Source organism: Mycobacterium sp. TKK-01-0059, from assembly GCF_000709305.1.
In the GTDB taxonomy this organism is placed as follows: Bacteria; Actinomycetota; Actinomycetes; order Mycobacteriales; family Mycobacteriaceae; genus Mycobacterium; species Mycobacterium intracellulare.
In genome coordinates, this window is the sequence record NZ_KL446993.1 from 2,552,667 (window position 1) to 2,594,206 (window position 41,540).

General features: G+C 65.1%; 43 protein-coding genes, 5 tRNA genes and 1 pseudogene (1 of these 49 only partly in view). 24 read left to right on the forward strand and 25 right to left on the reverse strand.

The features are described from left to right. The 3 genes from dusB to K883_RS12390 all read right to left on the reverse strand — a co-directional run. Positions 1-296, reverse strand: partial view of a tRNA dihydrouridine synthase DusB gene (dusB, locus tag K883_RS12380; RefSeq protein WP_014710930.1) — the start only. Its footprint begins 838 nt before the window's first position; 296 of the gene's 1,134 nt are visible here — the first part of the coding sequence; the start codon lies at positions 294-296; its stop codon lies off the left edge, out of view. 7 nt (positions 297-303) lie between these two features. Then, positions 304-1,326 (reverse strand): acyl-ACP desaturase, encoded by a 1,023-nt coding sequence (locus tag K883_RS12385; RefSeq protein WP_014710931.1) that lies wholly within the window; start codon positions 1,324-1,326, stop codon positions 304-306. A gap of 154 nt (positions 1,327-1,480) precedes the next feature. Further along, a complete protein-coding gene (locus tag K883_RS12390) occupies positions 1,481-2,095 on the reverse strand; it encodes a TetR/AcrR family transcriptional regulator (RefSeq protein ID WP_014710932.1) in 615 nt (204 codons plus the stop codon). A 66-nt stretch (positions 2,096-2,161) separates the two neighbouring features. On the opposite strand from K883_RS12390, the gene K883_RS12395 reads away from it, so the two are divergent. After that, positions 2,162-3,214, forward strand: a complete 1,053-nt coding sequence (locus tag K883_RS12395; RefSeq protein WP_014710933.1) for an oxygenase MpaB family protein — start codon at positions 2,162-2,164, stop codon at positions 3,212-3,214. A gap of 138 nt (positions 3,215-3,352) precedes the next feature. Here the strand turns inward: K883_RS12395 and K883_RS26750 are convergent, their stop codons facing one another. The 3 genes from K883_RS26750 to K883_RS12410 are packed head-to-tail and all read right to left on the reverse strand — an operon-like array spanning position 3,353 to position 4,544. Beyond that, positions 3,353-3,556 carry a hypothetical protein gene (locus tag K883_RS26750; RefSeq protein ID WP_014710934.1) on the reverse strand — a complete coding sequence of 68 codons (204 nt, stop codon included), beginning with the start codon at positions 3,554-3,556 and terminating at the stop codon, positions 3,353-3,355. 44 nt (positions 3,557-3,600) lie between these two features. Next, positions 3,601-3,999, reverse strand: coding sequence for an ArsR/SmtB family transcription factor (locus K883_RS12405; RefSeq protein WP_020188695.1), 399 nt, complete (start codon positions 3,997-3,999; stop codon positions 3,601-3,603). A gap of 44 nt (positions 4,000-4,043) precedes the next feature. Further along, positions 4,044-4,544, reverse strand: a complete 501-nt coding sequence (locus K883_RS12410; protein ID WP_014710935.1) for a nucleoside deaminase — start codon at positions 4,542-4,544, stop codon at positions 4,044-4,046. Between the two features lie 114 nt (positions 4,545-4,658). On the opposite strand from K883_RS12410, the gene K883_RS12415 reads away from it, so the two are divergent. After that, positions 4,659-5,558 carry a class I SAM-dependent methyltransferase gene (locus tag K883_RS12415; protein WP_014710936.1) on the forward strand — a complete coding sequence of 300 codons (900 nt, stop codon included), beginning with the start codon at positions 4,659-4,661 and terminating at the stop codon, positions 5,556-5,558. 39 nt (positions 5,559-5,597) lie between these two features. Here K883_RS12415 and K883_RS12420 read toward each other — a convergent pair. Beyond that, positions 5,598-5,673: transfer RNA gene (locus tag K883_RS12420), tRNA-Lys, on the reverse strand. Positions 5,674-5,797: 124 nt separating this feature from the next. Here K883_RS12420 and K883_RS12425 point away from each other — a divergent pair. The 3 genes from K883_RS12425 (at position 5,798) to K883_RS12435 (ending at position 6,080) form a co-directional block, all read left to right on the forward strand. Beyond that, positions 5,798-5,870 (forward strand) — tRNA-Glu (locus K883_RS12425). A gap of 29 nt (positions 5,871-5,899) precedes the next feature. Continuing rightward, positions 5,900-5,976, forward strand: a tRNA-Asp gene (locus K883_RS12430). 27 nt (positions 5,977-6,003) lie between these two features. Next, positions 6,004-6,080, forward strand: a tRNA-Phe gene (locus tag K883_RS12435). Positions 6,081-6,112: 32 nt separating this feature from the next. On the opposite strand, the gene K883_RS12440 is transcribed toward K883_RS12435, so the two are convergent. The 5 genes from K883_RS12440 to K883_RS12460 all read right to left on the reverse strand — a co-directional run bounded on the left by K883_RS12440 (position 6,113) and on the right by K883_RS12460 (position 10,174). Next, positions 6,113-7,270, reverse strand: coding sequence for a tyrosine-type recombinase/integrase (locus K883_RS12440; RefSeq protein WP_008263933.1), 1,158 nt, complete (start codon positions 7,268-7,270; stop codon positions 6,113-6,115). Continuing rightward, positions 7,271-7,504, reverse strand: coding sequence for a helix-turn-helix transcriptional regulator (locus tag K883_RS28240; protein ID WP_008263943.1), 234 nt, complete (start codon positions 7,502-7,504; stop codon positions 7,271-7,273). It abuts the gene before it with no gap. Between the two features lie 10 nt (positions 7,505-7,514). Further along, positions 7,515-8,861: a hypothetical protein gene (locus K883_RS12450; protein WP_020821580.1), complete on the reverse strand. Its 1,347-nt coding sequence runs from the start codon at positions 8,859-8,861 to the stop codon at positions 7,515-7,517. After that, positions 8,858-9,280 carry a hypothetical protein gene (locus tag K883_RS12455; RefSeq protein ID WP_008263947.1) on the reverse strand — a complete coding sequence of 141 codons (423 nt, stop codon included), beginning with the start codon at positions 9,278-9,280 and terminating at the stop codon, positions 8,858-8,860. The genes K883_RS12450 and K883_RS12455 overlap by 4 nt, the downstream gene beginning before the upstream one ends. 99 nt (positions 9,281-9,379) lie before the next feature. Continuing rightward, positions 9,380-10,174, reverse strand: coding sequence for a GntR family transcriptional regulator (locus tag K883_RS12460; RefSeq protein WP_020821582.1), 795 nt, complete (start codon positions 10,172-10,174; stop codon positions 9,380-9,382). Between the two features lie 79 nt (positions 10,175-10,253). Here K883_RS12460 and K883_RS12465 point away from each other — a divergent pair, with 79 nt between their 5' ends. Further along, positions 10,254-10,685, forward strand: a complete 432-nt coding sequence (locus K883_RS12465) for an NUDIX hydrolase (protein ID WP_008263949.1) — start codon at positions 10,254-10,256, stop codon at positions 10,683-10,685. Between the two features lie 7 nt (positions 10,686-10,692). Here the strand turns inward: K883_RS12465 and K883_RS12470 are convergent, their stop codons facing one another. After that, positions 10,693-12,261, reverse strand: coding sequence for a hypothetical protein (locus K883_RS12470; protein WP_224097130.1), 1,569 nt, complete (start codon positions 12,259-12,261; stop codon positions 10,693-10,695). A gap of 264 nt (positions 12,262-12,525) precedes the next feature. Between K883_RS12470 and K883_RS12475 the strand changes: the two genes are divergently transcribed. After that, positions 12,526-12,972 (forward strand): DUF6188 family protein, encoded by a 447-nt coding sequence (locus tag K883_RS12475; protein WP_014710938.1) that lies wholly within the window; start codon positions 12,526-12,528, stop codon positions 12,970-12,972. A gap of 28 nt (positions 12,973-13,000) precedes the next feature. Here the strand turns inward: K883_RS12475 and K883_RS12480 are convergent, their stop codons facing one another. Both K883_RS12480 and K883_RS12485 read right to left on the reverse strand, forming a co-directional pair. Next, complete coding sequence (locus tag K883_RS12480) at positions 13,001-13,897, reverse strand: alpha/beta fold hydrolase (RefSeq protein WP_014710939.1); 897 nt, start codon at positions 13,895-13,897, stop codon at positions 13,001-13,003. Then, the gene (locus K883_RS12485) at positions 13,894-16,980 is read right to left on the reverse strand and encodes an MMPL/RND family transporter (RefSeq protein ID WP_024636820.1); all 3,087 of its coding nucleotides are present in this window, start codon (positions 16,978-16,980) and stop codon (positions 13,894-13,896) included. The genes K883_RS12480 and K883_RS12485 overlap by 4 nt, the downstream gene beginning before the upstream one ends. A 796-nt stretch (positions 16,981-17,776) precedes the next feature. Here K883_RS12485 and K883_RS12490 point away from each other — a divergent pair. Beyond that, on the forward strand, positions 17,777-18,412 hold the full coding sequence (locus K883_RS12490; protein WP_014710941.1) for a TetR/AcrR family transcriptional regulator: 636 nt from the start codon (positions 17,777-17,779) through the stop codon (positions 18,410-18,412). Between the two features lie 58 nt (positions 18,413-18,470). On the opposite strand, the gene K883_RS12495 is transcribed toward K883_RS12490, so the two are convergent. Then, a complete protein-coding gene (locus K883_RS12495) occupies positions 18,471-19,664 on the reverse strand; it encodes a cytochrome P450 (protein WP_014710942.1) in 1,194 nt (397 codons plus the stop codon). Positions 19,665-19,747: 83 nt separating this feature from the next. Here K883_RS12495 and K883_RS12500 point away from each other — a divergent pair, with 83 nt between their 5' ends. Beyond that, positions 19,748-20,329 carry a TetR/AcrR family transcriptional regulator gene (locus K883_RS12500; RefSeq protein WP_014710943.1) on the forward strand — a complete coding sequence of 194 codons (582 nt, stop codon included), beginning with the start codon at positions 19,748-19,750 and terminating at the stop codon, positions 20,327-20,329. 57 nt (positions 20,330-20,386) lie between these two features. Here the strand turns inward: K883_RS12500 and K883_RS27540 are convergent, their stop codons facing one another. Further along, positions 20,387-20,698 (reverse strand): hypothetical protein, encoded by a 312-nt coding sequence (locus K883_RS27540; protein ID WP_131806047.1) that lies wholly within the window; start codon positions 20,696-20,698, stop codon positions 20,387-20,389. Between the two features lie 59 nt (positions 20,699-20,757). Beyond that, the gene (locus K883_RS26760; protein WP_224097131.1) at positions 20,758-22,131 is read right to left on the reverse strand and encodes a rolling circle replication-associated protein; all 1,374 of its coding nucleotides are present in this window, start codon (positions 22,129-22,131) and stop codon (positions 20,758-20,760) included. 302 nt (positions 22,132-22,433) lie between these two features. Between K883_RS26760 and K883_RS12505 the strand changes: the two genes are divergently transcribed. After that, positions 22,434-22,501, forward strand: a tRNA-Phe gene (locus K883_RS12505). Between the two features lie 135 nt (positions 22,502-22,636). Here K883_RS12505 and K883_RS12510 read toward each other — a convergent pair. Next, the gene (locus tag K883_RS12510) at positions 22,637-23,476 is read right to left on the reverse strand and encodes a mycofactocin-coupled SDR family oxidoreductase (protein WP_036454608.1); all 840 of its coding nucleotides are present in this window, start codon (positions 23,474-23,476) and stop codon (positions 22,637-22,639) included. A gap of 159 nt (positions 23,477-23,635) precedes the next feature. Next, positions 23,636-24,190 carry a TetR/AcrR family transcriptional regulator gene (locus K883_RS12515; protein ID WP_085976474.1) on the reverse strand — a complete coding sequence of 185 codons (555 nt, stop codon included), beginning with the start codon at positions 24,188-24,190 and terminating at the stop codon, positions 23,636-23,638. Between the two features lie 186 nt (positions 24,191-24,376). Here K883_RS12515 and K883_RS12520 point away from each other — a divergent pair, with 186 nt between their 5' ends. Both K883_RS12520 and K883_RS12525 read left to right on the forward strand, forming a co-directional pair. Further along, on the forward strand, positions 24,377-24,577 hold the full coding sequence (locus tag K883_RS12520; protein ID WP_014710945.1) for a ferredoxin: 201 nt from the start codon (positions 24,377-24,379) through the stop codon (positions 24,575-24,577). Positions 24,578-24,617: 40 nt separating this feature from the next. Then, a complete protein-coding gene (locus K883_RS12525) occupies positions 24,618-25,898 on the forward strand; it encodes a cytochrome P450 (protein ID WP_014710946.1) in 1,281 nt (426 codons plus the stop codon). On the opposite strand, the gene K883_RS12530 is transcribed toward K883_RS12525, so the two are convergent. Then, entirely contained in the window at positions 25,882-27,300 is a 1,419-nt protein-coding gene (locus tag K883_RS12530; protein ID WP_050989364.1) for a MocR-like pyridoxine biosynthesis transcription factor PdxR, read from the reverse strand. The genes K883_RS12525 and K883_RS12530 overlap by 17 nt on opposite strands. Before the next feature lie 82 nt (positions 27,301-27,382). Here K883_RS12530 and K883_RS12535 point away from each other — a divergent pair, with 82 nt between their 5' ends. Genes K883_RS12535 through K883_RS12545 form a run of 3 tightly spaced genes read left to right on the forward strand, consistent with a single transcriptional unit; the run spans position 27,383 to position 29,903 of the window. Continuing rightward, positions 27,383-28,270 (forward strand): class I SAM-dependent methyltransferase, encoded by an 888-nt coding sequence (locus K883_RS12535; protein WP_014710948.1) that lies wholly within the window; start codon positions 27,383-27,385, stop codon positions 28,268-28,270. A 59-nt stretch (positions 28,271-28,329) separates the two neighbouring features. Continuing rightward, positions 28,330-29,037, forward strand: a complete 708-nt coding sequence (locus tag K883_RS12540; RefSeq protein WP_036454610.1) for a M15 family metallopeptidase — start codon at positions 28,330-28,332, stop codon at positions 29,035-29,037. 59 nt (positions 29,038-29,096) lie between these two features. Next, the gene (locus K883_RS12545; RefSeq protein ID WP_014710950.1) at positions 29,097-29,903 is read left to right on the forward strand and encodes a methyltransferase domain-containing protein; all 807 of its coding nucleotides are present in this window, start codon (positions 29,097-29,099) and stop codon (positions 29,901-29,903) included. A 4-nt stretch (positions 29,904-29,907) separates the two neighbouring features. Here K883_RS12545 and K883_RS12550 read toward each other — a convergent pair whose 3' ends face one another. Beyond that, positions 29,908-30,732 (reverse strand): SDR family oxidoreductase, encoded by an 825-nt coding sequence (locus tag K883_RS12550; protein ID WP_014710951.1) that lies wholly within the window; start codon positions 30,730-30,732, stop codon positions 29,908-29,910. A gap of 69 nt (positions 30,733-30,801) precedes the next feature. Between K883_RS12550 and K883_RS12555 the strand changes: the two genes are divergently transcribed. From K883_RS12555 to K883_RS12580, 6 genes and pseudogenes are all read left to right on the forward strand, one after another. Beyond that, on the forward strand, positions 30,802-32,379 hold the full coding sequence (locus K883_RS12555) for a methylmalonyl-CoA mutase family protein (RefSeq protein WP_008253553.1): 1,578 nt from the start codon (positions 30,802-30,804) through the stop codon (positions 32,377-32,379). Next, positions 32,380-32,814, forward strand: coding sequence for a cobalamin B12-binding domain-containing protein (locus K883_RS12560; RefSeq protein ID WP_008253559.1), 435 nt, complete (start codon positions 32,380-32,382; stop codon positions 32,812-32,814). Next, the gene (locus K883_RS12565; protein ID WP_014710952.1) at positions 32,799-33,755 is read left to right on the forward strand and encodes an LLM class F420-dependent oxidoreductase; all 957 of its coding nucleotides are present in this window, start codon (positions 32,799-32,801) and stop codon (positions 33,753-33,755) included. Before K883_RS12560 ends, K883_RS12565 begins: the two co-directional genes overlap by 16 nt. Beyond that, positions 33,752-34,795 (forward strand): CaiB/BaiF CoA transferase family protein, encoded by a 1,044-nt coding sequence (locus tag K883_RS12570; RefSeq protein ID WP_014710953.1) that lies wholly within the window; start codon positions 33,752-33,754, stop codon positions 34,793-34,795. Before K883_RS12565 ends, K883_RS12570 begins: the two co-directional genes overlap by 4 nt. Before the next feature lie 140 nt (positions 34,796-34,935). Continuing rightward, positions 34,936-35,411: pseudogene (locus K883_RS12575) on the forward strand (hypothetical protein). A 90-nt stretch (positions 35,412-35,501) separates the two neighbouring features. Then, positions 35,502-35,927: a nuclear transport factor 2 family protein gene (locus tag K883_RS12580; protein WP_014710955.1), complete on the forward strand. Its 426-nt coding sequence runs from the start codon at positions 35,502-35,504 to the stop codon at positions 35,925-35,927. Between the two features lie 67 nt (positions 35,928-35,994). Here K883_RS12580 and K883_RS12585 read toward each other — a convergent pair whose 3' ends face one another. Genes K883_RS12585 through K883_RS12595 form a run of 3 tightly spaced genes read right to left on the reverse strand, consistent with a single transcriptional unit; the run spans position 35,995 to position 37,965 of the window. Next, positions 35,995-37,257 (reverse strand): amidohydrolase family protein, encoded by a 1,263-nt coding sequence (locus K883_RS12585; protein ID WP_014710956.1) that lies wholly within the window; start codon positions 37,255-37,257, stop codon positions 35,995-35,997. Positions 37,258-37,293: 36 nt separating this feature from the next. Then, positions 37,294-37,608, reverse strand: coding sequence for a DUF4286 family protein (locus tag K883_RS12590; RefSeq protein WP_014710957.1), 315 nt, complete (start codon positions 37,606-37,608; stop codon positions 37,294-37,296). Positions 37,609-37,626: 18 nt separating this feature from the next. Beyond that, on the reverse strand, positions 37,627-37,965 hold the full coding sequence (locus K883_RS12595) for a 2Fe-2S iron-sulfur cluster-binding protein (RefSeq protein WP_014379137.1): 339 nt from the start codon (positions 37,963-37,965) through the stop codon (positions 37,627-37,629). Between the two features lie 125 nt (positions 37,966-38,090). On the opposite strand from K883_RS12595, the gene K883_RS12600 reads away from it, so the two are divergent. The 3 genes from K883_RS12600 to K883_RS12610 are packed head-to-tail and all read left to right on the forward strand — an operon-like array spanning position 38,091 to position 41,449. Then, positions 38,091-39,497, forward strand: coding sequence for a class I adenylate-forming enzyme family protein (locus K883_RS12600; RefSeq protein WP_014710958.1), 1,407 nt, complete (start codon positions 38,091-38,093; stop codon positions 39,495-39,497). After that, positions 39,475-40,380 carry an acyl-CoA dehydrogenase family protein gene (locus K883_RS12605; RefSeq protein WP_014710959.1) on the forward strand — a complete coding sequence of 302 codons (906 nt, stop codon included), beginning with the start codon at positions 39,475-39,477 and terminating at the stop codon, positions 40,378-40,380. The genes K883_RS12600 and K883_RS12605 overlap by 23 nt, the downstream gene beginning before the upstream one ends. Then, complete coding sequence (locus K883_RS12610) at positions 40,367-41,449, forward strand: acyl-CoA dehydrogenase family protein (protein ID WP_014710960.1); 1,083 nt, start codon at positions 40,367-40,369, stop codon at positions 41,447-41,449. The genes K883_RS12605 and K883_RS12610 overlap by 14 nt, the downstream gene beginning before the upstream one ends. Positions 41,450-41,540 lie beyond the last annotated feature (91 nt).

Here is a 41,540-nt window from a genome sequence, read left to right on the forward strand (position 1 = left end):
GCCAGGCCTTCGTCGGCGATCATCTTGGCGGCCGCGTAGGTGGTCGCGGGGTCGACGGTGTAGAGCTGCAGCGACCGGGGCGACTCGTCGGGGGCGAACGTGGTCATGTGCATGGTGACCGGGTGACGCTCGACGAGCGCGCGGGCCGTCACCATCTCGCAGACGTAGAGGCCGCTGACGGTGCCGACCTTGGATTGCTCCAGCTCACGGCACAGCGTCCGGAAGGCGACGTTGGTGACGCCAGCCATCGGTGCCAGAACCACCGGGCTCGCGAGCGCGATGGAACCGATGCGCACCGCTTGGTTACCGCCGGCTCATGGTCAGCGTGCCCGCCGTCTGATGCAGCTCGACGGCTGTGGTCCTCTTGCCGGTGCGGGCTTCCCGGTCGAGCTGGCGCTGCTTGGAGACCTCGAACTTGTCGCAGGTCTGCTCCAGCTCCTTGATCAGCACCCCGAGGTCGTCGCGCAAGGCGGCGGCCTCACCCGAGAAGTCCTCACGCTCGAAGATGCGCCATTTCCTCAACACCGGCATGACGACCTCGTCGAGGTGGATGCGCGGGGCGTACACGCCGCCCACGGCGATCATCACGGCCTTGCGCCGGAACTCGGGCACCTGGTAGCCGGGCATCTGGAAGTTGCGCAACACCTTGTGCAGCGACTTCATCGCCTGATTGGGCGCGATCTCGAACCCGGCCTCGGTGACGTCGCGGTAGAAGATCATGTGCAGGTTCTCGTCGGCCGAGATCTTGGCCAGCAACTGGTCGGCGATCGTGTCGTTGCACGCCTTACCGGTGTTGCGGTGCGAGATCCGCGTCGCCAACTCCTGGAAGGTCACGTAGGTGACCGAATCGAACAGGCTCTCGGCGAACAGGTCTTCGCGAACCTGGTGGTTCTGGCCGGGGCTGAAGCCGCGGTTGACCACCTCGATGCGCAGCTTTTCCAATTCGTACGGGTCGACCGCGCGCGTGACCACCAAGTAGTCGCGCAGCGCGATCCCGTGCCGGTTCTCCTCCGCGGTCCACCGGTTGACCCATTGGCCCCAGGGGCCGTCCATGCTGAAGTTCATCGCGATCTCGCGGTGATAGGACGGCAGGTTGTCCTCGGTCATCAGGTTCTGCACCATCGCCACCTGGGCGACGTCCGAGAGCTTGGATTGTCCCGGCTCCCAGTCCTGCCCACCGAGCGCATAGAAGTTCTTTCCGTCCGACCACGGGATGTAGTCGTGCGGGTTCCAGTTCTTGTGCATGCTCTCGTGCCGGTTCAGGTACTTCTCGACGACCGGCTGGAGTTCGTGCAGCAGCTGTAGGTTTGTCAGCTCGGCTGACATAGTGCCTCCAGTTATCTGTGTCGATGGGTAGCAGTCAATATATCTGTGTACTTCGGTAGCAGCAAGTTCCTCGCCAGGCGTGGTCGATAACGGTTTGACATCGCGATCAACCACCAGTTTTACGGCTTGCCGATCCGGCCCGAATGAAAACCCGCTACTGCGACTTGCCGAGCTCTCCGGCGGGGACGTACGGCGCCGCGGTGATGTAGAGCATGTTGATGCAGTAGTCGATGAACTGTTTGCGCGTCGCCCCGAGTTGCCCGTGCAGGTAGGCGGTGAACAGGCTCGACAGGCCACCGACCAGGCTGGTGGCGATCATTTTCTGCAGCACGGCATCGCCGATCCGGGACAGCTTGCGCTGCAGCAGGTCGATGAAATTGGGCATCCACTCCGCGCCCGACCGCACCAGCACCGGCTCCACCGCCGGCGCCAGCAACAGCACCCGCCCCCGGACCGGGTCGTCCACCATCAGCTCGACGAAGCGTTCGACGGCCTCTCGCGGGGTCGTCGCCGACGTCAGGGTGTTCATTGCCCGCGTGCAGACGTCGTCATAGACCGCGCGCACGAATTCGTCACGGTCGGCGAAGCTTTCGTAGAAGTAGCGTTCGGTCAGCGCGGCCTTGCGGCACACCGCGCGAACGGTCAGCGCCGGCCCCCCGGAACCGCCGAGCAGCTGCACGCCGGCGCTGATCAGGTTGTCACGGCGAAGCGCGAGGCGACTCTCCAAGGGGACGCCGGTCCAGCGGCCCCGTCGTTGACCCGTCTGCACATCGCTCCTAAGCTGAAAATGACAACGGCTGTAGTCAAAAATTCAGATACCTACAGGAATCCAATAGTGACTCAAGATACGTCCGCATCGCGCCCCCTGACCAGCGACGCGACCGGCGCCCCTGAGCAGTCTGGCGGGCCGGCCGACGGCTCCAACGGTGTCGCGGGCGGCTGCCCCGTATCGCCACTGGGCTACGACGCGCCGCCAACACCGCTGGGACCCGATTCCCTGACCTGGCGTTATTTCGGGGACTGGCGGGGCATGCTGCAGGGCCCATGGGCCGGATCGATGCAGAACATGCACCCCCAACTCGGCGCGGCGGTGCTCGACCACTCCACCTTCTTCCGCGAGCGGTGGCCGCGTCTGCTGCGTTCGCTGTATCCCATCGGCGGGGTCGTCTTCGACGGTGAGCGCGCCCCCATGACCGGCGCCGAAGTCCGCGACTACCACACCGACATCAAGGGCGTCGATGACCAGGGCCGCCGCTACCACGCCCTGAACCCCGACGTCTTCTACTGGGCGCATTCCACCTTCTTTATGGGCACCATTCACGTGGCCGAACGGTTTTGCGGTGGGATCACCGAGGCGCAAAAGCGTCAGCTGTTCGACGAACATGTCGAGTGGTACCGCATGTACGGCATGAGCATGCGGCCCGTGCCGAAGTCGTGGGAGGAGTTCCAGGCCTACTGGGACCACATGTGCCGCAACGTGCTGGAAAGCAACGAGGCGGCACGGGCCGTGCTCGACCTCAGCGAGTTGCCCAAACCGCCTTTCGCGCAATGGATTCCGGAACCCTTGTGGGCCTTGCAGCGCAAACTGATGGCCCCGTTCTTCGTCTGGCTGACCGTCGGCCTCTACGACCCCCCGGTGCGGGAGCTGATGGGCTACCGGTGGTCGCGCCGCGACGAGTGGTTGCACCGGCGTTTTGGCGACCTGGTTCGTTTCGTATTCGCCCTGGTGCCAAGCAGATTCCGCAAGCACCCGCGGGCGCGTGCCGGGTTGGACCGCGCCAGCGGGCGAATCCCGCTCGATACCCCGCTGGTGCAAACGCCCGCGCGCAATCTGCCGCCGATCGACGAGCGCGGGGACCCCAAGCACTACTGCCCGATGGTGTCTTGAGCCGTACGACGATGCAGCCCGCGAAGCGGGGTGAGGAGGAGTGCGGCAATTCGGTCTAGCCGTACGACGATGCAGCCCGCGAAGCGGGGTGAGGAGGAGTGCGGCAATTCGGTCTAGCGCGTACGGTCGTCGTCCGCGCTAGGCGTGGGCGTGGCCGTGAACGTCCTCCAGCCCGGCCTGGTGCACGTGCCGATGGGTGTGTTCGGTCCCGTCGGCGTGCGCGTGGGAGTGTTCGTGCTCCACGTGGTCGTGCTCGTGGGACGTGTGTGCGTGGGCGTGCGTCACGTCGCCGTGCCGATGCTCGTGCGCGTGGGGCGCGTCGTGGGTGTGCTCTTCGCTCATCGGTGATGCCTCCTTGCGTGAAATGCCTTGTGCCTCCGGCCGACTCAGCGGCCGCTGCTGCGGTGTCGGTTCGACGATTCGGCTACCGCCTTTAGCCCGTCGTCGCCGCGGTGATGGCCGGGGACCCCGGGTCCGGCGTGCTCGGCGTTGAAAACGGCGTCGATGACGAGCTGGCGCACGTGGTCGTTCTCCAGGCTGTAGAAGATCGTGGTGCCCTCCCGGCGGGTGCGGACCAGACGTGCCATCCGCAACTTCGCGAGGTGCTGGGAAACCGACGGCGCCGGCTTGCCCACGTGCTCGGCGAGTTCGTTGACCGACATCTCGTGGTCGGTCAACGACCAGAGCACCTGCACGCGGGTGGCATCGGCCAGCATCCGGAAGACCTCGACCACCAGGCCGGCCTGGTCGTCGGGAAGACGCCCTTTGCTATTACCTGCATGCATACGCAAATACTAGCGAAGGCTAGCGGGGCTGCCAAGGGGGCGGCTCAGGCCGGCGGGACAACCGTCGTCTGGCGCCGGCCGCCATTGCGCTCGTTCCACAGCCGGTAGACCTCTATCGCCCCCTCGTGCGGGTCGTAGCGCATCGGCAGGCGCCGATCCTCCCAGTCCTTGGAGAATTCGTCATAGAAGGTGGACAACTCGAAGTACTTGCGGTCATCGGCGTAGTACTGCTCGTAGCTTTCGCGCGTGGTCAGGAACACGACCTCCCGGGGCGAGCAGTAATACAGCGAGCCCAGGCACATCGGGCACGGGTGGGCGAGCACGTAGATCGTGGCGTCGACGAGGTGCTCGGTGCCCAGCTTCATGCAGGCCTCGCGGATGGCGAGGATCTCGGCGTGGGCGGTGGGGTCGCTCGTCTGGGCCACTCGGTTGGCGCTCTCGGCGAGCACCTCGCCGCCCCGCACGATCACCGTGGCGAACGGCCGGCCGCCTTCGGCCACGTTGCGACGAGCCAGTTCGATCGTTCGTTGAGCGAAGTCGGTCACGGGTCCTCCGGAGTGCAGCAGATAAGTCGGAGGGTAGCCCCGTCGGCCGCCACACCGAGCCTGTGATGTTAACTAGATTGTCTATCTTTTTTCGGACCCGACTGAAGGGGCATCATGGCGCGCACCGATCGTGATCGTTGGGACCTGGCGACAAGCGTCGGGGCGACGGCGACCATGGTGGCCGCCCAGCGGGCGCTGTCCTCCGAGGCGAAGTTGATCGACGACCCCTATGCCGCGCCGCTGGTGCGGGCGGTCGGCATCGACGTCTACGTCCGCCTGGTGAACGGCGAAATCGAGGCCAGCGGGAACACGGAGTTCGATCCCCGGCGAATGGCGCAGGGAATGGCCTGCCGAACCCGGTTCTATGACCAATTCTTTCTGGATGCCACCCGCAGCGGCATCGGCCAGGTGGTGATCCTCGCGTCGGGCCTGGATTCCCGCGCCTACCGGCTGCCCTGGCCGGCCGGCACCGTCGTCTACGAGGTCGACATGCCAGAGGTCATCGAGTTCAAGACCCTGACCCTGGGCGATCTGGGCGCCAAGCCGACCGCGCAGCGGTGCACCGTCGCGATCGATCTGCGCGACGACTGGGCCTCGGCCCTGCGGGCCGCGGGATTCGATCCCCAGGCCCCCTCCGCGTGGAGCGCCGAAGGCCTGGTGGTCTATCTGCCGGACGACGCTCAGGATGCGCTGTTCGACAACGTCACCTCGCTGAGCGCCCCCGGCAGTCGTCTCGCTTTCGAATTCGTGCCCGACACCGCGGTTTTCGCCGACCCGCGGTGGCGTGCTCACCACGACCGGATGAGCGAACTCGGCTTCGAGATCGACTTCAACGACCTCGTGTATCACGGCCAGCGCAGCCACATCGTCGACCACCTGAACCAGCGCGGCTGGCAGACGTCGTCGACGACGGTCGCGGATCTGCACGCGGCGAACGGTTTCGTCTACGCCGACGACGACGTCGCCGCGGCCTTCGCCGACGTCACGTACTGCAGCGCTGTGCTCGGGCGATGAGCGGTCATCGGTCGCGCACGGCCCACGCGATGCGCGATGTGGTGCCCCCACTAGGACTCGAACCTAGGACCTGCGGATTAAAAGTCCGTAGCTCTACCAACTGAGCTATAGGGGCCGCGAAGATTCAGGATACTTGGACCGAAAACCCGGCTCGTTTGAGGATTGGGCACACCGTGACCTAAGCTGACGTGGCTCCCAACGAAACCACGTTGCGAGTACCCCGGAGTGATTCGGTTCTGGCCCCCATCGTCTAGTGGCCTAGGACGCCGCCCTTTCACGGCGGTAGCACGGGTTCGAATCCCGTTGGGGGTACGCGACGCGGTGACGCGGAGCAGCAGCAAGGCCCTGTGGCGCAGTTGGTTAGCGCGCCGCCCTGTCACGGCGGAGGTCGCGGGTTCGAGTCCCGTCAGGGTCGCCAAGCGCGGCGAGGCACTCGCTGCCTTCCGGCCAGGTAGCTCAGTCGGTACGAGCGTCCGCCTGAAAAGCGGAAGGTCGGCGGTTCGATCCCGCCCCTGGCCACCAGTCTTGAGCTGCACGGACGCGGTGATGGCACTCTATGGATGGTTCGGTGTGTCCGGTTCCTGTCCGTTCGCCCGGTTTTTGGCGACGTCCTGAAGCCGGTCGAGATTCGTGGCTACGTGGTCGAGTTCGTCTGAATAGAGGTCGCTGTAGATGTTCGCGGTGACGGTCGGCGTCGAGTGCCCCATCGTCTTCTGGACGTAGCGGAGGTCGGCGCCGGAGGCCCGGGCCAGGCTGGCGTAGGTGTGGCGCAGGTCGTGAATCGTCAGCGGCACCAGTCCGGTTTTCTTTAGGGCTTCGTTCCAGTCGGTATGCCGGCGCCAGTTGTTTGATCTGAGGAACCCGCCATTTGGCGAGGTGATTGCATGTTCTGTGGGCGCGCGATTATCGATCCTTGGTTTGAGCGCGTCGATGACGATTTGGGGGAGTGGGACGGTTCGGGCGGCGGCGCGAGTTTTTGGCGGCCCGACGATGATCCGGCCTTCCACTTCTGGCGCGGCCTGGCGGACATAGAGCCGACGCGCAGTTAGGTCGATGTCGCCGACCCGCAGGCCGACGAGTTCGGACCAGCGCAGGCCGGTGAAGGCGAGGATGATCACCACGTCGCCGTGGTCGCCGCATGCGGCTGCCAGGGCGGCGACTTCGGTGGCGGTCAGATAGCGGTGGCGTTCTCGGGTGGGTATCCGCCCGGATGACACCCCGTCAGCCGGGTTGCTGTGGATTCGACCGTCCTCGCGCGCCATGTCGAGAATCGACCGCAGCAGCCGCAGCGTGGCGAGTTTGGCCCAGGGACCGACGGTCATGGAATCGATGAATTGCTGTATATCCTTTCGGCTGATTTCATCAACCGGGACGTGGCCGAAACGCGGACTGATGCGTAGTTCCCAATGCTGGGTGTAGCCGCTCCAGGTCTTGGGCGACACTGCGGGGCGTTTCAACGCGCTGTATTGCGTCCAGACAGCGGCGAGTTTGGCCCGGCCAAGTCGGGGGTCGAAGCGTCTGGCGCCGATCGCCGCTTCGCCATCCCGGTCGGCCTTGAATGCCCGCGCTTCTCGCAAGGTGGCGAACGTCGACGACGTCTCAGCCCATCCCGACGGGGAGTCTGAATCACGCACCAGGTAGCGCACTTGATAGCGCGGCAGACCGGCCGAATTGATCCGCTTTCGGATACCGCGCGGGACCGATCCGGCCACTTAGCGACGCACCTTACGAAGCCATGCGCGGACTTCAGCTGCGTCCCAACGTCTTACGCGATCAGATAGCGTGTAGCAGGGCGGTCCCACGTCTGCGCCGTGTTCGCGCAATGCGCCCCATCGACTCACCGTCGCAGCGGACACGCCAAGCAGCTCGGCCACCTGCTCCGCTGTTAGAAGCTCTGGAAAGGTCGCTGTCGCGGTGGCGCTGGTTTTGATGCCGAGGGTTGTCATGCCGATGTCCTCAGTTCTCTGCTGAACCAGCGCGACTTGAGCTTGTAGGCCCGTATTCTTGTGCGACAGAACGGATTAGCGAATCGGGCCAGAAGTCGGCGCGTACTCGCATCGTTGACCCGTCTTCGGCGATGACGTATCCGGTACCAGGCTCATTTGGGTTGATCCGATGCGCGGGGGCGGCGTCGGCGAGGCCGTCACCCAAGACCATGGCGACTTCGTCGCGTGAGCGCAGCCGCAGTGCGACGGTTTGGGTGAACAACCCGCGCATGGGCAGAATCTCCTTGCGAGGGTCCTGCATGAATGCGGCGACCACGATGCCTACAGCCCTACCCTTTGTCAGGATGCGTGAGAGTGAGCCCGCAACTTGCTTCCTCAGTGCCGCGTCCGTCATGTATGCGGTCAAGCCCGCGAATTCATCGATGAGCAGCACGACGAGCGGTTCGGCGGTGCTCGGTGTGTGCGAACGCGCTCGGCCGGCCATCCTGCGACCGCGGCTGTCTAGTAGCTCCTCCAAGTTGGTCAGCAGTCTCGCGGCGTTGGCCTCGGTCGTCGCAATGCCGCTGAATAGTGCAGACCCGACTGACACTTCGATCCCGTACTTGAGATCCACGGCGAACAGCCGCACGGTTCCCGCCTTGATGGCTGGGCCTAATCCGCCTGCAATGCCCCAAAAAACGGAGCCCTTGCCCGCACCCGAGCACCCAACAGTGAGGGTGTGCAGGCCGGCGACGCGCAGAGTCCATGCCGACCCATTCTCACGCCGGCCGACCTCGACGCCCGTCGGCTCGACGCTGGTTGGGAATGCAGCGGTCTCTGCCTCTGAAAGGCATTGTTTCATAACGAATTCCACGCGAACCGTGCCGGGGCCGATCAGTGTCGAGCGGGCGGAATGCGCCCCGACAGCGTCACGAATTGCGGGGACCGCGTTTTCGAGGTCGTCCACCGTCTGGCCGGTCCGTGTTCGGACTGTCATCCGTAGGCAGTCGCCGAACATGCTCACCCCGAGAAGGCGAGGATGAGTCCAAACTGTCCTCGTCCTGCTCTTGCCCTGTGCGTCCGTGCGTGTGACGTGCTCGGGAGTCGACAACCCGCAGGCCTTGGCAACCCGTGGCCAGGAGATCGATGCCCAGATCAGCCATCGGGCCCGACATGCTGGTGTTGCAACATAACGCCCAAATGTGGCGGGGGAACGCACTCTCCAAACGACGAGCGAAACGGCGACCACGCCGATCACCGCAATGAGCCACATGGCGCCGACCGCCAGCAGGTGCGTGAGGTCAAAGAAGTCGATGCCGGCGTCGGGATCTGGAATCGAATACGGATCGCTAGGTACTACGGGGTCGTACGGACTCATGCTGACACCCGGTCTCCCGCTGAGGACCCCGCCTTGCCGGTGTCCGCAGTCATACCCGAGGCCCGAAACGACCACGCGATGCGGCCGGATTCGCTCGAACGGTCTACGTACGGCAATATGTATAGTTCCTCGAAAATCACTGGTGTGAAGGGCATTCCGGCAGTGTTCGGTGGGCACACAGGCTGCTTGGGCGTTGCGAACTTGACGGTGAGAGTGCGCGCTCGCTTACTAGCTGTCGGGTCGCCGTCGAGGACTTCGACCTGCCACAACGGAGCGCCTGATTCTCGATCAGTCGCCTGGACCTTGTTGTCCTTCGTCGACCGCTCGTAATCGATCACCGCCGTCACGTCGGACACCACAAACGCTTTGCGTGGGAAAACCTGCTGGTGTGACACCTTGAGCCATTTCGGCACAGACATTTGTCGACCTTTCATGAGAACTGCTCTAGACAAGTTGAGGTTACATAGTCGTCTAGAGGAGTGCAACGGTCGACGCCCAGTTGATCGAAGACTTTGGGCTCAGCGGGCCGGGAACTCGTATTCGAGCAGGTAGGCGGAAGCAACTTTCACCGTGTCGCAGACCTCAACCGCCACGTCATTCGCGTCATATGCGGTTCGCAGCACTGTCAATACGGGAACGCCTGGTTCGAGTTCCAGTTGCCGCCGTTCTTCGGGAGTGGGCATTCGGGCTGCGACCTCCTCGGTGAAGTGACCGAGTACGTGGCCATTCTCTTCCAGTCGGGCGTAGATGCCCCCGGGCCCAGTGTCCACCTGCTCGATCCTCGTGCCTTCGGCGAAAGCAGCCGGGATGAAGGAGACCGCCGTTTCAACCGGTCGGCCATTCGCCAGGTAGCGGCGCGATCGCACGACGATGTCATCGTCCGGTGATAATCGAAGTCGTTCCGCTACAAACGAATTCGGCTTCTCGCGGCTCACCGCAATATTGTCGACTTGCGGCGAGTAACCCGATTTCTCGGCCTCGACGGTAAACGCCGCCTTGCCTGCCGCGCGATGCTGTCGCGCGAATCGATCCGACGCGAGCCGGCGGATGGGGGGCGTCGGGCGAATAAACACCCCGCGGCCATGCTGCGAGACGACCAGTCCCTCGGAACGAAGCTCCTGCACAGCTTGTCTTACCGTCATGCGTGCCACACCGAAATGCTCGATAAGTTCCGTCTCAGACGGCAGTCGTTCCCCGGGAGCTAGCCGGTTGGAACGGATCGCTTCTCGCAACATGCCCGCGATCTGCCGATATGGCGGCTTGTCATCGGCTCTGTCGATTTGTCCAAGTTGCAGCACCCGCTGGCCTTCCATCACATGTCTAGACGACTAGTCTAGGAAGCCAGTCAACCCGTGTCTCTTCTGCCGGCATCGAACAAGGAGGACCCCAGAAATGGCAACCTCGCCTAAGCACTCGGTCAGTGTCGCCGGCATCGTAGTGCGTGACGATGATCGCGTTCTCGTGATCAGGCGGGACGACAACGGCCACTGGGAAGCCCCTGGTGGTGTACTCGAACTAGGCGAATCTTTTGAGGACGGTGTTCGGCGCGAAGTCCTTGAGGAAACCGGATTGACGGTGAAGGTAGAACGTCTCACCGGCGTTTACAAGAACCTGACCCATGGGATTGTCGCTCTGGTCTACCGCTGCCATCCGGCCGATGGGGACACTCACCCCACTGCGGAAGCCCGCGAGGTTCGTTGGATGACAAGGGAGGAAGTTCAGTCAGCGATGAATCCTGCATTCGCGGTGCGTGTACTGGACGCGTTCGACGAAGAAACTCATTCGCGGGTCCATGACGGCGTCAACCTCGTGTCGGGCTGCTAGGGGTCCACTACACGCTGTCCGGATGTAATCCGAACAGTGCTTGATAGAACACTGCTCGCTTTGGGGGCGCTGGCTCGACCTCGCCCGGACGAGCCTGCACGCATCCCAGGAACGCACTAGACGACGGCGCATTCGCCGGTTTGTTCCGGACGATAAGTTTCGTGAACGCTTCGATGTACTCGAGCGCCGCTCGGATGAGGGTGAAACCGGTTGTCGCAAGGTCGGCCACCATTGACGAACCGGTAAAGGGCGAAACAGGTTCGGTCTGCCACACTCCCAGCGCGTCGTAGTGGTGCTGAGTCATCTCATTGTCGGCACCGAGGGCTAACTCGGGAATCACACTGAGATTCAGCGCCACGTTCATCGTGTTGCCGTAGCTGCGGCCAGGGTGGGTGTCGACGGCAAGAACGCCATCGTGGATGTGATTCCTCAACTGCTTGCAGAGCCACGCATACACCCGCAGGCGCGTCACGTCACCCAAAAGTGACTGGTCGTACTGCGTTCGCACTTCCTTGTCGATGAAGGTCCGCGAGTCGAGTGATCCCCGAGCCTTTTTCCGATCAACTGACGGGTCGACCATCGCTTGGTAAGCACGCCCGAAAATATCGAAAACTGCTGCAAGATAGAGTAATTCACGGTCAAAAGCTTCAGCGGTAGCCTCGGCAACATCTTCGTTCCGCTTCCCGTCCAGCGGGTTCGACAGCGCGGCCAGCAGATCGTCGAACGCGCGCGCTGCACGTCTCAGGCGGATGCGAACCGACGTGAATGCCTCTGCGGCCTCAGGTCCACCTTTAGCGGCAGCCGCAAACATTGAAGCGGCATCGAAGTATGGCAATCCGCTGACCGTGCCCCAGTCGTAAAGATTGACGATGGTCGCAGTCGACTCCGTCGTCTCCCAGCTTCCGCCACCCACCAACATGCCGCGCTCGACCGTCACAACCGGATTGCTAGTCACCCGCAAGTAGTGACCGATGAGTGGTACAGCCGCGTCGGGTGTCACGCTGACGACCACATCGTTGTCGGCGACATCTGTTCGTCCCGCAGTGGGGGCGGTGGTGACGATGGCATCGATGCCAACAGCCCCGGCGGCGGCAGCATAGGCAGCTGCACGATGTCGCTGATCGAGCGTCAACGGGGGGAGGCCGTCCGGCGCATCGTGCTCATCGAGCTGCTGGTACGCGGCGAAGAACCGAGCCTTGGACCAGGCACGGTAGCTCTCGCCACGAGCGGTGCTGACGGAGAACTCGGCCGCGTCGCAGAACTTGCCTGCGTCAGCTACGTTCGTGAAATTGACGGTGTGGCAAGGCGGTTCATCGAGCAACTCGGTCCACCCGCTCGGAGCTTCCGTTGCCGCCGGGATCAATAGGTGCACCTCGATCTCGTCGCGCGTCAGGAACCCGGTGATGTAGCCCTCCTCCGGCGGCTCCGCGATGGTCCCGACATCAATGCCCAGCCGCACCGGGCGCGTTGCCGGCCTCAATGGGTACAGAGGCTCCAACTTCGAGTCTCTCGTCGGCGGCCGAACGTAGCGCATGAAGCGCCAGTTGGGCCGGCCGGATGGGATGGTGATCGCCATATTGGGATGGTCGCACTTGGGGATGACAACTCAGATCGGTCCGTAGTGTTCGCATTCCGACGACTGCATGCATACGGCAGGTCAACCGACCGCAGCCACACCAGAGCCGCACGGCAGGGGAGGCGCGCGAGCGCATTGATCGAGGTTTGCAGCGCATTCTTGATGCATGGAACGCCCGCGATAGCGCATAGGAATACTAATAGTATCGTTGCGCTACTATCGGTAGCATAGATGGGACTCACCGACGCGTCGAAGGGGGCGGTTATGCACACGCAATGGATTGAGCAATGCACCGTTCAGCGAGTCTCGCTGCACGAAGGGCTCATACTCGACCTCGACGGTTACAACGAATTGGTGATTTCCCGACCGCTGCGACTGACCCTCCCGCCGGCAGGAGCCTGGCCGTCGGATGAAGTGTTGATCGACCCCATCAACCTTTCGCCCGAGGAGCGGCCACTGTTGGACCTTGCCGGAGCGATCTGCACGCGCGCCTGGTGCGACGACGACGGGGCCTTACATCTCTGTTTCTCCCCCGGCCACCGCATCGACGTCGACCCGGATGTAGCGGCGACCTCGTGGGAACTCTATGGCAAGTGTCACGGATACGTGGCGTGTCTGCCGCGAGGTCGCGTCCGAGCGATTCGGCACGACCTTCCTGTCGACGAGAATGACTCAGACGCAACACAACCCAAAGCCATGGCACATCAGTAGCCCGGGTGGCTGAAGACTCGCTGGATGCTTATGTCAGGGTCCTCATGGCGCGGTCGAGGAAGTCGGTAACCGCGGCGGTGAACGCGTCGTTGTTGTCGCCGGCAACCATGTGACCGGTGCCGGTGACGTCCGTCGTTTCGGCGTGCCTGACGAGCTGGCGGAATTCGCTGACGGTTTCCTGGGAGACTACGTCTGAAAGTGCCCCGCGTACCAACAGCGTTGGGGCCGTGATTCGACGTGCTCCTTCGGCGAGGAATCCGCTGATGGCGTCGAACTCCTCGCTGCCCGTCATGAGATTGCCTTGGAGGACATCGAAGTTGGAGCTGATGAAGGCCGGGTCCCAGCGCCAGATCCATCGGCCATCGCTACGTTGGCGCAGAACCTTGTGCAGGCCGTCGAGATTTTCGGGTCGCGCGCGGCGTGGGTTGTATTCGGCGATGACATCGGCGGCATCATTGAGCGTGCCGAATCCGTCGGGGTGTCCGGCCATGAATGACAGGATGCGACGGGCCCCATGAAATTCCATTCGCGGGGTGATGTCGACCAGGACAACGGCTGCCCAGAGGTCGGGTGGGGCCAGCAGATGGGTAGCGAGGATGATCAGCCCACCCAGCGACGCGCCGACGACGGCGGGGGGACTGTCGGCGCTGACGTGTCCTCGTACCGAGATCAGATCGGACACAAACCGTTCGATGTCATATTGTCCGCTCGGGTCCCAGTCGCTGTCGCCGTGACCTCGTGTGTCGTAGGCGACGACGGTGTAGCCGTGGGAATAGAGTCGACGGGCGGTGGTGGCCCACGCGTGACGGTTCTGGCCGCCGCCATGGAGCAGCAACACGACGGGGTGAGTCGCGGCGTGCCGGTAGCAATCGGCCACGAGAGTGATCCCGTCGCTGGTGCGGATGCGCTCTCGGCCAATTGTCATGTGGTCCGGTGTGGTCGGCCGTTGTGAGTCGAGGATTTCCGTTGCGGCCACCAGCTGGCCTCGCGCAGGAGCGTAGCGATCGCGGGCACCGTGAGGGTGCGAACGACGAAGGTGTCGAGTAGTAGGCCGCAGCCGACGATGAATCCGACTTGGATCATGATTCCGACAGAGCCGACCATCAGGCCGAACATACTCGCGGCGAAGATGAGCCCGGCTGAGGTGATGACTGAACCGGTGTTTGCGACCGTGCGTAGCACGCCGACGCGAATGTTGTGAGCGGATTCTTCGCGTAACCGCGAGATCAGCAGCATGTTGTAGTCGGCGCCGACGGCGACCAGGATGATGAACGCCACAAGCGGTACGGGCCAGGCGATTTCCTTACCCAGGCCGTATTGGAAGACGAGCGTCCCAATGCCCAGTGCCGCGCCATAGTTGAGTACGACCGTACCGAGGAGGTAGAGCGGGGCCAGCAAGGCACGCAGGAGAAGGACAAGGATCACTCCGACGATGACGAGCGTGGCGATCGCCAGCAGATGAAAGTCGGCCGACAGCAGGCGCTGAATATCGGAGTTGACGGCGGGGAAACCGGCCATCGATATCGTGGCGTTGGCCAGGGAGGTGTTCGGGCGTGCGGCCCCGGCAACTTCGGTGATTTTCTGAGCGAGATCCATCGCTTGGCTGCTGTAGGGGTTGTAGCTCGATTCGATCGCGAAGCGGGCGGTCTTGCCATCGGCCGACATAAAATGTTTTGCCACATCGGCGAACTGGCGATTCTCGAAGGTGTTGGCGGGCAGGTAAAAGCCGCTGGCGTTGTCCGAACCGGCGCTGGACCGCGCGGAATTTTGTAATTGGGTGGCGACCTGACTCATGCCGGACAACATTTCGATGTTGCTGTCGGCAAGGGTGTGCACGCCGGTGGCCAGGGCTTGTGCACCCGACGCGAGCTGGCTGATGCCGTTTTGGAGGCGGCGGATATTGCCGGCCATGTCGGCGGGATCGCCGAGTGCTCCGAAAGCCTTGTTCAGCGAGGTGACCGTGCTCTGCAGATCTGCTACGGTGCCCGCCGCATTGTCGCTGCCCGGCTGGTACATGTCGCCCAGGTTGGCGAGCTGGCTGAAAAAGCCGCCATCGCGCAAGGTCACCAGAATCTGCACCTGATCGCGGATCTGGGCACACTCGGGTGTGGTGGCACACCACGGGGAGGTGTTGAGCGCACCAACCAGCGGATCGATCGTGGCGATCGCGTTTTGGGCTTGTTGAGCTTCTTGACGCAGTCCCGGCCCGGTTCGGATCGCTTGATCGATGGTTGGTGTGGTAGCCGAAAGTTGCTGCAGCAGAGGGCGAAAGTGTTGAAATTGCGATCCGCTGGACTGGGCTTGGGTAAGGACCGCGGTCAGCGGTGTCAATGCCGTGCGCAGGGTGGTGTCAAGTTGCGCCAGGCCGCCGGCGAGTTGGTCGGCGCCACTGGTGAGTTTGGCCAGGTCGTCCTTATGGGCGTCTCCCTTGGCGACCGCGCCGGCCATCTTGTTGCCGATCTGGCCGTTTTGCCACGAGAGCTGTGCCTGATCGAGGCGTGCACCGGTGGGCCGAGTGACACCGGAAACCTTGGTGACGCCCGGCAATTGCGACACTCGAGACGCCATTTCATCTAGGTCGGCTAGGCCTTTACTGGTGCGCATATCTGTGGGTGATTCGACGACCATGAACTGTGTGATGACGATATCTTTGCGGAAATGCCTATCCAGCAAGCGATAGCCCTCATTGCTGGTGGTCGTCGCCGGCTGTCCTTGCCGATCGTCGTAGCTGATGTGCATAGTCAGCGCGACAGCCGCGAGGCCTAATACAAGTGCCAGGCTGGCGGCCAGCAGTGGGGCGGGTCGGCGGACCACGGCCACGGCGATCCAGTTCCAGTATCGGCGCGTGCGGTCAGCTTTGGGTTCGCCAATGCCATGTTTCGCGGCAAGCGCCAATACCGGAGGAAACAACGTTACTGTAGCTGCGACTCCGACAAAGACAGCGATCGCGCACGCCGGGCCTAATGCGCTAAATACGCTCAGCTTCGCAAAGACCAAGGATAGAAACGCAAACGCCACAGTCGCGGCGGAAGCCATGATCACCCGCCCGATGGTGGCGGTTGCGTTAATCACAGCCAGGTCAGCCGAAATCATCTGGCGGCGCTGCTCGTGATACCGGCTGATCAGAAACACGGAATAATCGGTGCCGGCACCCAACAAGATGGCAGTCATGAACGCAATCGTGAATTGCGACACCGGCATTCCTGATTCGCCCAGCGCCGAGAGCACCCCGCGCCCGACCGCCAGGCTCACACCGATCACGAGCAATGGCAGCAACGCGGTAACTAGTGACCGATAGATGACCAGCAAAATCACCGCGATCAGACCGGCTGTCACGATGGAGATGCCAATCAAATCCTGCTCAGCCGAATCGATTAGATCGCTGAATGTCGCGGGAGGTCCGGTTACACGAACGATCGTGGACGTACCGCTAAACGACTCGGCGACAATAGCGCGCACCGCCCGAACGGATTCCGCCGCTCTAGGATCGCCGAGCGTGCCAGCTACCCCGACCGGCACATACCACGCCTTGCCATCCTGGCTCATCGCCTGACCCGCAGTAACGGGGTCGGCTAACAGATCCTGAACCAGTCGCACGTGCTGGGAGTCGGCACGCAACCGCGAAACCATCGTTTTGTAGCGCTGACGCACCGGCGCAGTCAGGCCCGTCGGGTCCTCGAATGCAACAAAGACGGTGGTCTTGGACCCCTGCTCGCCGAATGCCGTGCCCATCCGGTCAACCGTCTGCAGCGATGGAGCATCAGGGGGGACCAGATTCACCGACTGCTGTTTCACAACGGTTTCCAGCTGGGGGAACAGCATCGCCAGGACGCCGGCGGTCACCACCCACGCCCCGATGACCAGCACCTTATGTCGGATGCTGAACCCCGCCAGGCGAGCTAGTCGATCACTGTATGCGCCCTCGCCCGCCGCGACCTTGCGAAGTTGCTCCCGAACTGGGCGACTCAGCGTCGCCACCCCCGAGGAAACCCACCCGTTGTCCGCCATCCCCCACCTCCGTTATCCCAAAAGAAACTAACGGTGTCGGAACAGTACCGCTAGTACCCTTTCGCTTCGTCGCCGAAACCGCGACAGGCGTGCACCCGTCGACCGCTACCGCACTACTCACCTGGATTGGCCCGAGAGCACCCCGCAGGCGACGGACCAGCATTTCGCGCCTGGCGCGACGTGCCCCTCGGCGCGCAGGTTGATTGACCGTGACGACGCACCGTCGCCGAAATTCTGAAAGGTTCATGAACGCCGCAGACGAAAAGCCAGCCGGGAAGTTAGCCTGGTGGGATCGTCGTGCACGTGGTTGTACATTTCCCGGTTCATCAAATTGTCGTCCAGGTATGAGCAGTAGCGAGGCGGGTAATGCCGAGGACGAACGCGGTCTTGGTCCGGCGGCGTTCGGTGGATGTCACTGGTAATGGTGCGGCCGCTGAGCCTGAAACCGCGAGCCGCACTCATCCACACTTGGGTCCTGGTTAGCGCAAGCAGCGCATTCATCGCAGAACGCCATCCTCGGCGTGTGCGAGTCCCTGCCGCACAAGTTGGGAGGGTTCGTGGGATGGCCTCATGAACCGACATGCCAGCCGTGCATTGGTGGCCTTTTGGACCACGGGTTGTTCGAGCCGTTGCCTGATCACGAATCCCCCTACTACGCACAAACCCCTACGAATAACTGTACTATTGGTAGCGCTATGCTACCAACAGTAGCGTTAGTTGGGTAGTGGCTGGATCAATCGCCAATGCAGATGCGATTCGGTGCGGGCCAGGTATGCGTAGGGTTTACGGTGACCATATGGAGCGCGACGGTTTTGACATGCCGGTCGACGACGATGTCGATCCGCGCCTGGTGCGCTCCCGGACCCGGCTATTAGATGCAGCCACCAAACTCCTCAGCGCCGGCGGGATTGAAGCCGTCACCATAGACGCGGTCACCAAGGCCTCTAAAGTTGCGCGCACGACCCTCTATCGCCACTTCAGCAGCTCCACTCAACTACTGGCCGCCACATTTGAACGGCTGCTGCCGCAGGTTCACCTTCCGCCGGCGACGGGATCGTTGCGCGACCAACTCATCGAACTGTTGAGCCGACAGGCCACGCTGTTCCAGGAGGCGCCGCTGCACGTCACCACACTGGCTTGGGTCGCGCTTGGCCCAACATCAAACAGCACTCAGGAGACCTACGATCGGCACGCGCTGCGGACCCGGATCATCGAGCAGTATCGCCAGCCGTTCGATCTACTTTTGCAAAGCCCCGAAGCCTGCGCCGACCTCGATGAATTCGACCCCGAGCTGATCCTGTGCCAACTCGTGGGGCCGGTCGCCTTCGCGCGCCTCACCGGGCTGCGTGCCATCGATCGTCAAGACTGTGAGCGCATCGTCGATGACTTCCTCGCCGCGCACCGCCGCAAGGTCGACGAGCCCGCATCGTAGTGATCCCGCTCCGCGGGAATGGCGCCGCCCCAGCCGCTCTGCCTGACGCGCAGTTCGGCTAATTTGCCGACCACGAGATAGGCAAAGACATATAGCCCCGGATGAGGCCCGACCGCAGGCGCTGCGCGTTCTCTAGGTCGACTTCCCAGTTGGGCACTCGGGCCAGCAGGGCGCGCAACGCTATCCGGGCCTCCATCCGCGCTAATGACGCACCGAGACAGAAGTGGATACCTCGGCCGAACGCCACTTGATGTTCGGGTTTGCGCCCGATATCGAACACGTCGGGATCAGCAAACACTCGTTCGTCACGGTTAGCCGAGCCGAACAACAGCAGCACTGAATCACCGACGGACATCGTGACGCCATGCAGCGTGACGTCGCGGGTCAGAGTTCGTGAAAGTCCTTGCACCGGTGAGTCATACCGGAGGAGCTCCTCAACTGCGGGACCAAGCAAGTTGTCATCGGCGACTAGTCGTCGGCGAATGTCGGGATCGCTCGCAAGCACTACTGCGGCGTTGCTGAGCAGGTTCGAGGTGGTCTCATGGCCTGCGATGAGCAGCAACAGGCAAAAGCCAAGGAGGTCCTCGTCAGTAAGACGCTTTCCGTCGATCTCGGCGGACACCAAGGCCGACATCAAGTCGCCGCGCGGTTCGCGTCGACGCTCGGCGAGGAAGTCGGTGAAGTAGGCATAGACGGCCGCAGCCGCGGCCAGCCCCTCGCCCATCTCACCGCGCGCCGGATTGGACTGGACCATCGTGGTTGACCACTGCCGAAACTGTGCGCGGTCCTCGCGAGGAATGCCGAGCAAATCAGCGATCACCATGGCCGGCAGGACGGCGGCAAAGTCGGCGGCAAAGTCAACCGACCCTGCGCCCCGGTCAAGGCAATCTGATAAATCCTCCGCCAGGTCCTCAATCCCACTACTTAACGCCGCGATGCGCCGCGGGGTGAACGCCTTGCTTACCAACGCGCGCAGCTGATCGTGTCGCGGGGGATCCATCAAAATCATCATGGGCAAGAACGATGCGTGGAAATCTGAGCCCGGTGGAGTTGGAAATATGCCGTCCACGGATGAGTAGGTGTGATGGTCAAGCAGCGCGCTGACGACATCTTCGTGGCGACTGAAAACCCACGTGTTGGAATCGGCTGCGCGATACAGCGGGGCTTTGTCGCGCAGCTGCCGGTAGATGGGGTAGAGATCGTCCTGAATCGTCGCATCGAACGGGTCGTAGCGAAGTTGCACCGTCGTCATCTGAGCTCCTACCGCTGTGAATCTAATTATACGGCTGTCTAATCCAGTAGTTTAGACTGTAAGTCCAACCGAGAGGAGCGTCAATGCGCGAGGTTCCGCGAAAAATTGCCGACCGCCTGCCGCCGGCGGCGGCACTTTTCGCAGACCGCGGGCTCAACGACACCAAGATCGAAGACGTCGCCGCCACCACCGGCATCGCCAAGGCCACCCTTTACTACTACTTCGCCGGCAAAGAGGAAATACTCGCCTTCCTCCTCGAAGACGTCCTACAGCAAGTCGCGCACGAGGTCGCCGCAGTCGTGGAGGCAGAAGGCTCCGCCGCTCAGCGCCTGCACGCAGTCATCAGTGCCCAGCTGCGCGTGATGGCACAGAGACCCGCCGTCTGCCGCGCTCTCATCGGGGAACTGGGCCGCGCCGCCCGCATGCCCGTCATCGCCGACATGATCAGCGCCGCATACTTCGCACCCGTCGAGACGTTACTTCGCGCTGGCGCCGGCGACGGCTCACTCGTGACCCTCGACAACCCAGCAGTTGCCGCGATCGCGCTATTCGGTGCCGTCACGACCAGCGCACTGACCTACCTAGTGCTTGACGATGCGCTCGACGAAGATCGAATTGCCAGAACAATTCACGACCTCGTTTTTGTCGGTTTACGACCGCGCTAGCCGTCCCCCGCACCGCGTGGACGGTAGTGCGCAGCTGAGCATGGCCCGCGACTCGGACTATCCGGAGCATCCAGGCGACGCGGGGTCGTCGGAGTGAGCTACAGACAGCGCGTGACGCAGCGGATGAAGTACGGCTGGCCCACCCGTATGCACCGCCAGCCGCAGCTGCTCAATGACTGTGTGCACCTGACGTCGCTCTTCAGTGTCGGAAAGTCCGAATTCATAAAGCTCCCAACGATATTTATGATCCTCCAGCCGCAGGAGTAGCTCGTTGATCACGTTGTCCAGGTCCATCTGCTCAGCGGCCAATTCCTGATGATTCCTCGGCCGCTCACCATCCGGCAGGCGCGGCGACAGTTCGATGGTCACGTGCTAAGCGTATGTAGCCGGTTGCTGCAATGCGACGGTCAGAGGTGAATTGCGTTAGATCACTTACGGCCCGCGAGTTGTTCGTCGCGCACCGCCTTCGCCCGATCCGCCGATAACGCTGCCGCGAGCTGGGATGCGAACGCTGGTCCGTCGTTCACAAGGGCGTAGCCACCCGCGAAGCCGCCTTGGCGGCAGAGAAGTCGCCTCCGACAGACGTTGCGGTGGCGTACTTTGCCAGTCTTGGAGTTTGTTCGTTGAACTGCGACGCGGGTCATTCGCGGAACGAGTGCGGTGGGGAAGCAGTGGGTGCAATCGCTATGAATGGCCTGTGAGCGAGACCACCGACGGATGATCCTTCGGGCCGTCAGGTATGCGTCCTGGGCGATCTCAACGACTGCGGTTGCTCGTTCCAACCCGTGGACCCCCCAAAAGCGACCCGGTCCGCGGCCCGGCCGCCGCCAGGCCTCCGGAACGATGTGCTGGTATTCCTTGTCGCCCAATCTATTCGGTGATGAGTGCTTCGTGAAGTAGATCGCCAAGCGTTTGGGGTCGCAAGCACGCAATCCGTTGAGGCTGTCGATAGCCGTACCGGCGCGCAAGTGGCGTGTGCGTTGTTCAGGGTCGGGATGGGCGACGACTTCCGCCCATTCCTGCGACAACCATTCGCTGAACCTACGGCCTGATCGACCGACGGTATACGGGGGAGCCATCCATAGGTGAATGTGTGGTGCGCCGCGGCGTTGAAATTCCATCTTCCAGATGTAGCGCGCTGGTTCACCCCATTCGCGCTGAAATCGTTTGCGCCACAGCATCATATGTCGCTTTACGCTGGCTCCATCGGGTGCGACCGATTCCCAGTCGCCGGGGTAGGTCAGCGTGACCATCGCGGGTACCCGTCCGCTTTCCACCATCGGCGTGTAGTCCAGCTCGGCGAAGGTGCGGCACATCGCCGCACGCGACTTGCGGGACCATTCGGTGATCGCACGGCCCGACGGGTCAGGCACATCACGACCGGCCTTTATGCGGTCTACCTCGCCCGCTACGTCCTGCATGTGCTGGCCCACGGTCCGCTCAGATGCCTTCTCCGCGCGAACGGGATTGGTCCAGCCGAGACGGACGACGCCCGGGCCGATCGTGATCCGGAATCGCCCGCACTCAGGTTCGACATCCAGCCGGTCCCGTCCATGCGCCCATGGTTCGGCCGGTTCGAACAGCGCCGCTGCCGAGGCCACCATGTTGGGCCTCGGGAACCGCAGCCCCAAGGCATCCGAGGCCGACAGTTCCGCATCAACAATGCCGTCGACGGTGTCGCGGACACTTTTGGCGCATATAACAAGCCCGTTGGTCCCAGCCGGAACACGGTCTACGCCGCTCCCGCCGTCCGACCGACCGCTACCGCTCTCGCGCCCTGCGGCCTTGCCGGCCTCGGGCACTCGCGGTCTACCGGCGTCCGCCGCTCCGTCCGTGTTCCGGCTGGCCGTTCGGGTTGTGTCCGGCCGAAGGGTGAGTCGCTCCGCAATCGAGCTCGTTGAATGCGCGCTCGACCTCGTGATGCCGGGCATCGGGTACCTGCTCCCCGGGAGCCCCCAGCGCGCATCACTGAGTGACGGGCGATGAAGGGTCCCTTGTCGGGAGTGCTGTCACCGTGTCCGGTCTGTGTCCGATCGCCGGACGAGCAGCCTGCGTCAGACGCGCTCAGCGCGGCGTATTTGACGTATGGGAGTCATTAAACCGCAGGCCAGCGGCCGTTCCATCCACCTGAAAAGCGGAAGGTCGGCGGTTCGATCCCGCCCCTGGCCACCACGATGGTGATCACCATCAATCATTTGACCCGTCGGCTGCATGGACGGTCGCCAATCGCCAGCAGGCCCCGTGGGCGCTGCTGGCGGGCGGTCGACGACTACGGCGGGCTCGGCCGCCATTGACTGGGCGAAGCCCCTACTTGAGCATGCTCCCGGCATCGACGGTGACCGGAAGACCTGTGATGTAACGCGATTCGTCGGAAGCCAGGAACAGCACCGCGTTGCTGATGTCCACCGGCTCGACCCAGCCGACCGGCAGCACGTGCATGAACTGCGCGGCCACCTTGAGGTCATCCGGGCCGGGATTCTTCAGGTCGGGCCGGAACAGCTTCATCGTCCCCTCGTTCATGAACATGGGCGTGTTCACGTTGGTGGGGTGCACCGAGTTCACCCGGATGAAGTGCTCGCCGAGTTCGACGGCGAAGGTGCGCATCAGGCCGACCACGCCGTGCTTGGCGGCGATGTAGTGACCGGTGTGCGGGTAGGCCTTGAGGCCCCCGACCGAACTGGTCAGAATGATCGAGCCGCCCTGACCCTGGGAAATCAGGTGCGGCACACCGGCTTTGACGGTTTTCCAGACGCCGGAAAGGTTGACGTCGATCATGTCGCGCCAGTCGTCTTCGCTGGTCTTGTCCAAAGTCTGGCCGCCGTTGCCGATTCCGGCGTTGGCGCAGATGATGTCCAACCGGCCCAGCTGCTCGACGCCGCTGTCCACCGCCGCTTTCAGCGCGTCGTAATCGCGTACGTCGGCCTCGGCGGTCACGATGCGGCGGTTCAGGCCCTTGATGAGGTCGGCCGTCTCGGCCAGGTCATCGGGCGTCGACGGCGGGATCTCGCTGCTGCTACTGATCGGCGTGCAGATGTCGACCGCGATGATGTCGGCACCTTCCTGCGCCAGGCGCACCGCGTGGCTGCGGCCCTGGCCGCGAGCCGCCCCGGTGATGAACGCGACCTTGCCCTCAACTCTTCCACCCATGACTGCACCTCACCTAGACGTGGCCGACAATTCTTTGTCGATCGATCAGGAAGGTTGGCACCATTCGTGCGCAGTGTCAACAGACGTGTGCCCGACCGCCCGCTCGGTGGCCGGGATGCGGAAACGGTCCTGTCGCCGCTGCGGTGGCGCCGGCCGGTGCTAGCGGCCAAGCGTGGACGCGGCCGCGGGCGCCGCCAGCAGGCTCATCTGGCGTTCGGCGAACGCGCGCAGCTCGTCGTGTCCCTGGGTGACGCCGACGGCGCTCTCGTTGCACAGGCTGCGGGCCACCTGCGCGATCAGCATCGAGATCGCGACCGGGGGATATTCCTCGAGATCGACTCCGTTGGCGCGTAGCACCATGGTGACGGCCGCCGTCTCGATGTCACGAACGCGCTCGGCGTAGGCCTTGAGTTCGGCGCCAATTGCCTTGCGGTGGTTGGCCAATGCCATGAACTCGGCGTTCAGTGCGGTCACCGCCGTGTCGCTGTTCATCGCCCACAGCGCCCGCAGGGGGTCGTCCTCGGCCAGCAGGGCGCGCATGCGCGTCAGCGCGGTCTCGGCACCGGCGCGCAGCACCTCGACGAACAGATCGTCCATCGTGGGGAAGTAGTAATAGACCAGCGCCTGCTTGACGCCGGCCTCGGCGGCGACCCGCCGGGAGGTGGCCGCGGCATAGCCTTCCTCGCGCATGATGCGGGCGGTGGCCTCGATCAGCTTGCTGCGCGCGCCGGCGTCGGGGGTCCGCTTGGGTTGGCGCGCCGCCGCGCGGTTGGGTGCGCCGGCTTTGCTTGACCGGCCCGCGCGATCCGTGGTAGGCATACCGCATCCTAACAATTTGGTCGATCGATCAGTTTGTGGAGCGGCAAACGGGGGATTGGAGGGCCGGTGACGACAGCGCGCATGCGTGTGCGGGTGGATCCGCGCCTGTGTGAGGCGCATGCCCTCTGCGTGGAGATCGCCCCCGAGGTTTTCGAGCTGGGTGACGACGTCGCGACCTGCGACGAGCAACCGGCTGAAGCGTTGCGCCACAGCGTGGAAGCGGCCGTGGCCGCCTGTCCGCGCCAGGCCATCAGCGCCGTCGCCGGCGACGCATCAGCGTGACGCACTGCGCTTTTCGGTGCCAGGAAAAGGAATTGGACTCATGACCGATCTCGCCAACGTCGACTACTTCACCGACGCCGACGTCGCGCAAGACCCCTACGACTACTGGGACTACCTGCGCAACCAGGGACCGGTGTTCCGCGAACCGCACTACGGGGTCGTGGCCGTCACCGGCTACCAGGAGGTTCAGGCGGCATTCAAAGACGTGGACTCGTTTTCCGCGGTCAACGCGATCGGTGGTCCGTTCCCGCCGTTGCCGTTCACCCCGGAAGGCGACGACATCAGTGAGCAGATCGAGGCGCATCGCCACGAGTTCCCGATCTTCGAGCACATGGTCGTCATGGACCCGCCCGAGCACGAAAAGGCGCGCTCCCTACTCGGCCGGCTGCTGACCCCGCGCCGACTGCAGGAAAACAAGGACTACATCTGGCAATTGGCCGACCGGCAATTCGACGAGTTCATCGCCAACGGCCACTGCGAGTTCCTCAGCGAGTACGCGAAGCCGTTCGCCACCCTGGCGATCGCCGATCTGCTCGGGGTTCCCGACGAGGACCGCCCAGAGATCCGCCGCAATCTCGGGGCCGGCAATGCGCCGGGCGCCCGAGTGGGCGCGCTGGATCACGAACCGGTGGGCAGCAACCCATTGCAGTACCTCGACGACCTGTTCAGCGCCTACATCACCGACCGGCGACGGCAACCGCGCGAAGACGTGCTGACCGGCCTGGCCACCGCCACGTACCCCGACGGCTCGGTCCCGCCGCTGTTGGAGGTCGTCCGGCCGGCGACGTTCCTGTTCGCGGCCGGGCAGGAGACCGTGACCAAACTGCTCAGCTCGGCGGTGCAGGTCCTCGGCGACGACCCCGAGCTGCAAGAGCGGCTGCGTTCAGATCGAAGCTTGATCGGCACGTTCATCGAGGAGGCACTGCGCATGCAGAGCCCCACCAAGGTGGACTTCCGGCTGGCACGGAAGACCACCACCCTGGGCGGGGTGCACATCCCGGCCGGCACCGTCCTCATGCTCTGTCTGGGTGCGGCCAACCGCGATCCGCGAAAGTTCGACAATCCCAACGAGTTCCGGCCCGATCGGAAGAACGTGCGCGAGCACATCGCCTTCGGTCGCGGCATTCACACGTGCGCGGGCGCGCCGCTGGCGCGGGTGGAGGGACAGATCACCATCAACCGCCTCCTGGACCGCACCCGCGAATTCAGGATCAGCGAGGCCAAGCACGGATCGCCCCGTGGCCGTCAGTACCACTACGAGCCGACGTTCCTGCTGCGCGGCCTGACGGAGTTGCACATCGACTTCACCCCGGCCGACTGACGCCCGAGACGGCGGACATCAACTCTCCCAAACGGGCCAGGGCGGTGGTGTATTCGTGTTCGGGCGGTGTCCCGTACCCGATGATGATTCCGTCTGTGCGGCGGCCCGTGCCGTGCCAGAACGGGGCCAGCCCGGTGAGGGCGATGTCGCGTCCGCGCGCCGCGCTCAACACCTCGGCCTCCGAAATGCCCTCGGGCAGCGCGACAACGGCGTGCAGGCCGGCTGAGATGCCCAACACCGGCATCCCGGGGGCGCAGCGGCCGAGGGTAACGACGAGAGCGTCGCGGCGGTTGCGGTAACGCCGCCGCATCCGCCGGATGTGCCGATCGAGCGCTCCGGATTCGATCAGCTCCGCGAACGTCAGCTGCGCGAGCACGTCGGTTCCGCGATCGGCGCGGCGCTTGGCTTCGACCACCCCGTCGACCAACGCGGCGGGTAACGCGAGCCAGCCGAGGCGGAGGCCGGGCGCCAGGCTCTTGCTGGCGCTACCCACGTAGACGACGTGTTCGGGTGCCAGGCCCTGCAGCGCGCCCACGGGGTGCCGGTCGTAGCGAAATTCCCCGTCGTAATCGTCCTCGATCAGATACGTGCCCCGGGTCGCGGCGATGTGCGCGAACTCGGTACGCCGGTCGGCGTCGAGCGTCGCCCCGAGGGGAGCCTGGTGTGCCGGGGTGAGCACCGCCGCGGCGACGGCCGTATTGAATCCCTCGGGCCGCGCACCCCCGTGGTCGACGTCGAGGGGCTCGACGGTTAGCCCGCTCGCCGCCGCCGTCGCGCGATGGTCGGGCAGGCAGGGATTCTCGAGCGCGATCGACCGGGCTCCGCCGGCGGCCAGCGCCTCACACACCAGACGCAGCCCCTGGGTGAACCCGCTGCAGACGACGATGTGCTCGCCGGTGGTGAGCACCCCGCGCACTCGACCCAGGTAGTTGGCCAGCGCGGCGCGCAAGCGCGGTGACCCGCGCGGGTCCGCCGGCCCCAGTTCGGCGTGGGGGGTGGCCTCGAGGACTCGGCGCAACGCGCGTAACCATTCGGCGCGCGGGAACATGCTGAGGTCCGGGCGGCCGAGGCGAAAATCGGCCGCATAGCGCTGGGTAACCCGCATCGATTCGATCGGTGCCTGAACGTGCGGTCCGCCCGCCACCTGGGTGGCCGCGCCTGGACGGGTCCGGAGGTATCCCTCGGCCGCCAGTTGCGTGTAGACCTCGACGACGGTGCCGCGGGCAAGCCCGAGCTGTGTGGCGAGGGCACGCGAGGATGGCAACGCCTCGCCCGCGGCGAGGCGTCCACCCCGGATGGCTTGTCGCAGAGCGGCTTCGAGCGCCGCACGCCGGCCCCGACCCGGGGGAAGGTCGAGATGCAGGTCCCCTCCGGTATCGCGACTGGTCCACGAATTCGGCATCGAATTGGACCTTACCGATGGGCCGGTGTGGTGGATAGCGTCAACAGCGGATGGTTCGTGCAAAGGGGAGACGATGGTTGATGTGGGCGCCCGACGCCTTGATCGCGCGGCGAGTTGGACCGCCGAAGTCAATGCGTTTCAACGCGCTGCGGAAACGCTGCGGCCACCGGGGCGGCGGCTCGTGGAGGACGCGTACTCCCGGCGTTTCGTCGGTAATCCGGTGCTGCGCGCCATGCTCGCCCACTGGCGCGCGGCCGACGCCGCGCTCCGGATATTTGACCACCTGTGGGGAGGCCTGCACGCCCACATCGCGCTTCGGGTGCGCTACGTCGACGACGCATGTGAGGCCGCGATCGCCGCGGGGATCGGCCAACTCGTGCTGCTGGGCGCGGGCTTCGACACCACCAGCATTCGCCGCGCGGGGACCCCGGTGACGATCTTCGAGGTCGACGCGCCCACCACTCAAGCGCACAAGCGCCCGGTCGTCGAGCGGCTGTTGGCGCCGCGGCACAGCTGCCGAATCCATTGGGTCGCCTGCGATTTGGAACGGAACGCGCTGCGCGAAGCGCTACTGGCCGCCGGCTTCGACCCCAAGCAGCCCGCCCTCGTGGTGTGGCTCGGCGTCACTCCCTACCTGACCCGCGGCGCCATCGACGCGACCATCGCCGACCTCGCCGGCCTGTGCACCCCGGGGAGTCGCCTCGTCCTGGACCACATCGCCGCGGGCGTCGTCACCGCCGGCACCCCGTGGAAGAGCGCGGGCCGGATCACCCGGATGGTGGCCCGGCGCGGCGAACCGTATCGCAGCGACTTCACCGAGGCCGACCTGACCGCCACATTGGCAGCGCACGGATTCGAGCTGCGCGACCACGCGACCGTGCCCGCGCTGTTGCGCCGCTACGACCCGTCGCGCGCAAGCCGGCTCGCGGACGACGACTGGCTCGCCGTCGCGACGGCAGAACGCGAATGAGGCGCGCCCCGACGGCCAGATAACCCGACGCGGACCGATCCAGCCGGGACAATGGCCCAATGCGTCGCGCAGGAGTGCTCAGGCTGGCCGCTTTCGCACTCATCCTGGGGTGCGGCCCGGCCTGGGATACCCCTCGCGCCTCGGCGGGCCCCGACGTGCCGCCGGTCAGCGACGCCGCGCGGGCGGCCGGCTTCGTCGACGTCCGCACCGTCGTTCCCGACGCCGTGCTCGATCTGCGCTACGCGACGACCAACAACTTCACCCACACGCAGCTGTATCCGTCCGACGCCAGATGCCTTGTGCACCAATCGATGGCGCCCGGACTCGCCGCCGCCGCCGGCGCGCTGCGACCGCAGGGCCACCTCCTGGTCTTCTGGGACTGCTATCGGCCGCACGACGTCCAGGTCAAGATGTTCAGCCTGGTCCCCAACCCGGCCTGGGTGGCACGACCTGGCCAATATGCGCGCAGCCATGAGTCGGGACGCTCGGTCGACGTGACGTTCACGACGCCGCAACAGCCATGCACGTCGGGACTACACGCGGGTGGGCTGTGCCTGGCCGACATGGGCACCGACTTCGACGACTTCACCTCTCGGGCAACGGCGTTCAACACCCAGGGCATCAGCGCCGACGCGAGGGCGAATCGAGCCGCGCTGCGCAACGCCATGAACTATGGCGGCCTGAAGGTGTATTCGGGCGAATGGTGGCATTTCGACGGTCCGGGCGCGGGTGTCGACCTCCCGATTCTCAACGTCCCCGTCGACTAGATGTCTCATATACCGAGACACGTGTATCATCATGTGGCTTGCCGCCGTACGCTGGCGAGGTGAACGAGCGGGCCAGTTACACACACGGACACCACGAGTCGGTGCTGCGCAGCCACCGCCGCCGCACCGCCGAAGACTCGGCGGCCTACCTGCTGCCCCACCTGAAACCGGGCCTGTCGGTGCTGGATATCGGCTGCGGTCCCGGCACCATCACCGCTGACCTCGCCGCGCGCGTCGCACCCGGACCCGTCACCGCCGTCGACCAAGTCGCCGACGTCCTGGGCGTGGCCCGCACCGAAGCCCGGCAACGCAACCTGTCCAACGTCTCGTTCGGCACCGCCGACGTGCACGACCTCGACTTTGCCGACGGCACGTTCGATGTCGTCCACGCCCATCAGGTGCTACAGCACGTGGCCGACCCGGTGCGCGCCCTGCGTGAGATGCGGCGAGTGTGCGCGCCGGGCGGCATCGTGGCGGTCCGCGACGCCGACTATGCGGGGTTCATCTGGTACCCGCAGCTACCCGCCCTCGAGTTGTGGCGCGAGCTCTACCAACGCGTCGCCCGCGCCAACCGCGGCGAGCCCGACGCGGGCCGGCGGCTGCTGTCCTGGGCACAGCAGGCGGGATTCGACGACATCACACCCACCGGCAGCCTGTGGTGCTACGCCACACCCGAGACGCGCGAATGGTGGGGCGGCATGTGGGCCGACCGGATCCTTCATTCGACCGTGGCCAGCGACCTGGTGAGCCTCGAGCTGGCCACCCCGGCGCAGCTCGAGGAGATCTCCGCCGCCTGGCGAGAATGGGCCGTCGCCGAAGACGGCTGGATCGCCATCCCGCACGGCGAAATCCTCTGCCGTGCTTAGGTATTCAGTCCAGGAATAGGTCCGGGATCGGCTGCTCGCCGCCGCCGTATCGGGACAGATCCGCAACCCCGGCCGATCGCAGCACCTCGGCGTCGACGTGGCATTCGCCCGTGGCTTGCCGGGCGGGTCGAGAGACGATCTCGACGGCGGCGTCGCCCATGATCTCCGGGCTGCGCGACGACGCGGCCAGCCGGTCGCCATCGGCCATGTTGGTGACCGCCGCGGTGGCGATGTAGGTCTCCGGCCACAGGCAGTTCACGCCGATCCCGTCGTCCGCGAACTCGGCCGCCCAGCCCAGCGACAGCAGCGTCATCCCGTACTTGGACAGTGTGTAGGCCGGGTGGGCGCCCAGCCAGCGGGGGTTCATGTTGATCGGTGGCGAGATGGTCAGCACGTGCGGGTTGGCCGATTTCTTTAGATGGGGCACGCACGCCTTGGTCAGCAGGAAGGTGCCGCGCAGGTTGATCTCCTGCATCAGGTCGTATTTCTTGGCCGACAGCACGGCCGTCGGGTCGGTGGCGATGGCGCTGGCGTTGTTGACGCAGATGTCGATGCCGCCGAACCGCTGCACGGCCGCGTCGACCACGCGCTGCACGTCCTCTTCGCGGCGCACGTCGCCCACGACGGCCAGCGCCTTCCCGCCGGCGGCCTCGACGTCGGCCGCCGCGGTGTGCACCGTCCCGGGCAGGCGCGGATGGGGTGTGTCGGTCTTGGCCAGCAGCACCACGTTGGCACCCCGCCTGGCGGCGGCGATCCCAATCGCGAGTCCGATCCCGCGGCTCCCGCCGGAGATCACCACCGTGCGATCGGTGAGCACGTTGTCAGCCATTCGTCTCCTTTGACCAGGTCAAGCGTATGGTATTGGCATTCTCTTTTTTTGCAAGTACGTTATTCACCGATGGATAATACGGCCCACACTCCCTCCGGCATCCCGCTGCAGCCCGTATATGGGCCGGCGGATAGGGGCGCGGAGCCTCCCCAGCCCGGGGAGTTCCCCTTCACTCGCGGCAACTTCGCGTCGGGCTACCGCGGCAAGCTGTGGACCTTCCGCCAATATTCGGGGTTCGGCACCGCCGAGGAGTCCAATCGCCGGTACCGCTACCTGCTGGATCAGGGCGGGACCGGGTTGTCGGTGGCGCTCGACCTGCCGACGCAGTGCGGATACGACTCCGACGACCCCGAGTTCGGTGAGGAGGTCGGCCGGGTCGGCGTCGCGGTGGATACCCTGGCCGACTTCGAGATCCTGTTCGACGGCATCCCGCTGGACAAGCTCAGCACCAGCATGACCATCAACGGCACGGCGGCGATCCTGCTGGCCTTCTACGTCGCCGCGGCCGAGAAAAAGGGCATCCCGCGGGCCAAGCTCACCGGGACCATCCAGAACGACATCCTCAAGGAGTACGCCTCGCGCGGGACCTGGATCTGGCCGCCGGAGCCGTCTTTGCGGTTGATCGCGGACACCATCGAGTTCTGCGCCGCCGAGGTGCCCAGGTTCAACGCGATCTCGGTCGCCGGTGCGCATTTCCGCGACGCCGGGGCCAACGCCGTGCAGGAGATGGCGTTCACCCTGGCCGACGGCGTCACCTACTGCGACACGGTGGTGGAACGCGGCCGCATGACGATCGACCAGTTCGCGCCGCAGATCTCGTTCTTCTTCTACACCCACGGGGATTTCTTCGAGGAGATCGCCAAATACCGTGCGGGGCGGCGGCGTTGGGCGACGATCGTGCGGGAGCGCTACGGGGCGACGAAGGACAAGGCGGCGATGTTCCGCTTCGGCTGCGTCTGCGGCGGGGCGTCGCTGTATGCCCCGCAGGCCCACAACAACATCGTCCGGGTGGCCTACGAGGCCATGGCCGCCGTATTGGGCGGCGTCCAGTCGATGTTCACGGCCGCCTGGGACGAACCATTCGCGCTGCCCACCGAGGAGACCACCACGCTGGCGTTGCGCACCCAGCAGATCCTCGCGCACGAAACCGGCGTGGCCAGTGTGGCCGACCCGCTGGGCGGCTCGTACTTCGTGGAGGCGCTGACCGACGCGACCGAGGAGCGCATCATCGAGATCATGTCCGACCTCGAGCGGCACGGAGGAATGGTCCATGCCATCGAGGACGGTTACCTACAGGGCCTGATCGCCGACGAGGCATTCAAGATCCACCAGGACATCGAATCCGGCGACCGCCCGGTCGTCGGCGTCAACCGCTTCGTGACCGAGGAACCGGAACACGATGTCGTCACCTATGAGCTCGACGCCGAAGGGCGTGATCTTCAGCTCAAGCGGCTCTCCAAGGTAAAATCCGAAAGGGATTCGGCCGCAGTGAAATCCAGCCTCGCCGCCCTGTCGCGTTCCGCCGAAGGAGACGACAACCTGATGCACAAGTTGATCGACTGTGCCAACGCCTACTGCACCGTTGGGGAGATGGTCTCCGCGCTCAAAGCAGTGTGGGGCGAGTTCCAGCAGCCGGTGGTGTTCTAAGTGGCCGTTCGCGTTCTCGTTGCCAAACCCGGCCTGGACGGACACGACCGCGGCGCCAAGATCGTCGCCCGCACCCTGCGCGACGCCGGATTCGAGGTCATCTACACCGGCATCCGCCAGCGTATCGAGGACATCGCCTCGATCGCGGTGCAGGAAGACGTCGCCGTGGTCGGCCTGAGCATCCTGTCCGGTGCGCACCTGGCGCTCACCGCGCGCACCGTCGAGGCGCTGCGCGCCGCCGACGCCGCCGACATCTCGGTCGTCGTCGGCGGGACCATCCCGCACGCCGACGTCCCCAAACTGCTCTCCGCCGGGGCCGCGGCCGTATTCCCCACCGGGACACCGCTGGACAACCTGGTGCGCGACATCCGCGCGCTGACCGGGACCCCCGAGCCCGCTTCGGAAGAAAAAGAGGAACAGTGCGCGTCGGAGTAATGATCGGTGCCGAGCGTGGCGACATGGCCCGCAAGGTGCACAAGCTGGCCTCCGATATCGAATGGGCCGAATCCGCGGGTCTGGACACCGCGTGGATGCCGCAGGTGCCCAACGACTTCGACTGCCTGACCATGGTGTCGCTGATGGCCGCGCACAGCTCGCGCATCGAACTGGGCACCGCGGTGGTGCCGCTGCAGGCCCAGCATCCGATCGCGCTTGCCCGCCAAGCGCTTTCGACGCACGCGGTGGCAGGCGGGCGGCTGGCTCTCGGTGTCGGGCCGTCGCACCACTGGATCATCCGCGACATGCTCGGCCTGCCCTACGAGAAGCCGGCCGCCTATACCCGCGATTACCTGCAGGTGCTCAACGCCGCTGTCGCCGGCCCGGGCCCGGTGGATATCGAGAACGATTCGTTCACCGTGCACAACCCGCTGGCGATCGGGGCCGATACCCCGATGCCGGTGCTGGTCGCCGCGCTCGGCCCGGTGATGCTGCAGCTCGCCGGTGAACTCGCCGACGGCACCGTGTTGTGGATGGCCGACGAGCGCGCGATCGGTGACCACATCGCGCCGAAGATCACCAAGGCCGCCGCCGATGCCGGGCGACCCGCGCCGCGGATCGTCGCGGGCATACCGGTATGCCTGTGTGGGCCTTCGCAAGTCGAGGAGGCCAAGGAGCGCGCCAACCGGATCTTGGGGGAGGCCGAGGTGTCACCCAACTACCAGCGCCTGCTCGACCGGGGCGATGCCCGCGACGTCGGCGACCTGTGCGCGGCCGGCGACTCCGAACAGATTCTCGCCCGGATGCGCCGATTCGCCGACGCGGGCGTAACCGATCTCTCGGTGCGGCTGCTGCCCATCGGCGACAACCGGGACGAGCTGGTCGCGTCCAAGCGTCGCACCCGCGAAATGATCGCCTCGCTCGCCGCGGAATTGCGTTGACTCCCAGCAACACCGGGCCACTGGCGGGGATCCGTATCCTCGAGGTCGGCACCATGCTGGCCGGCCCGTATGCCACCATGCTGCTCGCCGACCTCGGCGCCGAGGTCACCAAGATCGAGCCCGCCGGCGGCGAGATCTCCCGCAGCGTCGGCGCCACGTACTTCGCCAGCCTCAATCGGAACAAGTCCAGCATCTGCCTGGATTTGAATTCGGATGCGGGACAACAGCGCCTGGGCGACCTGGTCGGCGAGTCCCACGCGCTGCTGGTGAACCTGAAACCCTCCGCCATCCGCCGGCTGGGCCTCACCTACGAGCAGCTGCGACGGCACAACGAGCGGATCGTCTGCGTGGCGATCACCGGCTTCGGCCTGTACGGCGGCGACGACCCCGCGTTCGACTACGTGGTGCAGGCTGGCGTCGGCACCGCGGCGCTGACCGGTGACCCCGACGGTCCGCCGACGCTGCCCGGCTACTCGTCGGCCGACAACTCCACCGGAATGTCGGCGGCACTGGGACTGCTGGCCAAGATCATCTCCGGCACCGGCGGGCAGGTGGACGTGTCGCTGCGCGACGTCATGCTGTCGCAGCTCAACTACCACGCCTCCGCCTACCTCAACAGTGGGGTGGAGCCGCAGCGGCGCCCCCACGGGGCGCACTCGTATTACGTTCCGGCTCAGCTGTTTCCGACCGCGGATGGCTATCTGGCGCTGTTCATCACCCATGACGGGTTCTGGAAGTCGTTCGCCGCGGAGGCAGGCATCGGTGGTTTCGAGACGATGGCCGAGCGGGTCGCCCGCCGCGACGAAGTACTCGCCGTCGTCACGGCGATGCTGGCGACCGACAGCGCGGCCGGGTGGGAACGCCGGCTGCGCCCGCTCGGGGTTCCGGCCGCGGCCGTCAGGACCCTGCCCGAGGCCCTCGAGGCCACCCCGGAAGTGGTTGTGACAGCGGGTGATTTCCGTCTGGTGGGCAGCCCGATTCACGTTTCCGGCTACGAACCCGAGTACCGTCCACCGCCGGAACTGCCGAGCGTCGAGTAGTTGCGCCGAAATCGCCGATTTCGCGCAACAAGTCGACGTTGGACGCAAAGGCGCTGGCTACGTCTCGCTGGTGAAAGGGGAATTCTCATGGGGCGCATCGGGATCCTGCGACGTTACCTGCGAAAGGCCGGGGTGCGGGCGTGAATGCCTTGCCAACGGTCGAGGATGTCATCGACTCGTACACTGGCCGATCGCACGTGGTGCTGCAATACGGCGCCACCACGAAGCGCCTCGTCGACCAAGCGAAGAAACCGGGCTTCTCGGCGGACAGTTGGAGACCGCTGGCCGAGCTGGTCGCCGTGGGCGAATTCGAGCGAATCGGTGCGTTCAAAGAGGTGATGAAGTGGCCGGACTATGTCGAATTCCTCACCAATTGGGCGACATCGTCGGAGTGGGAGTGTTCTTTCAAGCACATCACCGAGGCCGGCGGCCGCGTGTTTCTCGAACTCGAGGAACGGAGCGAGGTGGGCGAATTCCGTAGCGTGGTCAATTCGCTGACCGTCTATGAGTTCACCGATGATGACCGCATCCGCCACATAGACTTTATCTCCAGATGACGCCGCCGCCGGCCGAGATGCTCAAAAGTTTTGAGGGAGTGGAACTGCCGCAAGGCTAGTCCGTCCGCCGAACGTCGAGTTATGGCGCCAGAATCGCCGATTTCGCGCAATAAGTCGACGTTCGACGCCAAGGGATATGAGGTGCAACGATGGATCTGCAGCGGGTCGCCGACGAACTCGAAATCGCCGCGCTACTCAACAGATACGCCCGCGCCGTCGATGCCAAGGATTGGCAGCTGTACCGCTCGGTCTTCACCGACGACGCGCATATCGACTACTCGTCGGCGGGCGCGGCGGCGGGCCCTCGTGACGAGGTGGCCGCATGGCTGGAGCAGGGCTTCGGCGCGATCCCGATGTCGATGCACTACATCACCAACGTGGAAATCCTGGCGCTGCACGGCGATTCCGCGACGGTGCGCGCCATGTTCTACAACCCCATGCAGTTGCCGGGCATGGCGGAGTTGAGTTACTGCGGCGGCTACTACCACCACGAGCTGACGCGCACGGCCGACGGTTGGCGCAGCCGCAGCCTGCGCGAGGAGAACGTGTGGTTCGTCAACCCGCCAACGGGCTGACGATGCCCCGAGCGTCGAGTTGTGGCGCAAAAATCGGTGATTTCGCCCAACAAGTCGACGTTCGGCGTCAGGACGTGGCCAGCTGCTTTTCCTGATAGCGCCGCGCCCACTCGGCACGCGACCGGATCGACACATCCACGTCGGTTGCCTTGGCGCGCAGGGCCTTGACGGTCGCCTGCTCGCGGGGCGTGCGGGCGAACGGGTCCCAGCCGAAGAACCGGCAGGCGTTGGCCCAGGTGATCTTGTTGACGTCGGAGTCGTCGGCGCCGGCGGCGTTCAGTTCGGCCAGCACCTGCTCGGGCGCGTCGGGCCAGAAGCAGTCCGAGTGCGGGTAGTCGCACTCCCAGGCGATGATGTCGATGCCGATCTCATGGCGCAGCTTCAGCGACGTCTTGTCGGTGACGTAGCAGGCCAGCGAATGCTCGCGGAAGACGTCGCTGGGCAGCTTGTCGCCGAAGTCGCGGCGCAGCCACTTCTGGTTGGTGTAGTGGCGGTCGCTGCGGTCGAGGTAGAAGGGGATCCAGCCGATACCGCCTTCGGAGAAGGCGAATCTCAGGTCGGGGTAGTTGCGCATCGCCGGGCCCCACAGCAGGTCCTGGGCGCACATCGCCGAGACCTGGGTGGCCAGAATGATCATGTTGTCGATCGGGGCGTCGGGCGCCATGCTGATCGCCCCGAAGCCGGTGCCGATGTGCAGACACATCACCACGTTCTCCTCGGACAGCGTGCGAAACACCGGCCCCCAGTAGTCCTCGTCGTGGTAGCTCGGAAGTCCTTCCAGATGCGGCAATTCCGGCATGGTGACCGCGCGGCAGCCCTTCGCGGCGACCCTACGGATCTCGGCGCACATGCCCTCTGGAGTCCAGGTCGGCAGGATCGCGATGGGGATGAACCGGTCCGGGTAGGAGCCGGCCCATTCGTCGATGTGCCAGTCGTTGTAGGCCGACACCATCACTAAGGTGACGTCCTCGCGCGTCATGTTGAGGTGCCGGGCCGAAAAGCCGGTGAACGTCGGGAAGCACATCGACGCGAGGATGCCGTTGCGGTTCATATCACGGACGCGCTCGTGGACGTCGTAGACGCCCGGACGCATCTCGGCGAAGCCGGCGGGGTCGCGGCCCCACTCCTCGGCAGGCCACGACACCACGGCGTTGAGTCCGCTCACGCCCTGTGGGCGGCCCTGGTACATCCACTGGTCGACGCCCTTGTCGTCGGTCACGACGATCGGTGCCTCGTCCCGGTACTTGGCGGGCACGTGGCGCAGGAACATGTCCGGCGGTTCGACCACGTGGTCGTCAATGCTCACCAGGATCAGGTCATCGGCCTTCATCAATGGGCTCCTCTTGTGTGCGCGACGCGAGCTCGGTCAGCCGCTGCACTCGGTGGTGGTTTCGAGCAGTCGTGGAATCGGCGGCGGGTCCAGCTGCAGGGCATCGGACATGTGCAGCTGCGGCCCGTTGGCGATCATGTTGTCCAGAATCGCCTGCAGATCGTCGCCTTCGATCTCGTAGATCGCGACGTAGGGGCCGTCGCCGTCGACCGGTCGCAGTCGACGTGCCGAGACGAATCCGTCCAGCGCCACCAGCTCACCCAGGTGCACCTCGTCGTACCAGGTGTTGTACTCGTCTTCCCGTTCGGGCGAGCTGGGCCGACTTTCCACGAGGATGATGCCCTTGGCCATCGCAATTTCTCCTGGCTGCTACTCGTAGCGCACCGTGATCGAGTCCGTATCCGGAACGCCCTGGCACGTCAGAATGTAGCCCTCTTCGACCTCGTCGGGTTCGAGAGCGTCGTTGACCCGCATGGTGGCGTGCCCCTCTTCGAGCTTGGCCATGCACGTCCCGCAGTTGCCGGCCTCGCAACTGAACGGCGGCTCGAGCCCGGCGCGCCGCGCGGTCTCCAGGAGCGTCTCGCCCGGCACCCTGGGCACCGAGACCTTTTTGCGGTCGAGATGAATCGTCACGGTTCCGGCGCCGGAGCCGTTTGTGGCCGGATCTGTCACCCGTGGGGTCTCCTCGATGATCCGGGTGACCGTCACGTAGACCGCCCCCTTCCGTACTTGCATTCTTCAGTATAGAGAATACTATTCTCACGAAGCGATAGCATCTTCTCAAGACTTGTATGGATGTCGGGTCAGCCCGGTCTGTCAGGGAAGGACGGGACGTGACCGAGCCGGCGGCGCTCGTGTTCGAGGAACGGCGATTCAGCGCGCCCGAACTCCACGCGTTGGCCGACGGATGGGCCGCGGCCCTGGCCAAAGACGGCGTCACAGCAGGTCAGCGGGTCGCGGTCATGGCGTCCAACCGGCCGGAGTTCCTCGCTGTGGTGCTCGCGATCTGGCGGCTGGCCGCCAGTGCCGTCCTCATCAGCCCGGCCTGGAAACGCGACGAGGTCGACCACGCGCTCGCGCTGACGGGTCCCGCGCACGCCGTCGGCGACCACCCCGTGCTGGCCGGCCTTATGCCGATGCTGCACCTGGACGAGCCCGTCCCACCGGCCGACCCGGCCACCGGTCCTGCGCCGCCGGCTGAGGCCGACGCGGCGCTGGTGTTCAGCTCCGGCACCACCGGCCTGCCCAAGGCCGTCCGCCACACCCACGTCTCGCTCGACGAGGCCGTGCGGCACTGGCGCCACGCGCTGCAGTTGACGCACCGCGACCGGATCCAAGTTGCCACGCCACCGTCACACATCCTCGGGCTGCTGAACCTGCTGACCGCGTGGGAGACGGGCGCCTGCGTGCGGCTGCACCGCCGGTTCGACATCGACCGGGTGCTGCACCACATCGAAAGTGACCGCATCACAGTGGAAATGGCGGTCGCACCCATCGCGCTCGCCATCGCCTCGCACCTTGGCCTGGAATCCTATGACCTGTCGTCGCTGCGCTACATCATGTGGGGAGCCACACCGGTCAACGCCAACGTCGCGCAGACCGTGACCCGGCGCACCGGCGTGAGCTGGCTTCCGGCCTACGGGACCACGGAATTGCCTGTCATCGCCTGTAATCCGATCGAGGACGCGCGACTCGACACCGTCGGACGCGCGGTACCCGGTGTGGACCTGCGGGTCGTCTCGCTGGAGACGGGCGAGCCGGTCGGCCCCGGTGAGGTCGGTGAGATTCAGGCCCGGTCGGCGTCGCTCATGGCCGGCTACCTGCCGGCCGAAGCGACCGGCGAGGCGATCCGGGATGGCTGGTATCGGACCGGAGACGTCGGGTGGCTGGACACCGGCGGCTGGCTGCGGATCACCGACCGCCTCAAGGAGATGATCAAAGTCCGCGGCTTCCAGGTCGCCCCCGCCGAGATCGAGGCGGTGTTGCACGGTCATCCGGCGGTGAAAGACTGTGCGGTGTTCGGGATTCCCGACGGAACCAACGGCGAGGCGATCGTCGCCGCGGTCGCGACGTCCGCGCCCGTCGACGCGTCCCAGCTGACCGCCCTGGTGGACGAGAAGTTGGCGTCCTATAAACATCTGAGCCGAGTGGTGTTTGTGCCTGAAATTCCCCGCCTGCCCTCGGGCAAGGTGCTGCGCCGAGTGCTGAAGGAGCGCCATGGATGTACGTCTGACAACTGAGCAACAGCAATTGCGCGACGCCGCCGCCAAGCTGGCCGACGATCTGGGACCGGCAACGGTCCAGGATCTCGACGACCAGAACCGAATCACGCGCCTGGACAAGCAGATCGAGTCCACAGGCTGGCGCTCGTTGCGCTCCGATTGGGCCTCGGGCGTCGAAGTGGCCATCGTGGCAGAGGAATTGGGGCGTCGTCTGGTGGACACGCCGTTTCTCGGCCCGGTGCTCGCCGACGATCTCGCCCGTCACATCGGCGAAGAAGCCTCGGGGACAACGGTCGCGGTCGACGATCGGGTGATCGACGCGCGCGGCGCGCGGCGTGCGTTAGTGCTCTCGGGCGGCGCGGTCTCGGCCGTCGATGTGCAGGCGTTGACCGATGGCGTCGACCTCACGCGGGCCGAGGCGAAGATCGTGGGTTCGCCGGTGGCGCTGGGCGAGGTGTCCCCTGAGGTTGCCGAGCAGTGGCGGGCACTGGCTCTGGTCGCGACGACGGCCGACCTGGTCGGTATCGCCCGCGGCGCGCACGCCGTCGCCTGCGACTACGCCAAGATCCGCGAACAATACGGCAAGCAGATCGGGTCGTACCAAGCCATCGCGCATCTGCTGGCCGAAAGCCTTGCGCTGATTGAAGGTTCGGTCAGCGTGTTGCGCCACGCCGCGTGGGCCGTCGACGAGTTGGCACCCGCCGAAGCCATTCGGGCCGCCCAGATCGCCAAGGTCTATTGCGCGCGCGCCACCCGAACCGTCTGCGAGACGGCCATTCAGGTGCACGGCGGCATCGGCAACACCTGGGAATGCGTGGCGCACGTCTACCTGCGCCGCGCCCTGACCTCGACCGAGCTGTGGCCGGTCGCGTTGAAGGAGATCGATCTTGGACTTTCGTGACTCACCCGACGAGGCCGCCTTCCGGGAGCGGCTGCGCACCTGGCTTTCCGCGCACGCCAAGGAGTTCTCCGGCACCGGGGACGAGTATTGGGCGCGCATGGCCGACTGGCATCGCGCCCTGTACGACAACGGCTTTTTCGGCCTGTCCTGGCCCCGCGAGTGGGGCGGGCAGGACCTGGCGCCGGTCTATGACGTCATCGTCGACGAGGAGCTGGTCCGTGCGGGCGCACCGCCGCGACCCAGCGTCGGCTATCTGGTGTACGGCATCGGCGAGCACGCCAACGACCAGGTGCGCAAGCGCTTCCTGCCCGGCATCATCAACGGCAGCGAGCGGTGGTGCCAGGGCTTCAGCGAGCCGGGCGCCGGTTCGGATCTGGCCTCGCTGACCACCACCGCCCGCCTCGAGGGCGACAAGTACGTGGTGAACGGGCACAAGATCTGGACCAGCTATTCCGACGTGGCCGACTGGTGCCTGCTGCTCGCGCGCACCGATCCCGCGGCCAAGCGTCACCGCGGCCTGTCGGCGTTCGTCCTGGAGATGAAACAGGCTGGCGTGCAACAGCGCCCGCTGCAGATGATCAACGGCGTGACCAACGAATTCGGTCAGGTGTTCTTCGACGATGCCACGGTCCCGGCGGACCGGATGGTCGGTGCTCCCGGGGACGGCTGGGCGGTGGCCATGACCGTCGTCGGGCACGAACGCGAGCCCTCCACACTGGGCTACGCCGCCCGCTACGGCAAGCTCGTCCGGGAGTTGTTGTCGCGGAACGACGGTGACGTGCCCGAGGAGCTGGCGTGGGCCGCGGTCCAGTCGGACATGCTGACCCATCACGTGCGGCGGCGGTTGTCCGAACAGCTCGACGGGGTTTCGCACGGCTCGGAAGGCTCGCTGGACAAGCTGCTGATGACCTGGGTGGAACAATCCGTCGGGCACGCCGCCCTGGCCGTCGCGGGCACGCGTGATCCCGATCTGCTCAGCGCCTACCTGTACAGCCGGGCGCAGAGCGTCATGGGCGGGACATCACAAATACAGAAGAACATCATCGCCTCACGAATCTTGGGATTGTAGGAGTGATCGCGAACGCGGGCGAAGCCCGGGTGAAGCGGGTCACGACCGTTGAAGTAGGAGTGATCGCGAACGCGGGCGAAGCCCGGGTGAA

Bases quoted from the DNA above. Each gene is read 5' to 3' on its own strand.
- K883_RS12385 (WP_014710931.1), bottom strand. From the start codon at position 1,326: ATGTCAGCCGAGCTGACAAACCTACAGCTGCTGCACGAACTCCAGCCG.
- K883_RS26750 (WP_014710934.1), bottom strand. From the start codon at position 3,556: ATGAGCGAAGAGCACACCCACGACGCGCCCCACGCGCACGAGCATCGG.
- K883_RS12405 (WP_020188695.1), bottom strand. From the start codon at position 3,999: ATGCATGCAGGTAATAGCAAAGGGCGTCTTCCCGACGACCAGGCCGGC.
- K883_RS12415 (WP_014710936.1), top strand. From the start codon at position 4,659: ATGGCGCGCACCGATCGTGATCGTTGGGACCTGGCGACAAGCGTCGGG.
- K883_RS28240 (WP_008263943.1), bottom strand. From the start codon at position 7,504: ATGACAACCCTCGGCATCAAAACCAGCGCCACCGCGACAGCGACCTTT.
- K883_RS12450 (WP_020821580.1), bottom strand. From the start codon at position 8,861: ATGAGTCCGTACGACCCCGTAGTACCTAGCGATCCGTATTCGATTCCA.
- K883_RS12455 (WP_008263947.1), bottom strand. From the start codon at position 9,280: ATGTCTGTGCCGAAATGGCTCAAGGTGTCACACCAGCAGGTTTTCCCA.
- K883_RS12460 (WP_020821582.1), bottom strand. From the start codon at position 10,174: ATGGAAGGCCAGCGGGTGCTGCAACTTGGACAAATCGACAGAGCCGAT.
- K883_RS12465 (WP_008263949.1), top strand. From the start codon at position 10,254: ATGGCAACCTCGCCTAAGCACTCGGTCAGTGTCGCCGGCATCGTAGTG.
- K883_RS12470 (WP_224097130.1), bottom strand. From the start codon at position 12,261: ATGGCGATCACCATCCCATCCGGCCGGCCCAACTGGCGCTTCATGCGC.
- K883_RS12475 (WP_014710938.1), top strand. From the start codon at position 12,526: ATGCACACGCAATGGATTGAGCAATGCACCGTTCAGCGAGTCTCGCTG.
- K883_RS12480 (WP_014710939.1), bottom strand. From the start codon at position 13,897: ATGACAATTGGCCGAGAGCGCATCCGCACCAGCGACGGGATCACTCTC.
- K883_RS12485 (WP_024636820.1), bottom strand. From the start codon at position 16,980: ATGGCGGACAACGGGTGGGTTTCCTCGGGGGTGGCGACGCTGAGTCGC.
- K883_RS12490 (WP_014710941.1), top strand. From the start codon at position 17,777: ATGGAGCGCGACGGTTTTGACATGCCGGTCGACGACGATGTCGATCCG.
- K883_RS12495 (WP_014710942.1), bottom strand. From the start codon at position 19,664: ATGACGACGGTGCAACTTCGCTACGACCCGTTCGATGCGACGATTCAG.
- K883_RS12500 (WP_014710943.1), top strand. From the start codon at position 19,748: ATGCGCGAGGTTCCGCGAAAAATTGCCGACCGCCTGCCGCCGGCGGCG.
- K883_RS12510 (WP_036454608.1), bottom strand. From the start codon at position 23,476: ATGGGTGGAAGAGTTGAGGGCAAGGTCGCGTTCATCACCGGGGCGGCT.
- K883_RS12520 (WP_014710945.1), top strand. From the start codon at position 24,377: ATGCGTGTGCGGGTGGATCCGCGCCTGTGTGAGGCGCATGCCCTCTGC.
- K883_RS12525 (WP_014710946.1), top strand. From the start codon at position 24,618: ATGACCGATCTCGCCAACGTCGACTACTTCACCGACGCCGACGTCGCG.
- K883_RS12530 (WP_050989364.1), bottom strand. From the start codon at position 27,300: ATGCCGAATTCGTGGACCAGTCGCGATACCGGAGGGGACCTGCATCTC.
- K883_RS12540 (WP_036454610.1), top strand. From the start codon at position 28,330: ATGCGTCGCGCAGGAGTGCTCAGGCTGGCCGCTTTCGCACTCATCCTG.
- K883_RS12550 (WP_014710951.1), bottom strand. From the start codon at position 30,732: ATGGCTGACAACGTGCTCACCGATCGCACGGTGGTGATCTCCGGCGGG.
- K883_RS12555 (WP_008253553.1), top strand. From the start codon at position 30,802: ATGGATAATACGGCCCACACTCCCTCCGGCATCCCGCTGCAGCCCGTA.
- K883_RS12580 (WP_014710955.1), top strand. From the start codon at position 35,502: ATGGATCTGCAGCGGGTCGCCGACGAACTCGAAATCGCCGCGCTACTC.
- K883_RS12585 (WP_014710956.1), bottom strand. From the start codon at position 37,257: ATGAAGGCCGATGACCTGATCCTGGTGAGCATTGACGACCACGTGGTC.
- K883_RS12590 (WP_014710957.1), bottom strand. From the start codon at position 37,608: ATGGCCAAGGGCATCATCCTCGTGGAAAGTCGGCCCAGCTCGCCCGAA.
- K883_RS12605 (WP_014710959.1), top strand. From the start codon at position 39,475: ATGGATGTACGTCTGACAACTGAGCAACAGCAATTGCGCGACGCCGCC.